This is a genomic window from Flavobacterium circumlabens (genome assembly GCF_004345565.1).
Lineage (GTDB): Bacteria > Bacteroidota > Bacteroidia > Flavobacteriales > Flavobacteriaceae > Flavobacterium > Flavobacterium circumlabens.
Genome location: NZ_SLWA01000001.1, coordinates 326576 through 384246, shown reverse-complemented (window position 1 = coordinate 384246; position 57671 = coordinate 326576). Strand labels below are relative to the sequence as shown.

At 34.6% G+C, this 57671-nt stretch carries 55 protein-coding genes (2 of these 55 running past the window's edge); 15 read left to right on the top strand and 40 right to left on the bottom strand.

What is annotated here, in order from left to right:
• The 4 genes from EV142_RS01600 to surE form a co-directional block, all read right to left on the bottom strand.
• On the bottom strand, positions 1-375 hold the 5' portion of the coding sequence (locus EV142_RS01600) for a C40 family peptidase (protein ID WP_132032069.1). 108 nt of this gene lie to the left of the window's left edge; 375 of the gene's 483 nt are visible here — the first part of the coding sequence; it begins with the start codon at positions 373-375; the stop codon falls past the left edge of the window.
• A gap of 11 nt (positions 376-386) precedes the next feature.
• The gene (gene lpxB / locus EV142_RS01595) at positions 387-1505 is read right to left on the bottom strand and encodes a lipid-A-disaccharide synthase (protein WP_132032067.1); all 1119 of its coding nucleotides are present in this window, start codon (positions 1503-1505) and stop codon (positions 387-389) included.
• Between the two features lie 66 nt (positions 1506-1571).
• On the bottom strand, positions 1572-1844 hold the full coding sequence (locus EV142_RS01590) for a hypothetical protein (RefSeq protein ID WP_132032065.1): 273 nt from the start codon (positions 1842-1844) through the stop codon (positions 1572-1574).
• A complete protein-coding gene (surE, locus tag EV142_RS01585) occupies positions 1837-2616 on the bottom strand; it encodes a 5'/3'-nucleotidase SurE (protein WP_132032064.1) in 780 nt (259 codons plus the stop codon). The genes EV142_RS01590 and surE overlap by 8 nt, the downstream gene beginning before the upstream one ends.
• Before the next feature lie 203 nt (positions 2617-2819).
• Between surE and EV142_RS01580 the strand changes: the two genes are divergently transcribed.
• Together EV142_RS01580 and EV142_RS01575 are read left to right on the top strand one after the other, a co-directional pair.
• Positions 2820-5003, top strand: a complete 2184-nt coding sequence (locus EV142_RS01580) for a carboxy terminal-processing peptidase (protein WP_132032062.1) — start codon at positions 2820-2822, stop codon at positions 5001-5003.
• An 86-nt stretch (positions 5004-5089) separates the two neighbouring features.
• Complete coding sequence (locus EV142_RS01575) at positions 5090-5869, top strand: DNA/RNA non-specific endonuclease (RefSeq protein ID WP_132032060.1); 780 nt, start codon at positions 5090-5092, stop codon at positions 5867-5869.
• Here EV142_RS01575 and rpe read toward each other — a convergent pair.
• The 13 genes from rpe to EV142_RS01515 form a co-directional block, all read right to left on the bottom strand.
• Positions 5846-6508, bottom strand: a complete 663-nt coding sequence (gene rpe, locus EV142_RS01570; RefSeq protein WP_132032058.1) for a ribulose-phosphate 3-epimerase — start codon at positions 6506-6508, stop codon at positions 5846-5848. The genes EV142_RS01575 and rpe overlap by 24 nt on opposite strands.
• A gap of 366 nt (positions 6509-6874) precedes the next feature.
• Positions 6875-7738 (bottom strand): sigma-70 family RNA polymerase sigma factor, encoded by an 864-nt coding sequence (locus EV142_RS01565; protein ID WP_007804760.1) that lies wholly within the window; start codon positions 7736-7738, stop codon positions 6875-6877.
• An 84-nt stretch (positions 7739-7822) separates the two neighbouring features.
• Entirely contained in the window at positions 7823-9304 is a 1482-nt protein-coding gene (locus tag EV142_RS01560) for a porin family protein (protein ID WP_132032056.1), read from the bottom strand.
• The gene (locus EV142_RS01555; protein ID WP_132032054.1) at positions 9294-9845 is read right to left on the bottom strand and encodes an RNA polymerase sigma factor; all 552 of its coding nucleotides are present in this window, start codon (positions 9843-9845) and stop codon (positions 9294-9296) included. Before EV142_RS01555 ends, EV142_RS01560 begins: the two co-directional genes overlap by 11 nt.
• A gap of 145 nt (positions 9846-9990) precedes the next feature.
• Positions 9991-11745: a hypothetical protein gene (locus EV142_RS01550; RefSeq protein WP_132032052.1), complete on the bottom strand. Its 1755-nt coding sequence runs from the start codon at positions 11743-11745 to the stop codon at positions 9991-9993.
• A 20-nt stretch (positions 11746-11765) separates the two neighbouring features.
• Positions 11766-12992: a DUF4249 domain-containing protein gene (locus tag EV142_RS01545; protein WP_158286280.1), complete on the bottom strand. Its 1227-nt coding sequence runs from the start codon at positions 12990-12992 to the stop codon at positions 11766-11768.
• 89 nt (positions 12993-13081) lie between these two features.
• Complete coding sequence (locus EV142_RS01540; protein WP_132032048.1) at positions 13082-14302, bottom strand: DUF4249 domain-containing protein; 1221 nt, start codon at positions 14300-14302, stop codon at positions 13082-13084.
• A gap of 10 nt (positions 14303-14312) precedes the next feature.
• Positions 14313-16550, bottom strand: a complete 2238-nt coding sequence (locus EV142_RS01535) for a TonB-dependent receptor (protein WP_306462522.1) — start codon at positions 16548-16550, stop codon at positions 14313-14315.
• Positions 16547-17086: a hypothetical protein gene (locus tag EV142_RS24565; RefSeq protein ID WP_306462521.1), complete on the bottom strand. Its 540-nt coding sequence runs from the start codon at positions 17084-17086 to the stop codon at positions 16547-16549. The genes EV142_RS01535 and EV142_RS24565 overlap by 4 nt, the downstream gene beginning before the upstream one ends.
• Before the next feature lie 4 nt (positions 17087-17090).
• A complete protein-coding gene (locus EV142_RS01530) occupies positions 17091-17861 on the bottom strand; it encodes a hypothetical protein (RefSeq protein WP_132032046.1) in 771 nt (256 codons plus the stop codon).
• 180 nt (positions 17862-18041) lie between these two features.
• Entirely contained in the window at positions 18042-20177 is a 2136-nt protein-coding gene (locus EV142_RS01525; protein ID WP_132032044.1) for a polyribonucleotide nucleotidyltransferase, read from the bottom strand.
• 174 nt (positions 20178-20351) lie between these two features.
• The gene (gene rpsO / locus EV142_RS01520; protein ID WP_041516556.1) at positions 20352-20618 is read right to left on the bottom strand and encodes a 30S ribosomal protein S15; all 267 of its coding nucleotides are present in this window, start codon (positions 20616-20618) and stop codon (positions 20352-20354) included.
• Between the two features lie 165 nt (positions 20619-20783).
• Positions 20784-21239 carry a GAF domain-containing protein gene (locus EV142_RS01515; protein WP_132032042.1) on the bottom strand — a complete coding sequence of 152 codons (456 nt, stop codon included), beginning with the start codon at positions 21237-21239 and terminating at the stop codon, positions 20784-20786.
• A gap of 70 nt (positions 21240-21309) precedes the next feature.
• Here EV142_RS01515 and xrtF point away from each other — a divergent pair, with 70 nt between their 5' ends.
• The 6 genes from xrtF to EV142_RS01485 all read left to right on the top strand — a co-directional run bounded on the left by xrtF (position 21310) and on the right by EV142_RS01485 (position 26036).
• Positions 21310-21846, top strand: coding sequence for an exosortase family protein XrtF (gene xrtF, locus EV142_RS01510; protein ID WP_132032040.1), 537 nt, complete (start codon positions 21310-21312; stop codon positions 21844-21846).
• Positions 21836-22282, top strand: a complete 447-nt coding sequence (locus tag EV142_RS01505) for an exosortase F system-associated membrane protein (protein WP_132032038.1) — start codon at positions 21836-21838, stop codon at positions 22280-22282. The genes xrtF and EV142_RS01505 overlap by 11 nt, the downstream gene beginning before the upstream one ends.
• Positions 22283-22328: 46 nt before the next feature.
• Positions 22329-22727: an HYC_CC_PP family protein gene (locus EV142_RS01500; RefSeq protein WP_132032036.1), complete on the top strand. Its 399-nt coding sequence runs from the start codon at positions 22329-22331 to the stop codon at positions 22725-22727.
• A gap of 103 nt (positions 22728-22830) precedes the next feature.
• Positions 22831-24837 carry a TonB-dependent receptor plug domain-containing protein gene (locus EV142_RS01495; RefSeq protein ID WP_132032034.1) on the top strand — a complete coding sequence of 669 codons (2007 nt, stop codon included), beginning with the start codon at positions 22831-22833 and terminating at the stop codon, positions 24835-24837.
• Positions 24838-24884: 47 nt separating this feature from the next.
• Complete coding sequence (locus EV142_RS01490; protein ID WP_132032033.1) at positions 24885-25226, top strand: heavy-metal-associated domain-containing protein; 342 nt, start codon at positions 24885-24887, stop codon at positions 25224-25226.
• A gap of 129 nt (positions 25227-25355) precedes the next feature.
• Positions 25356-26036, top strand: a complete 681-nt coding sequence (locus tag EV142_RS01485) for a DedA family protein (RefSeq protein ID WP_132032031.1) — start codon at positions 25356-25358, stop codon at positions 26034-26036.
• A 218-nt stretch (positions 26037-26254) separates the two neighbouring features.
• On the opposite strand, the gene rodA is transcribed toward EV142_RS01485, so the two are convergent.
• The 6 genes from rodA to purH form a co-directional block, all read right to left on the bottom strand.
• Positions 26255-27490, bottom strand: coding sequence for a rod shape-determining protein RodA (gene rodA, locus EV142_RS01480; protein WP_132032029.1), 1236 nt, complete (start codon positions 27488-27490; stop codon positions 26255-26257).
• Between the two features lie 15 nt (positions 27491-27505).
• Positions 27506-29488 (bottom strand): penicillin-binding protein 2, encoded by a 1983-nt coding sequence (mrdA, locus tag EV142_RS01475; RefSeq protein ID WP_132032027.1) that lies wholly within the window; start codon positions 29486-29488, stop codon positions 27506-27508.
• The gene (locus EV142_RS01470; protein WP_132032025.1) at positions 29485-29991 is read right to left on the bottom strand and encodes a rod shape-determining protein MreD; all 507 of its coding nucleotides are present in this window, start codon (positions 29989-29991) and stop codon (positions 29485-29487) included. Before EV142_RS01470 ends, mrdA begins: the two co-directional genes overlap by 4 nt.
• A complete protein-coding gene (mreC, locus tag EV142_RS01465; RefSeq protein ID WP_132032023.1) occupies positions 29984-30808 on the bottom strand; it encodes a rod shape-determining protein MreC in 825 nt (274 codons plus the stop codon). Before mreC ends, EV142_RS01470 begins: the two co-directional genes overlap by 8 nt.
• Positions 30809-30917: 109 nt before the next feature.
• Positions 30918-31946 carry a rod shape-determining protein gene (locus EV142_RS01460; RefSeq protein ID WP_007804822.1) on the bottom strand — a complete coding sequence of 343 codons (1029 nt, stop codon included), beginning with the start codon at positions 31944-31946 and terminating at the stop codon, positions 30918-30920.
• Between the two features lie 54 nt (positions 31947-32000).
• Positions 32001-33527 (bottom strand): bifunctional phosphoribosylaminoimidazolecarboxamide formyltransferase/IMP cyclohydrolase, encoded by a 1527-nt coding sequence (purH, locus tag EV142_RS01455; protein ID WP_132032021.1) that lies wholly within the window; start codon positions 33525-33527, stop codon positions 32001-32003.
• A gap of 165 nt (positions 33528-33692) precedes the next feature.
• On the opposite strand from purH, the gene EV142_RS01450 reads away from it, so the two are divergent.
• The 3 genes from EV142_RS01450 to EV142_RS01440 all read left to right on the top strand — a co-directional run bounded on the left by EV142_RS01450 (position 33693) and on the right by EV142_RS01440 (position 37327).
• Entirely contained in the window at positions 33693-34940 is a 1248-nt protein-coding gene (locus EV142_RS01450; RefSeq protein ID WP_132032018.1) for an ABC transporter permease, read from the top strand.
• Positions 34941-35038: 98 nt separating this feature from the next.
• A complete protein-coding gene (locus tag EV142_RS01445; protein WP_132032016.1) occupies positions 35039-36085 on the top strand; it encodes an NAD(P)-dependent alcohol dehydrogenase in 1047 nt (348 codons plus the stop codon).
• 357 nt (positions 36086-36442) lie between these two features.
• Complete coding sequence (locus EV142_RS01440; RefSeq protein ID WP_132032014.1) at positions 36443-37327, top strand: cupin-like domain-containing protein; 885 nt, start codon at positions 36443-36445, stop codon at positions 37325-37327.
• 104 nt (positions 37328-37431) lie between these two features.
• On the opposite strand, the gene EV142_RS01435 is transcribed toward EV142_RS01440, so the two are convergent.
• The 8 genes from EV142_RS01435 to tamL all read right to left on the bottom strand — a co-directional run bounded on the left by EV142_RS01435 (position 37432) and on the right by tamL (position 46258).
• On the bottom strand, positions 37432-37854 hold the full coding sequence (locus EV142_RS01435; protein WP_132032012.1) for a helix-turn-helix domain-containing protein: 423 nt from the start codon (positions 37852-37854) through the stop codon (positions 37432-37434).
• 389 nt (positions 37855-38243) lie between these two features.
• Positions 38244-38750: a hypothetical protein gene (locus EV142_RS01430; protein ID WP_132032011.1), complete on the bottom strand. Its 507-nt coding sequence runs from the start codon at positions 38748-38750 to the stop codon at positions 38244-38246.
• Positions 38751-38755: 5 nt separating this feature from the next.
• On the bottom strand, positions 38756-39196 hold the full coding sequence (locus EV142_RS01425; protein ID WP_132032009.1) for a hypothetical protein: 441 nt from the start codon (positions 39194-39196) through the stop codon (positions 38756-38758).
• A gap of 64 nt (positions 39197-39260) precedes the next feature.
• Positions 39261-39725, bottom strand: a complete 465-nt coding sequence (locus tag EV142_RS01420) for a hypothetical protein (RefSeq protein ID WP_132032007.1) — start codon at positions 39723-39725, stop codon at positions 39261-39263.
• 9 nt (positions 39726-39734) lie between these two features.
• Complete coding sequence (locus EV142_RS01415; RefSeq protein WP_132032005.1) at positions 39735-41483, bottom strand: hypothetical protein; 1749 nt, start codon at positions 41481-41483, stop codon at positions 39735-39737.
• 163 nt (positions 41484-41646) lie between these two features.
• On the bottom strand, positions 41647-42501 hold the full coding sequence (gene accD, locus EV142_RS01410) for an acetyl-CoA carboxylase, carboxyltransferase subunit beta (protein WP_132032003.1): 855 nt from the start codon (positions 42499-42501) through the stop codon (positions 41647-41649).
• 74 nt (positions 42502-42575) lie between these two features.
• Positions 42576-43643 carry a class II fructose-bisphosphate aldolase gene (gene fbaA, locus EV142_RS01405; protein WP_132032001.1) on the bottom strand — a complete coding sequence of 356 codons (1068 nt, stop codon included), beginning with the start codon at positions 43641-43643 and terminating at the stop codon, positions 42576-42578.
• A gap of 59 nt (positions 43644-43702) precedes the next feature.
• Complete coding sequence (tamL, locus tag EV142_RS01400) at positions 43703-46258, bottom strand: translocation and assembly module lipoprotein TamL (RefSeq protein WP_132031999.1); 2556 nt, start codon at positions 46256-46258, stop codon at positions 43703-43705.
• Between the two features lie 37 nt (positions 46259-46295).
• Here tamL and EV142_RS01395 point away from each other — a divergent pair, with 37 nt between their 5' ends.
• Complete coding sequence (locus tag EV142_RS01395) at positions 46296-47024, top strand: TrmH family RNA methyltransferase (protein ID WP_132031997.1); 729 nt, start codon at positions 46296-46298, stop codon at positions 47022-47024.
• 9 nt (positions 47025-47033) lie between these two features.
• Here the strand turns inward: EV142_RS01395 and porT are convergent, their stop codons facing one another.
• From porT to EV142_RS01370, 5 genes are all read right to left on the bottom strand, one after another.
• Positions 47034-47744, bottom strand: a complete 711-nt coding sequence (porT, locus tag EV142_RS01390) for a type IX secretion/gliding motility protein PorT/SprT (RefSeq protein WP_132031995.1) — start codon at positions 47742-47744, stop codon at positions 47034-47036.
• Between the two features lies 1 nt (position 47745).
• Complete coding sequence (gene ubiE / locus EV142_RS01385; protein ID WP_132031993.1) at positions 47746-48477, bottom strand: bifunctional demethylmenaquinone methyltransferase/2-methoxy-6-polyprenyl-1,4-benzoquinol methylase UbiE; 732 nt, start codon at positions 48475-48477, stop codon at positions 47746-47748.
• 661 nt (positions 48478-49138) lie between these two features.
• The gene (locus EV142_RS01380) at positions 49139-49912 is read right to left on the bottom strand and encodes a hypothetical protein (RefSeq protein ID WP_132031991.1); all 774 of its coding nucleotides are present in this window, start codon (positions 49910-49912) and stop codon (positions 49139-49141) included.
• A gap of 201 nt (positions 49913-50113) precedes the next feature.
• A complete protein-coding gene (locus EV142_RS01375) occupies positions 50114-50596 on the bottom strand; it encodes a dihydrofolate reductase (RefSeq protein WP_132031989.1) in 483 nt (160 codons plus the stop codon).
• A gap of 11 nt (positions 50597-50607) precedes the next feature.
• Positions 50608-50979 (bottom strand): 2TM domain-containing protein, encoded by a 372-nt coding sequence (locus tag EV142_RS01370; RefSeq protein WP_132031987.1) that lies wholly within the window; start codon positions 50977-50979, stop codon positions 50608-50610.
• 244 nt (positions 50980-51223) lie between these two features.
• Here EV142_RS01370 and EV142_RS01365 point away from each other — a divergent pair, with 244 nt between their 5' ends.
• On the top strand, positions 51224-51520 hold the full coding sequence (locus EV142_RS01365) for an isoamylase early set domain-containing protein (RefSeq protein ID WP_132031985.1): 297 nt from the start codon (positions 51224-51226) through the stop codon (positions 51518-51520).
• Positions 51521-51549: 29 nt separating this feature from the next.
• Here EV142_RS01365 and EV142_RS01360 read toward each other — a convergent pair whose 3' ends face one another.
• The 4 genes from EV142_RS01360 to EV142_RS01345 form a co-directional block, all read right to left on the bottom strand.
• On the bottom strand, positions 51550-52401 hold the full coding sequence (locus EV142_RS01360) for a thymidylate synthase (protein WP_132031983.1): 852 nt from the start codon (positions 52399-52401) through the stop codon (positions 51550-51552).
• Positions 52402-52516: 115 nt separating this feature from the next.
• Positions 52517-53140 (bottom strand): bifunctional nuclease family protein, encoded by a 624-nt coding sequence (locus EV142_RS01355; protein WP_127337866.1) that lies wholly within the window; start codon positions 53138-53140, stop codon positions 52517-52519.
• A gap of 165 nt (positions 53141-53305) precedes the next feature.
• Complete coding sequence (locus EV142_RS01350; RefSeq protein WP_132031981.1) at positions 53306-54274, bottom strand: electron transfer flavoprotein subunit alpha/FixB family protein; 969 nt, start codon at positions 54272-54274, stop codon at positions 53306-53308.
• Between the two features lie 74 nt (positions 54275-54348).
• Complete coding sequence (locus tag EV142_RS01345) at positions 54349-55095, bottom strand: electron transfer flavoprotein subunit beta/FixA family protein (protein WP_132031979.1); 747 nt, start codon at positions 55093-55095, stop codon at positions 54349-54351.
• A 491-nt stretch (positions 55096-55586) separates the two neighbouring features.
• On the opposite strand from EV142_RS01345, the gene EV142_RS01340 reads away from it, so the two are divergent.
• Entirely contained in the window at positions 55587-56564 is a 978-nt protein-coding gene (locus EV142_RS01340) for a pyruvate dehydrogenase complex E1 component subunit beta (RefSeq protein ID WP_127337862.1), read from the top strand.
• A 69-nt stretch (positions 56565-56633) separates the two neighbouring features.
• A protein-coding gene (locus EV142_RS01335) for a DUF5686 family protein (protein WP_132031977.1) crosses the window boundary here: on the top strand, positions 56634-57671 show its start. 1464 nt of this gene lie beyond the right edge of the window; only the first 1038 of its 2502 coding nucleotides appear in the window; it begins with the start codon at positions 56634-56636; its stop codon lies beyond the right edge, outside the window.

Here is a 57671-nt window from a genome sequence, read left to right as displayed (position 1 = left end):
ACTGCCCGTTTTTTCCGTAATAAGCCCAACGTGATTGATTTGTTTGCTTTTGTTGGTTTTAAAGAAAATCAGGTCTCCTTTTTGGGCATCATCAAAGGGTATCACTTTTCCAATTTTTGCTTGCTCGTAGGAACTTCTCGGCATTGTAATATTTTCAGTCTGAAAAGTAGTGAAAACTAATCCTGAGCAATCAAAGCCGCTTTTAGTTGTGCCTCCGGCTTTGTATCGCACCCCGAGATTAGATGTTGCTACATCAATTAAATGCTTTACCGTATTTTTGCTTTCCCGTGTCGATTCGTTTTTAACTACTGCTGAACCTGATTTGCAGAAAGAAAGCATGCTGGCAAAAAGGATTAAAACGAGTAATTTGTTCAAAATGAATTCTTTTAAAGTTGTTTTAAATCAGCAACAATAAGTTTTGCGGTTTTTTTACTCGCACCAACCCCGCCCAGTTTCTGCTCTAAAATATCATAATTTTTCAGCAGTTTTTCACGATAAGCAGGCTCCAGTAATTTTTGTAATTCTTCTTTAATGCGTTTGGTAGTACAGTCGCTCTGAATTAATTCGGTTACAACTTCCTGATCCATAATTAAATTGACAAGTGAAATGTATTTTAATGTAATAATACGCTTTGCAATCTGATAGGAAATGTTACTTCCTTTATAACAAACCACTTCCGGAACTTTAAACAAAGCCGTTTCTAAAGTTGCAGTACCTGATGTAACCAGAGCCGCAGTTGAGGATCGAAGTAAATCGTATGTTTTATTCGAAATAAATTTGATGTTTTTATTGGTGATAAATTGCTGGTAAAATTCGAAATCCTGACTTGGGGCACCTGCAATTACAAATTGATACTCCTGAAAATCATCTACAACACTCAGCATTACGCTCAGCATTTTGGTAATTTCCTGCTGACGGCTTCCCGGCAAAACGGCAATGATTGGTTTTTCGCTCAAATGATTTTCTTTTCTAAAAACAGCTTCATCAAAAGCAGGCTGATTCTGGATAGCATCAATTAAGGGATGTCCCACAAAATCTACCGGAAAATGATGTTTGTCTTCATAAAAACTTTTCTCAAAAGGTAAAATGACAAACATTTTGTTGACATCTTGTTTAATGGCCTTGATTCTGCTTTCTTTCCAGGCCCATATTTGCGGAGAAATATAATAATGGGTTTTGTAATTAAGAGCTTTGGCCCATTTTGCAATACGCATATTAAAACCCGGGTAGTCAATGAAAATAAGAACATCAGGTTGGAAAGCAGTAATGTCTTTTTTGCAAAAAGTAATATTTGATAAAATGGTTTTTAAGTTAAAAATAACTTCAATAAAACCCATAAAAGCCAATTCACGATAGTGTTTTACTAAAGTTCCGCCTGCCTTTTGCATTAAATCGCCGCCCCAAAATCTAATCTCAGCCTGAGGATCTTCTTCATACAGCGCTTTCATTAAATTAGAACCATGCAGATCTCCGGAGGCTTCACCAGCTATTATATAGTATTTCATATTCGTATTTTTGAGAATGTGTTCTTTTTTCAACACAACTAATTTTTTGCAAGGCAAAGATAAGATTTAAATAAACAAAGTAGAAATTGCCAGAACAATCACAGCTAAGATAACACCGCGAGCCATAAATTCTTTGTCCTTTTTTAAGAGAATAGCAAAAACGGCAAGGTCCAAAATAGTTCCTAAAGTGATTATTTTTCCCAAATAACCATGTTCTCGTATAGTTTGAATCCCTGTTGCAATGTCAAACTGAGTAAAAAACGTAATAAATAAATAACTTCCTAAAAGAGAAGTAAAAATGCCGACAATAAACCCAATGAGTAAATCTTTTTTATTCATTTAAATTCCAGGTGTTAAGTTGTTGTATCGTATGGTGAGCGGTTAAGTCAAATTGTACAGGAACTACTGAGATGTATCCGTTTTCCAATGCCCATTCGTCAGTGTCTTCCCCTTTGTCTTCGTTTACAAATTTTCCGGTCAGCCAGTAATAGTCTTTGCCGAAAGGGGTTTGTCTTTTGTCAAATTTTTGGGCATAATAAGCTTTCGCCTGACGACAAATCTTGATTCCTTTGATTTCATTTTCCTTTAATTTTGGAAAATTGACATTTAGAACAATTCCTTTGGGAAGTTTGTTTTCAAGGGTTTCCAGGGTAATTTTTTTTATAAAAGATTTGATGGGTTCAAAATCCGCATTCCAGTCATAATCCAATAAAGAAAATCCGATGGCAGGAATTCCTTCAATTCCGGCCTCCACTGCGGCACTCATTGTTCCGGAATAAATTACGTTTATAGAAGAATTGGAACCGTGATTAACTCCGGAAACACAAATATCCGGTTTTCTTTTCAGGATTTCATTTACGGCCAGTTTAACGCAGTCCACCGGAGTTCCGGAACAGCTATATTCTGCAATAGGGTCATTTTCTCCGGAAATTTTATCCAGATACAGCGTATTGTTGATAGTAATGGCATGACCCATTGCACTTTGAGGTTTGTCGGGTGCAACCACAATCACTTCTCCAATTGTTTCCATCACACTTATCAAAGCTCTGATTCCCGGAGCGAGAATACCATCATCGTTGGTGACTAATATAAGTGGTTTTTCTTGTTTCATGTTGCAGGTATTTGGCAGTTAAAAGGATAAGAAAAGCAAATGTAGTGACAGAATTTCTTAGAATAATAACAAATAAAATAAAATTTGTCAACTAAATAAAAGTTAACTTTGGGAAGTGAAACATTTTTATATCTTTAACAAAAAATTATAGTGAACTTGGCTTAACTGGCATAGTTTTTACCGTAACTTAGATTAAAAAATTGATGAATGCTATTATTAAATTTATGAAAAGAAATTATAAAATACTTATAGCCGTATTATGCTTGTCGTTGACCTTATTTGCTTTCAAAATAAATGCAGATAACACAGTTGATCCGGACCCAAACAGAGATAAAACACTGTTAGAATTACTTGCTTTTGTGATTGAAAAAGGACATTATAGTCCGGCAGAAATTAACGATGAGTTTTCTAAGGGAATTTTCAAAGACTATATCGATGCACTGGATCCTTCCAAAAGATTCTTCCTGCAATCTGATATTGATGAGTTCAAGCAATATGAACTGATGCTGGATGACCAGTTTTTGAATAAAGACCTTACTTTTTTCAATCTTACCTATACAAGATTGATGAAGCGTATGGAAGAAAGCAAAAAACGCTACAAAACTATTTTAGCCCAGCCCTTCAACTACAATGTTGATGAGACCTTCAATGCGGACTATGAGCATTTACCGTATGCTAAAAATGCTGTTGAAATCAATGAAAGATGGAGAAAGCAAATTAAACTTTCTACCCTTTCTTCTCTGGTAACAAAACAAAAATTAGAAGAAGATAAAAAGAAAACAGATCCTGCTTACAAAGCAAAATCTTTTGAAACCTTGGAAAAGGAAACACGTGAGAGTTCTTTAAAATCTTTGGATGATAATTTCAGCCTTATCAAGGACTTAAACAAAGAAGATTGGTTTTCTGTGTATGTAAATTCTATTATGACACGTTTTGATCCGCATACAAGTTATTTTGCTCCGGAAGAAAAAGACCGTTTTGATGTGAACATCAGTGGAAAACTAGAAGGTATCGGAGCGAGACTGACCAAGAAAAATGACTTTACCCAGATAGATGAATTGATTTCAGGCGGACCTGCCTGGAAAGGAAAACAACTGGAATCCGGCGATTTAATTTTGAAAGTAGCACAAGGAAACGAAGAGCCTGTAGATGTTGTAGGTATGCGTCTGGATGATGTTGTGAAGAAAATTAAAGGACATAAAGGTACTGAAGTTAAACTTACAGTTAAAAAAGTAGATGGAAGTATCAAAGTTATTTCTATTATAAGAGACGTAGTCGAAATAGAAGAAACATATGCCAAATCCAGTATTGTTGAGAAAAACGGATTGAAATACGGGGTGATTTATTTGCCTAAATTTTATATCGATTTTGAAAATAAAGATGGCCGTGATGCCGGAAAAGATATTGCTCTGGAAGTGGAAAGACTTAAAAAAGAAGATATCAACGGAATTGTACTTGACGTTCGTGACGATGGAGGAGGATCTTTATCTACAGTTGTTGATATTGCCGGTTTATTTATCGAAGAAGGACCAATTGTTCAGGTAAAATCTGCAGGTAAAAAGAAAGAAGTTCTATACGATAAAGATAAAAAAATCGAGTGGGATGGACCGTTAGTAATCATGGTAAACAGTTTCTCAGCTTCTGCATCGGAAATTTTGGCTGCCGCAATTCAGGATTACAAACGTGGTGTTATTATCGGAAGTAAACAAACTTACGGAAAAGGAACGGTACAAAACGTACTTGATTTAAATCAGTTTGTTCGTAACACAAGTTATGGCGATTTAGGTGCTTTGAAAATTACCGGACAAAAGTTTTACAGAATTAATGGAGGTTCAACTCAATTAGAAGGTGTTCACAGTGATGTTGTTATGCCGGATCGTTATGCTTACCTGAAAATGGGAGAGCGTGATATTGATAACGCAATGCCTTGGGATAAAATTGACCCTGCTGATTACAGCACGTGGACTTCAAATGAAAAATTCAATCAGGCTATCGCAAACAGTACAAGCAGAATTGCTCAAAATGCTCAATTTAAATTAATTGAAGACAACGCAAAATGGATTGATGTTAAGAGCAAAGAGAATACATACAGCCTGAATATTACAAGCTTTAAAGCAACGCAGGAACAGGTTGAAAATGAAGGTAAAAAATACAAACCTATTTCAGATTATAAAAACAATCTGGTATTTAAATCCTTGCCTTATGAAGAGCTTGAGATTAAAAATGATGCCACTTTAAAAGAGAAAAGAGAAGCCTGGCACCAGGCATTGTCAAAAGATGTTTATGTAGAAGAAGCCTTAAATGTTTTAGATGATTTACAAACTAAAGCCTCTATGGTTAAAAATAATTCTTCAAAAATTAAAAAAGATAAATTAGTAAAATCTTAATTTTTCTGAAAATTAATTTGTTATTGAAACGCTCCGAAAGTTTATATTTACGGAGCGTTTTTTTTATGTATTTTAAGTATAAGAATATGAAAAAATTTATTGTTTTGTGTTTGATAAGTTTTGTGTTTCTTTCCTGTAAAAATGAAGTAGAAATAAAAAAGCAGATGATAGAAGAGCAGCCTCATTTTTCTTCTAATGAAAATAGCCCTGATTCATTGTATACGACTGCTTATCTGCCAACATCTACAACCAGACAAATTGTAACTCATAAGTATTATACACTCTCTTATAATGAAAAATTTGAGCAGGCAGAATGGGTTGCTTACGAATTAAAGAAAGAATATTTGAAAAACGGAAATTATAAGCGTCCGTATTTCATTGAAGATCCAAAAGTAACAACAGGTTCTGCCGATTGGAGAAATTATAAAAAATCAGGATATGACAAAGGGCATCTTTGCCCTGCCGGAGATATGGAGTTTGATGTAGGTGCCTATAATGATACTTTTTACACCTCAAATATTTCACCTCAGAAACATGATTTTAATAGCGGAATCTGGAATAGAATAGAGCAGAAGACGCGTTATTGGGCTGGAAAGTACAATGATATTTATGTGGTAACAGGAGGCATTTTGAAAGATTCAGATAAAAAAATAGGAACAGAAAAAGTTGCTGTTCCTGGATATTTTTACAAAATCATTCTGGCAAAATCGGGAAACCAACACAAAGCCATTGCATTTTTAGTTCCCAATGAAGATAGTAATAAGTCGCTTTACGATTTTGTAGTTCCTATCGAAACTATTGAAAACAAGACCGGAATTGATTTTTTTCCAAATTTAAAAAATTTAAAAAGCAGTCATGACTTTTAAGTCAGCAATAGTTGCTGTAGGGTTTTCGGCTTTAAAGACAAAGCTTCCGGCAACCAGAACATCTGCTCCGGCTTCTACTAATTGTTTTGCGTTTTTATTGGTTACACCGCCATCAATTTCAATAAGTGTCGAAGCATTTTTGCGCGTAATCAACTCTTTTAGTTTTTTTACTTTGGCATAGGTATTTTCAATAAAGGATTGTCCTCCAAAGCCAGGGTTAACACTCATTATACAAACAAGATCAATATCGTTGATCACATCTTCTAATAAATCAATATTGGTATGAGGATTAATGGCTACTCCGGCTTTCATCCCTTCAGCCTTAATTGCCTGTAATGTTCTGTGTAAGTGTGTGCAGGCTTCATAATGTACTGTTAGGTTGTTGGCACCCAAATCCGCAAAATTTTTAATGTAACGATCAGGATCAACGATCATCAAATGTACATCGATAGTCTTTTTGGTGTGTCTGGAAATAGCCTCTAAAACAGGCATTCCAAAAGAAATATTTGGAACAAAAACACCATCCATAATATCGATATGAAACCAGTCAGCCTCACTGTTATTAATCATTTCGATGTCGCGTTGTAAATTGGCAAAATCGGCAGCAAGAACTGAAGGAGCAATAAGTGTATTTTTCATTGTGTAGTGGTGTGTTGTTTTTTACAAAGATAAATTTTTTATGATTTACAGTAAAATTTAACCGCAAAGCACGCAAATTTTTTTTGTCTTCTAAGATTTTTTTAAAAAAGAAAAGTTCACAAAGCTTTGTGCGATATGCTTTTTAAAATAAAAAGCAGAAAACCTTGCGAACCTTGCGTAAATCCCTTGCGTGCTTTGCGTTTAAAAAATAAAATAAAAAACTCCGGTAATCAGCCGGAGTTTCAATCATCAATCAAAAAACGAACAGTCAATCAAACTGTTGTTTACTATAAAATTCCAGGTTAAAAAATCCAAATTCCAATTTTGAGTTGGAATTTGGGATTTAAATAATGGAATTTAGGCTTTTTATCCTAAATAAGTTTTAAGGATTTTACTTCTTGAAGTATGTTTTAATCTGCGGATTGCTTTTTCTTTAATCTGACGCACACGCTCACGTGTTAAGTCGAAAGTTTCTCCAATTTCTTCTAATGTCATTGGGTGCTGATCGCCAAGACCAAAATACAAACGAACTACATCTGCCTCTCTTGGAGTTAATGTTTCTAACGAACGCTCGATTTCAGTACGTAATGATTCGTGAATTAATTCTCTGTCAGGATTTGGAGATTCTCCGGAACGTAAAACGTCATAAAGATTAGAGTCTTCACCTTCAACAAGAGGTGCATCCATAGATAAGTGACGGCCAGAGTTTTTCATAGACTCTTTTACATCATTTACGGTCATGTCAAGTTCTTTTGCAATTTCCTCAGCAGAAGGCGGACGCTCGTTAGATTGCTCTAGTAAAGCGTACATCTTGTTGATTTTATTGATAGAACCAATTTTGTTTAATGGTAAACGTACGATACGTGATTGTTCTGCCAGAGCCTGAAGGATCGATTGACGAATCCACCAAACTGCGTAAGAGATAAATTTGAAACCACGCGTTTCATCAAAACGCTGAGCCGCTTTAATTAGACCTAAGTTTCCTTCGTTAATTAAATCAGGAAGAGTTAATCCTTGATTTTGATATTGTTTTGCCACAGAAACTACGAAACGTAGGTTGGCTTTTGTTAATTTTTCTAAAGCTCTTTGATCACCGGCCTTTATTCTTTGTGCTAATTCTACCTCTTCATCAGCGGTAATCAGGTCAACTTTTCCGATTTCTTGTAGATATTTATCTAACGATGCAGTTTCACGATTGGTTACCTGCTTGGTGATTTTAAGTTGTCTCATGTTGTTGTCTCCCTATTTTTTAAAGTGTACAAATAGTTATACGTAAGAAGTGGAGAAAAAGTTACAACGAACTGAAAAATATTTTTAAAATTTATAACTAACCCCGGATTGAAGTGAGAAACTATGCGGTTTAGCATCGCCGCTTTCTTTGAAAGTGCTCAAATAATATTTAAAGAGAGGATTTATGTCCAGACTAAATTTGGCATTTAGTTTATAGCTTATTCCTATTCCTAAATTGTATGAAAAATTGATTCCTGAAATATTTTTTGCTTCGCCTATGTTTTGCATAGCAACTTTTTCAGATTTTAAGGAAAGCTGGTTTTTGTCTGAAATTAAGAAGCTAAATCCCGTAAAGGCTTCCATTCCGATTTTACTTTCATCTTTTTTGAAAGCATATACAAATTCTATTGGAAGTTCATAATACGATAGCTTTTGTACTAAGTCAACTTCATTTGAACCGGTAAAAGTTTGTTTTATATTGATCTCAGACTTTAATTCGATATTGTTATAATTCGGGATTAGTTCATCTTTATCCAGTCGGGTTGAAGTTTTTAAATTTATTTTAGAAAATCCTGCCCGAAAACCGATTTTGTCGTACATGGTTTTTACATAGACACCATAATGTGAAGTGACCGGGTGCTTTGTCGCTAAATTATCCATAGACGGATCGATCATCGATGCGCTGTTTAAAGATCCGGAAATAGCCGGACCGTAAAAAACTGAGACACTCAACTCCGGATCTGATTCTTTGTTTTCAGTATTGTAAACTGTTTTTTTATACTCTCTTTTTGGAGTTGTGTCTTTCTTTAATTTGAGACTGTCCATTTTTGCAATGGTATCGATTTTTGCTTCAATTACTCTTGGAGTGCTTACGGTTTTTTGTGTTGCAGCATCTTTTTCCGGGCTTTTGTTTTTAGGAATCTCGGTGGCAAGCGGTTTATAGACAACTTTTTTGGAGTGCTTTGTGCTATGAGTTTTGGTCTTTTTTTTTGACTTTGTTTCTGTAGTTTTGTTTTTTTTTATCAATAGTTTGTTTTCGGTAGCTTTTGGCTGGATCGTTTTTTTAAGGGTTCCTGATTTTATTAGTTTTGTGGTTACTTGTTCTTTCTTAAGAATGACTTTGTATTTTTTTACGACTTCGTATTCTTCGTACTCATTTGTAGAAGTTACCAGTTTGCTGGATTCCTTGATTAGTTTTACACTTTTAGTTTTTTTAACTCTGGTAACGATATCTGATCCTGATTTTTGCAGTTTTGGATTTGATTTCTGATTTTGTTTTTGATCTGATACAAGATTGGTTTTTTGGCTAGGAGCTTTCGCTGTCGTTTCCTGTTTTGCCTGATTATCCGATTTTTGAGTTTTATCCTGGAAATCTGAATTAAAATAAAATAGTGTACAAAAAAGTACAGCAATGATTACGCCCGGAATTATCCAGGATAATATTCTTTTGTTTCTTTTTTTATTAAGATCGGTTTCAATCTTAGACCATACAAATTCACTTGGATTTTTATCTAAATCAGCTAACTTGTCTTTTATTTTTTTTCCTATTTCAGTTCTATTTTCCATTTTTTCGCTTAGAATAATAAAATGTGCTTTTTGATTTAATTTTTTCTTTCAAAATTTGTTTTGCTCTGTGTAAGTTTGATTTTGAAGTACTTTCAGATATGGATAACATCGTTGCGATCTCCTGATGTGAGTAATCATCCAGTTCATATAAATTGAAAACCAAACGATATTGGTGAGGGAGTTCCTGAATAAAAGATAAGATGGTTTCAAGAGGCAGATCAATTTCAGTTTCATTTACAGTATGGTCTTCAGGGTAATCATCTTTGATAGCAGTCAGGGTATATGATTGCTTGTACCTTGTTATTGCCTTGTTGATGGTAATTCTTTTAATCCAGCCCTCAAAACTTCCATTTCCTTTATAATTTTTTATATTGGTAAAGATTTCAATAAAAGAGTCGTGAAGATTGTCCTCTGCTTCTGCGTCATTCGGGCAATACTTCAGACTTAACACAAAAAGAGTCTTTTTATACATTTCGTATAATGCTTCTTGTGCTTTTCTGTTTTGTTTGCAACAGTCTTTTATGAGTTGGTCTAAATTCAAATTTTATTTTTTATTCTAACTTCCGGTTTATAATTAATAGTATTAAAATAATAAAAAGGTTGCGTTGTGAAATAGAAAATAAATAAAACCCTTGCTCTTAAGTTTAGAAACAAGGGTTTTTAGGACCAAAAACGGGTGTTATTTTTTAATTTACAGTTGAATCTTTTACTTCAAAAGTTTCTTTTAAAGAGACAGGAATTCCTTCATTTGTAAATCCTTCCACGTTTATTTCGTATTTTCCTGCAACATCAGAGGTGAAAAATGAAATTATGTTTTCTTTGTTTTCTAAAGTTAATTCCGGCTGCCAAAGTAATTGATATCTGTAATCCGGAATTCTTTCGTATTTGCTTTTATCTGTATAATCTTCCTTGAAGGCAATAATTTTATTCTGAGGTCTTTGAATTTCAGTTCTTAGAATATAACTGCCATTTGCTGACGTTACGTAATCCGTATTTTTAGTAGTGAAATTGATAACACCATTAAACGCTTTTGGTCCATAAAAATAGACGCCCGGAACAATACTGACTTTATAGATATTTTCTGTTTTATAAGTAAATAATTCATTTACATTCTGAATTAAAAGCCCGTCAACTAATACCAAAGCAGGTTCCGAAAAATATTCCAGGTCGTAATTGATGTCTCTAAGATTTAAAGAATAATTATTGTCTTTTTCACGATAGTACATTTCTTTTACAACCTCTGTAATTGTTTCTTTTAGAGTAGGGAATTTGGTGTAGTCACCCAATAGGTATTCTTTCGCCAACGGATGATAAAACGGAAAACTACCGGAGTTAGTCGCAACACTGTCTTTTTTCAGCGAGTAATACGAATTTTCTATCTGATTTGCAATTGACCTTTGTTCGATAGCGTCTTTGTAATCAGAAGTCAGGGATAGCTCATCATTAGTTTTTAAGTCAGACAAATTGTATCCTGTATTTTTATCGATTTCTATTTTATAATCGTTTTTATCATTTTCTAATACCTGAACAACAACATTAGAATAGTTTGGATTTTTATCCAGAATAAAGTTGAACCTTCCCAATTGATTGGTTTGAACAATTTTAAAAGCAAATTCTTTACCTGGTATAGATAAAGCCACATTTTTATGGTTTACCTCTTTAGGATCTTTATTGTTTGTAATGGTTCCGGAAATAATTTCGCCTCTAAGCTCAGGAAGGAATTTGATCGAATCATTTATTCTGTTTGTTACTTCATTAGTAGAGTTGAATTTTACAAACTCTGAAGCGTTCAATTGTTTTTTAGCAGGCAAATTATCAATTTTCTTTACAGAAAGAGAAAAACTTCCTTTTTTGATTTCAGGAGTTAACGATTTTATTTTTAACTGAACCAGTTCTCTTTCCTGAAATGTGTTTTTATCTAATGCTATTGCGAAATTTTTATCCTTAATTTGATTTTCTGCAAGAGATGCACTCCCTAATGCTTTTGTTTCCTGGCTCTGGGAGTTATAATTTTTATTTGGATTAGATTTTTTAGCCGCTAAATAAGGATTTATCACTAAAAGATCCGTTTTAGAAGTTTTAAAATCATTTTTATTCAACATCCATTTGGTGTAGGCAATAAGTGTATAGTTGCCTGTTTCAATTGTGGTCGGAATGAAAAATTCGCCCTGTCCTTTTCCGTTATCCAGATAAATTTTATTGGTAAAAACAACCTGATTGTCACTGTTGATAAGATCAACGTAAGCAATTTTGCTGATTTTGCTCAAAGCATTATTGGCCGGATTGGTACAATACAATTTGCAATGCAGTGTCTCTCCGGTAATTAATGTTGTGTTGTTTAAGTGAACAAATATATTTTCAGTCGTAGCTGTACTAATAGCTTCATTTTTGTTTAATGAACTATTTTGGGCAACAGCAAAAGTATTTATTGCTATTACCATTATTGTGCTGGTTATTCGTTTTAATCTATCCAAAATAAAGGTTTAATGTTAGATGAAATTTTAGTACAGTCACCACAAGGTGCAGGAGTAAAAACATAGGTTGTGTTATTATTAAGAGCGGCAAAAAACACATACTCTCTTCCGGCCCCTGTAACTATAGAATATATTTGCGGTCCTCTGCAGAACTTGTCCGTAAAGCAGTTCGCTAAGGATAGTGTCTGACTGCAATCTGCAATAAATGGCGGGTAGGGATCATCTTTAAAGATATCCCTGAAATTAAAAAAGATTCTTTTTGATGAAACGGATGAGACTTCAAAATAGCCAATAATTTTCTCGTCGGAATTATCATTTGATTTTAAATTACCATAATTAAACCCCGGCTGAACCTGAGATAAAAGACTTGCCGATGTTGAAAGGTTTTTTAAGGTTTTGTAATAGGTGTAAGAGGCTAAATTCTGCACATATTCCCGCACTATAATGCTGTATCGCTCATAAAGGATCGGACTTTTTATATCTATAAAACGTATTGGCAGATTGATTCGGTCTTCACTAAGGCCTACGTTACTAATTAACATTAAATCATCTGATTTTTTTGTGGTGAAACAGACTCTTGATTCGCCGTTATCTCTGGGAACAGTAAGATAAGTGAAGTCCGGACCCGGATTACTGGGGTCTAAGATCAGTTTATTGGGTTTCCAATCCGGAGAGACTATTTTATAAGTTTCATCATATTCAAATCTGTAGAATTGTGATTTTGAACTTGGATCATAGCTGGTTACGACTATTTGTACCCCTTTTTGCCCATCGATTGTTTCGATCTTTGGTTCCACCTGAACTTCAGTGACAGGCGTTAAAGTTTCAGCTTCAGACGAGTATGATTTCCCATCTTTTGTTGTAATATTCAGTTGATATGATTTCCCGGGAATCGCCTGAAAAGGACTGTTCGACACATAAAGCCCTGAGAATTCTTCAAATTCAAATTCATAGCTGTTGTTGTCACTATCTGTTACGTACACAATTGCTCCTTTTTCAGGAGCAGGTCCGTTTTCTTCAAGACGATAGGATCGGGTGATTTTAATTTCCTGCTTTTTTAATTCATTTGTAAGGATTGCCTGAACAACAGGTATGCTTTCAAAAGTATTGGTTTGAAAGGCATATTGCTCGGTACAACTAGCCATAAAAAGGCAGAAAAGCACCAAAGCAATTGTTCGGTATAAAAAATTAATATGTTGAATTATAAATTTCATAAATAGATTAATTTGTAGTCTCATTTTTTCTTGATGACCTATTTTGTGTAACAACTAATCTGTATGTTGTTGGTTAATATTATTATTTTTTAATCGATCCAAAATAAAGGTCTGATGTTAGATGAAATTTGAGTACAATCACCACAGGGTGATGGAACAAATATGATATTTTCCATATAATTCTGAGATCCGTAAAAAATAAACTCTCGGCCTAATCCGGTAACTATCGAATATATTTTTGGTCCGCCGCAACCGACATTCCAGCAATTCGATAATTCCAGTGGTGCGCAACTGAAAAAAAATGGAGGATGCTGATCTGTTATAAAGATATCCCTGAAATTGAAAAATATTCTTTTTGATGAAATTGATGATACCTCAAAAAAACCAATTATCTTCTCATCGGGATCATCATTTGATTTTAAATTACCATAATTAAACCCTGGCTGTACTTGCGAAAGGAGACTTGCAGAAGTAGAAAGATTTTTCAGTGTTTTATAATAAGTATAAGAGGCCAAATTCTGAACATATTGACGGACTATAATGCTGTAACGCTGCATAATAATCGGATCCTTGATGTTTATGAAGCGTATGGGTAAATTGATACGATCTTCGCTAAGTCCCACATTGCTTATTAACATTAAATCGTCTGATTTTTTTGTGGTATAACATATTCTTGATTCGCCATTATTTCTTGGAACAGTAAGGAAAGTATATTCCGGACCCGGGTTGCTTGGGTCTACAATAAGTTTGTTCGGTTTCCAGTCGGGAGCGACTACTTTGTAGGTTTCGTCATATTCGAATCTGTAGAATTGTGATTTTGAACTTGGGTCATTACTGGTGACCCTTATTTGTACTCCTTTTTCTCCGTCGACTGTTTCGATTTTTGGCTCTACATTAATTTCACTAACAGGAGTCAAAGTTTCCATTGCAGACGAATATGATTTTCCCTCTTTGGTGGTGAAATTCAATTGATAGGATCGCCCGGGAACTGCCTGAAAAGGATTGTTTGAAACGTAAAGACCGGAGAAATCTTCAAATTCAAATTCATAGTTATTGTTTTCGCTATCGGTTACGTACACAGTAGCTCCTTTTTCAGGAGTTGGTCCGTTTTCCTCAAGACGATAAGATCTGGTAATCTTAATTTCCTGTTTTTTTAATTCATTTGTAATGTTTGCCTGGACAACAAGCATGCTCTCAAAGGTATTGGTTTGAAAAGCATATTGCTCTGTACAGCTGCCCATAGAAAGGCAAAAAAGTACTAAAACAATTGCTTGATAAAGAAGGCTACTATGTCGAATTGTAAATTTCATTTAATGATTACTAAAATTTGACATTATAAGTTATAGTTGGAATAGGCACCGAAAATATAGACGTTTTATAGGCTTTTATCTCACCATTTGTCGTTACAAAAAAGATAGAATATGGATTGTTTCTTCCTAACACGTTATAGATTGATATATTCCAGAAGCTGTGTGACAGCTTTTTAATTTTATGATTTCCTTCGATATTGAAACCAACATCTAATCGATAATAATCGGGGATTCTAAATTTATTCCTGTCACTATATAGGGTATATTCTAAACCGTTGTATACATAGCTTCCTATAGGATAGGTAATGGGTCTTCCGGATTGGTATACAAAATTACTCGAAAGACTGTATCTTTTTGTGAATTTATAATTTAATACAGCACTCACTTCATGTGGTTTGTCAAAATTTGTTGGAAAATAATGACCATTGTTTACTTTTTCTTCTGTAAACTGACTGTCTGACTTAATAAAAGTACGTGCATACGTATAACCTAGCCAGCCATTAAGCTTGCCTGTGTTTTTTTTGATTAAAAACTCAACTCCGTAAGCTTTTCCTTCTCCCTGAAGCAGTTGTGTTTCAGGATTTTTATTCAATAACAATTCTGCACCAACTTTATAGTCTAATAAATTGTCGGATTTTTTATAATAGCCTTCCAGGCTAAGTTCATATTTGTCATCGTCTAAATTTTTATAAAGGCCCAGTGAAAATTGCTGTGCTTTCTGAGGTGCTATATTTAAATCAGATAACTTCCAGGCATCAGTAGGCGATTGTGTAGTGTTACTGGTTAATAAGTGAATGTATTGATACGTTTTGTCATAGCTGGCTTTTACAGAGAAATCGTCTGTAAATAAATAACGTGCTGCAATTCGGGGTTCAAATCCACCATAGGTTTTAATAGCTTCATTTTTCTTGTAATATTGAGAACCTATTACCGTATTGTCGTTAATAGGAGCGTTGCTTTGGTAAATTCTTTCGGTGGCTTCACCCAGTGCTGAGTAACTAGAATAACGTAAACCTAAAGTGATCAGTAGTTTTTCGGTGATATTATAATTGTCTGCAAAATAAACCGCTGATTCTAATGCCTTCTCGCCGTCTATGTTTACTGCAATTAATGTAGCATCTTCTGGTTTTTTGGGATGCAGATATCCGGGATCAACATTATAAAGTTTACTGGAGACACCGTAATTAAAAGCGTGCTTTTTATTTAAGGTATAATTCCCATTTAGTATAACCTGCGTTTCATTTAGTTTATAGCCATAATCAAACGAATTTATTCCTCCGTTGTCATAGTCAATGTTGAATTTATATTCACTATTGGTAAATATAAGATCTGCTTTGCTTTTAGCATTGAAGGAATGATTCCATTTTAATGAAACCAGTGCGTTACTGTATTTATAGACAGAATCCGAAGAAATACTAAAACGATCTTTACTGTAATATAAGGTTGTCTCAATATTGTTATTGGTGTTTATTTTGTGATTGTATTTTAGGATTCCATCAAAAAATGAGGCTTCACTGTTTTTTAAAGATTCGTCTTTCAATCGTTTTAAAATCCATTCAGAATAGGTTCCTCTGATACCGACTAATAAACTTGATTTGTTTTTTACTATTGGTGTACTTATCGAAAGATTACTTGTTACAGATCCGATTCCTCCTTCACCGGAGAATTTTTCAGGATTGCCATTTTTTGTGGTAATGTCAAAGACAGAAGATAATCTTCCTCCAAATCTTGCCGGGATACTCCCTTTGTAAATGTCTACTTTGCTGGTGGTGTAGGGATTAACAGCAGAGAAAAAACCCAGGAAATGTGAGGTATTGTATAAAACGGCATTGTCTAAAAGGATTAGATTCTGGTCATCTTTTCCTCCACGCACATTAAATCCTGCAGAACCTTCCCCTGTAGTTTTTATTCCGGGTAAAGTAGTGGCAACTCTAAAAATATCACGTTCCCCAAGAACCAGCGGAATATTTTTTATTCCTTCGACATCTATACTGGAAACCCCGGCTACGGCAGTTTTTACATTTCGATTCGCGTTCTTATTGATCACTACTTCGTCCAGCTCATTGATGCTTTCATAAAGAGTGACATCCAGTTTGCCATCGTCATAGACCATAATTGGTTGTGTGTCTTTCTTATGGTTAATAGATTCTATCTCCAGATAATTGAGACCATACGGAACTTCAATTTTGTAATATCCCTGTTCGTTAGTGGTTGTGCTGATATTTTTATCACGCACTTTAATAGTCACATTAGAAAGAGTTTTTTTAGTTTTTCATTCTTTATGATGCCGGATAAGGAGTATGATTTTAATTCTTCTCCCTTTTTCTCTTTACCAATGTAGGTTATGCCATTATTGGTAGTATTTTGTTTTTTTGTATCGAGTTGTTGGTGAAATAAGGGTTTTGTTGTGCTTTTGTTTTCTGCAATAACGGTTTTTGCAGGTACAGGTTCAAAATAATTACTAGGTAAGGAACTGTGGATTATACTATTTTTTGTCAGTATTATTTTTTTATCGGTAATGAAATAATTCAGGGTCGTTTTTTCGAAAATAGTGCTAAGTACTTCTTCCAGTGAAGCATCGGTGTAAGTTCCGTTTATGACAACAGCTTCAGATTTGATCCAGTTTTCATCAAAATAAAATCGGTAGCCCGCCACTTTTTCAAGACTTTCTATTGCTGTTTTTAAGTCAGCATTTTTAAATTCAATGGATATATTGTTCTTTTTTTCCTGACTAAACGATAATGTAAAAGCTAATAAAAATAGGGCTAATATAATTTTTCTCATTTTTTTAATTGACTTCATTAGGGATAAGACTGTTGATTTCTTTGATTAAATTTTCAATAAAAACTTTCTTATCGGATTCTTCTAATTGAATGTTAGAGTTGTAGTATTTTTTTATTTCGCTTTTATACTGAGGAAAAATTTCAATAATGTCACTTCTTGAACTTATTTTATAGTAGGCATCTTTGTACTTTAAGACATATTCATTTTTTTCTTTAAATTCATCAGAACTACTCTGATTGGTTCCGTCAGAAATTGCTCTGGTATCAATAACTTTTGTCCTGTTTTTATGGTGTTTGATATAAAGTGTATTGTTTTTGGAGAAAATAATTTCCTGATAATAACCATTCATGTAAGCCGGGCTTGCTGGGTTATTAAAATTTATATTAATAAATTTTTTGTTGTTAAGAGTAAACCAGGCTGTTTCCTCTTTAATCAGATTGATACCCAAATAATCGTATTCACCATTAGCCTTCAATACTATGATGTCATTATTGATGTCATATTTAAGATCCAGATTATAGTAATTCTGACCTTGGTATTTAAGATCTCCGGTGCTGTAGTTATTAGAGAAATAATAACTATGACTTTTATCGAGAGTCCTGTATAGATTAACATGGCGGGGGCCATTATACAGTTCTAAGTTTTGTTTGCCAACAGTTTTGTCAAACCAGTTGTATAAAGAAGCAGTATTGCTTGTCTGGCTGTGTATGGTGTAGATGTTTAAGAATAAGCCAAATAAAATAAGGAAAATAGATTTATTTTGATAATTTTTCAAAATATTGTGTGGTTTTGATGATTTGTTTTGATGATTTCAAAAGTATTAAAAAAATGTTACACGCTACACGAAAATCTGTTAAAATGTAATAAAAACACTAATATTTAAAACGAAAAACCCCAATTCAAATAAATGAATTGGGGTTTTCTATGAATAAACCTTTAGTAAACTAAGATCTGATTACTCTTTTTTGTCCTCACGCGGAGGTCTTTGTAAAAGTGCTTTTCTGGACACTTTTTCTTTTCTGGTTTTAGGATCAAGACCTAAGTATTTCACTTCAAAAACATCTCCCATGTTTACAACATCGGTAACATTTTCAGTACGTTCCCAGGCTAGCTCAGATACGTGAAGCAATACCTCATTTCCTGGCGCAGCAGTATATTCTACTACGGCTCCAAAATCAAGCATTTTAATTACTTTAACCTCATAAGCTTCGCCCATTTGCGGTTTGAAAGTAATAGATTGAATTTTAGCCAATACAGCTTCAATTCCGGCAGGATCTGTACCTAAGATTTCGATAACACCTTCTTCGTTTACTTCGTTGATCACGATAGTTGTTCCCGTGGCTTTTTGTAATTCCTGAATTACTTTTCCACCAGGTCCGATTAATGCTCCAATAAAGTTTCCAGGAATAGTTCTGGTGATGATTTTTGGAGAATGCGCTTTAACATCTGCATTTGGTTTTGCAAGAGTTTCAAGTAATTTTCCTAAAATATGTAAACGTCCGTCACGAGCCTGAGCCAAAGCCTGCTCCATGATTTCGTATTTCAATCCGTCAATTTTGATGTCCATCTGACAAGCTGTAATACCTTCAGAAGTTCCGGTTACTTTGAAATCCATATCTCCTAAATGATCTTCATCACCTAAAATATCAGATAAAACAGCAAAACGATCACCATCAGTAATCAATCCCATTGCAATTCCTGAAACCGGACGAATCATTTGAATACCGGCATCCATTAAAGCTAATGTTCCCGCACAAACGGTAGCCATAGAAGAGGAACCATTTGATTCCAATACTTCAGAAACAACTCTGATAGTATACGGATTTTCAGCAGGGATCATGTTTTTCAATGCTCTTTGTGCCAGGTTTCCGTGTCCAACTTCTCTTCTTGAAGTTCCTCTTAACGGACGAGCTTCTCCTGTAGAAAATGGTGGAAAGTTATAGTGTAGATAGAATTTTTCTTCTCCTTGTTCAGATGGGGAATCAATTTGGTTTGCTTCTCTGGATGTTCCTAAAGTTGCTGTTGCCAAAGCCTGAGTTTCTCCACGTGTAAATAATGCAGAACCGTGAACAGATGGTAAGTAATCTACTTCACACCAGATTGGTCTGATTTCTGTAGTTTTTCTTCCGTCAAGACGGGTTCCTAAATCTAAAGTTACATTACGAACCGCTTCTTTATTGGTTTTGTAGAAATATTTAGAAACTAAATCTCCATTTTCTGCCAATTCTTCTTCAGTAAATAAGGCTTTCACTTCTTCTTTTACGGCATCAAATGCAGCAGAACGTTCGTGTTTAGCTGAACCTTTACTTGCAATAGCGTAAATTTTATCGTAAGCCGCTGCTTTTACTTTTGCGTAAATAGCATCGTCTGTTTTTTCAGTTTCATAAGTACGAACTTCTTTTTTTCCAAACGCAGTTGCCAGTCTTTCCTGAGCTGCAATTTGTACTTTAATATGTTCGTGAGCAAATTTAATTGCTTCTAACATTTCAGCTTCTGAGATTTCTTTCATTTCTCCTTCTACCATTGCGATAGAATCAGTTGAAGCTCCAATCATCATATCAATATCAGATAATTCTAATTGTGCACGGGATGGATTGATGATAAATTTACCGTCAATTCTTCCAACTCTGGCTTCAGAAATTAAAGTTTCAAAAGGAATGTCAGACAAAGCAAGTGCTGCCGAAGCGGCTAATCCTGCTAATGCATCAGGCATAACTTCATCGTCATGAGACATAAGCTGAATCATAACCTGAACTTCTGCGTGATAATCACTTGGGAAAAGCGGACGTAAAACACGGTCAACTAATCTCATTGTTAATACTTCGCTATCACTAGGACGAGCTTCTCTTTTGAAGAAACCACCAGGGAAACGACCTGCTGCTGCAAATTTTTCACGGTAATCTACCGTTAATGGTAAAAAGTCAATACCAGGACTTGCTTTTCTTGATGATACAACTGTTCCTAAAATAACAGTTTTACCAATTCTTACTACTACAGAACCATCAGCTTGTTTTGCTAAACGTCCTGTCTCGATTGTGATGTTTCTGCCATCACCTAAATCGATTTTTTCTACAAATAATTGTGGAATCATAAATTTTTTCCTTATTGGTTATACAATGGGTTTTAGTTGTGTTGTAGTTGTTGTGTGTAGTTGTTGTTTCTAAAACCCAATGAAAAACCAAACTTTTTTCTAATAAAATGCTTGTAATAAATATATTCTGTAAAAAACAAAAAGAGGCACTTTCGCACCTCTTTTCTATATTGATTATTTTCTGATATTCAATACTTTGATAATCTCACGATATCTGTTGATCTCTTTCTTTTTCAAGTAATCCAACAAAGATCTTCTTTTACCTACTAGTAGTACAAGAGAACGCTCAGTGTTGTAATCGTGACGATTTTTTTTCAAGTGCTCAGTTAAGTGTGAAATTCTGTAAGTGAACAATGCAATTTGAGCTTCTGCTTTTCCAGTGTTTGTTGCTTCACCGTGTTGTGCAAAAATCTCTTCTTTTTTTTCTTTAGTTAAATACATTCCAATATTATTTAATGATTTTTATGTATGTCATACATCTTTTGTAAGACGGGTGCAAAATTACATTTTTTTTCCGAAAAAATAAATTTATAGACTGAAAAATTTAAAGTTTCAATAAATTAGGTTAAAAAATACCATTCTGGTAATTCTTGAGACCTGTAATTTCTAAAATAAAGTAGCAACTTCCTGATTTACAAATTCTAAAAATCTTTCGTCAGCTTCTGTAAACGGATCAATAACGTGACTGTCAATATCAATCTGACCTATGTTTTGTCCGTTAACAAATAAAGGAACAACGATTTCAGACTTCACGGTAAAACTGCAGGCAATATAATTGTCTTGTGCAGCAACATCCGGCACCACAAAATTGGCATTGCTTTCTGCAACCTGACCACATATTCCTTTCCCAAAAGGAATCACGGTGTGATCGGTTTCTGCTCCTACATAAGGACCTAAATGCAGCGTTTTGTTTTCGTGATTCGCAAAATAAAATCCAACCCAATTGTAATATTCAACGTTTTCGTTTAATAATTGGCAGACAGATAATAATTTTTCGTCTCTAACCGTATTGGTATCAGCTATAATAGCGCTTATCTTTGGTTGTAATTCCTGAAATGTCATAATGCAAAATTTTATGCAAAAGTATTTAATACTGAATTTAAAAAATACATAAATTTGTTAAAAATTTCACTTGAAAAAATATTTACTTCAATTTAAACCCTTTCTGATTTTTATAGGCACTTTTTTCGCTGCTTATATCGGATTGACGGTTATTTATAAACTTTACTTAAACAGTTTTCATGCAAATGATATTGACGGAATAACCACAATGATTGGTCATAATGTAGATCAGCTGATGCAGTTGTTTAATGAAAACACTAAAATTGCCAAAAGTCTTTCAGGTCCTTACTTAGAAGTTCGGTACAATAATAAGTTTACCATTATAATTGTAGAAGGATGTAATGCTGTAAGCGTTATGATTCTGTTTGTTTCCTTTGTAATAGCATTTTCCGGAAAGTTTAAGACGACTTTGCTTTTTATTCTGTTTGGTGTTTTTCTGATTTATGTTATGAATGTTATCCGAATTGGATTATTGACAGTGTTGTTATTTCATTTTCGGGAGAAAGAACATATTCTCCATGGAGTCCTTTTTCCGTTAATAATCTACGGATTGGTTTTTGGTTTATGGGTTTTTTGGGTCAACAAATTTTCAAAATATGCTAAATAAAATAAAAGATCATAAAGGTAAAATCATACTTGCGGTTTTTATCGTGGTCGGTTTTGGTATAATAAGAGCTTTTGAAAAGACCTTGTTTTACGACCCTTTTTTGGTTTATTTTGATTCTGATTTTAAAGGATTGCCTTTCCCCAAAGTTGATGTTTTTAAACTTTTTTGGGGACTTTTACTGCGGTATTTTCTAAACACGGTTTTATCTCTCCTGCTTATTTATGTACTGTTTCAGGATTTAGTAATTCTTAAATTTAGTACCTTTTTGTACGGTTGTTTTCTGGTGGTTCTTTTCGGGGTGTTTTTTGTGATTTTGGAATATTTTGCCGATGGGAGCTGGTTGCTTTTTTACGTTAGAAGATTTATCATTCAGCCCATTTTTGTATTGCTGTTTATTCCTGCCTTTTATTATCAGATGCAGGGTTTCAAAAAATAACATTTTATTATATTTTTTTCAGGGTCTTTTGAATATTTTTGCAATTATGAATTTAAAGAAGTGCACCGGATTATTTTTAGCGTTCCTTTTGTTGGTTTCCAACATTGGGTTTGCTTTTGATGTGCATTATTGTGGAGGAAAAATTGCTTCCGTTTCTTTAAATACCACAGCTTCGGTTTCTCCTGAAAAGAAATGTTGCGGATCGTCTGAGAAAAAATCATCCTGTTGTAAAGATAAAGTAGTTCATTTCGAAAAAAAATCGGATAATGCCACTTTTAAGTTATTCTTTTTTCAGCTTGCTTTTCCGGCTGTACTTCAGGAATTCCAGCCAATTGCTTTTCTGGCCATTCCAAATTTTAAAAGCAATCAGATCATTTCGTACTATTCAGATGCGAATGCACCCCCCTTATTTAAATTATACAGTCAATATATTTTTTACGCCTGATTTTAATGTTTAAGATCAAGCCTTTTCTAGGCTTGTATTGTACTGTTTTGTGTTTCCCGAAAACTTCAAAAACAGAATTTTCTAAATAATTAAAATCATTTTTATGCAAAAAAACATCATGCTTTTTGTGATGGTTTTGCTTTCCGTTTCTGTGTTTTCGCAAGAAGATCTGGAAGAAGTAAAAATTACAAAAAAGCAAAAAGGAATCAAAAAATCCTATACTGTTACCGCCAACACAACACTTATTACAAGCAAAGAATTGCTAAAAGCCGCTTGCTGTAACCTTGCCGAAAGTTTCGAGACCAATCCGTCTATAGATGTTAATTTTTCTGATGCTTTAACGGGAACCAAACAAATAAAAATGCTGGGCTTAACGAGTCCGTACTTAATGATTACAGAAGAGAATATTCCGTCAGTCCGCGGAGCTTCCCAGGCCTACGGCTTATCGTTTACCCCGGGAACCTGGATCGAAAGTGTGCAGATTACCAAAGGCGCCGGAAGTGTTATCAATGGTTATGAAAGTATTTCAGGACAAATTAATACAGAGCTTTTAAAACCGCTAAGTGACATTCCGTTTTTTCTAAACGCTTACGGGTCTACGGATTCCCGTTTTGAACTGAATACACATTTCAATAAAAAATTATCCGATAAATGGGCAACCAGCCTGTTTCTGCACGGAAATACCCGTGTTGCAAAGAACGACATGAATAACGACGGTTTTCTGGATAATCCGTTAGGGAAACAAATCAATATACTGAATCGTTATCAATATTATAACCCGGAAAGCGGTCTGGTAAGTTTTATCAATTTCAGGTATATGAATGATAAAAAGCAAACCGGTGAAGTAAATTTTGATAAAGACAGGGACAGAGGAACAACTAATTACTGGGGTTCCGAAATCAACACGGAGCGTTTTGAAGTTTCCACAAAAATTGGATATGTTTTTAAGGATATGCCGTATCAGAGTATTGGTTTTCAAAATGCTTTCAACAGCCACAATCAGGAATCGTACTTTGGTTTAAACCAATACAACATCAGGCAAAACAGTTATTATTCGAATTTGATTTTCAATTCCATTATCAACAATACGATGCATAAATTCACAACAGGTCTGAATTTTTCGTACGACCAGTATCAGGAGTTTGTAAATGTGAATGATTACAGCAGAATCGATAATTCGGTTGGGGCATTTTTTGAATACACCTATGATAACACCGATAACTTCAGTTTGATTTTAGGCGGAAGAGTCGATAATCATAACAGATTAGGCTTTTTTGTAACACCGCGTCTGCATCTGAGATACAATCCGTGGAAAGATGGCGTGCTTCGTTTTTCAGCAGGAAGAGGAAAGCGTTCCGCTAATATCTTTGCCGAAAACCAGCAGCTTTTTGCCAGTTCAAGAACTTTTTCAATTTTAGATACGAACGGAAAAATTTACGGATTAAATCCGGAGATAGCCTGGAATTACGGTTTAAGTTTTTCCCAGAAGTTTAAATTGTTTGGTAAAAATGCAGAAACGGGATTTGATTTGTATCGTACGGATTTTCAAAACCAGGCCGTTGTTGATTTGATGCAAAGTCCTCAGGAAGCTTTGTTCTATAACCTTAAAGGAAGTTCATTTGCAAATAGTCTGCAGGTGGAGTTCAATTATGAATTGGTTCATAATCTGAATTTGAGAACCGCTTATAAATATTATGACATTCAGACCGATTATCTAAGAGGAACTTTCCAACGGCCTTTGCAGGCAAAACACCGTTTTTTAGGAAATCTGGAATATGAAACCAATATGAATAACGACAAACAATGGAAGTTTGATTACACCTTTAATTGGTCGGGAAAACAGCAATTGCCCTATACAGCATCAAATCCTGCAGCAGATCAGTTTCCTGATTTTTCGCCTTCTTACGCTGTTATGAATGCACAGGTTACCAGAGTTTTTTCTCTGGTATTTGAAGTTTATATTGGCGGGGAAAACATTGGGAATTACAAGCAGGAAAAAGCAATTTTAGGAGCCAGCGATCCTTTTGGGCCTAATTTTGATGCTTCTATAGCTTACGCACCCATTTTTGGTCAAATGTATTACGCAGGATTGCGATTTAAAATAAAATAAAAAGCAAAAATCAATATCAAAAATCAATAACAATAAATACTACTAAAATGAAAAACTTAATTTTAATTGTACTGGTAACTTTTTTAGGATTTTCAGCCCAGGCGCAGACTAAAAAGAACAAGAATCTAAAATACGCTACAGAAGTAAATGGTAATTGCGAGCAATGTAAGAAACGTATCGAAAAAGCTGCTTTTGGTGTGCCGGGCGTAAAGACGGCTAACTGGGATATGAGTTCGCACCAGCTTACCGTAATTCTGAATGAAGAAAAGTCTTCTCCGGAAGATTTAAATAAAGCAATCGCAAAGGTTGGACATGATACCAAAGACATAAAAGCAACTCAGGCAGATTATGATAATTTGCACACTTGCTGCAAGTATCAAAGAGAATAATTTTTAGAGCCCGGGTTTGAACCCGGGCTTTTTTGAATCGTTAATTTATCTTTAAAATACCGCATTTTATTGTGGTTGAAGTAAATTATTGTTACTTTCACGAACTTATAAATATAACCAAACGCATTTATGAATAATTTCGACTGGACTCAATTAATTAACCCTGAATTTTATATTACGTTAAGTGTCGGAGGATTTCAGATTGGGTTATATATTGTTTTGTTTATCGTATTCGCTGAGACAGGACTTTTTGCAGGTTTTTTTCTGCCTGGAGATAGTTTGCTTTTTTTAGCGGGTATTTATAGTCGTGATTTGATTCAGAATGTAGTGCATATTCCAAGCGATTTTATCAACGTATTTTTGCTTTCAACTTTGGTTGCGGTGATGGGAGTTTTGGGTAATATGACAGGATATTGGTTTGGAGCCAAAAGCGGATATTACTTGTTTAAAAAAGAAGATTCATTCTGGTTCAAAAAGAAATACTTATTACAATCAAAAGATTTCTTTGAGAAGTATGGAGGTAAAGCAATTATCTATGCCCGCTTTCTTCCAATCTTAAGAACTTTTGCTCCAATTATAGCCGGAATAGTTTCTATGGATAAAAAGAAATTTATGTTTTATAATATCCTGAGTTCATTTCTTTGGTCATTCTTATTGATCTTTTCAGGACACTACTTATATGGCGTTTTTCTAGAACAAGGTATAGATTTAAAAGAACATATCGAGTACATTATTATTATCATTGTAATCATCTCTACATTCCCGGTTTTACTTAAATTCTTAAAGAAAAGACCAAGCGAAAAAATATAAGTATAGTAACATAACATACATAAAAAAGTCCGAAGCTTAAAACTTCGGACTTTTTTTATGTTTTAGAATGACTTATTAAATTTAAAATGAGTTTTTTAAGGTAGTTTGTTTGTTACAGGATAACGAACGAGCTGTTTTTTTAGTTTAAGAACTTAATTAATTCTTTTGTTATTTCTTCGGAATTGGATTTTGGAATTTTAAACTATTGGACTTTTTAATTACCATTCATTAACCTTATTAGCATCCATTTTTAAGAAAATAAACAGTAAAATAGTAAATCCCCAGAGTCCGGAACCACCGTATGAAAAGAAAGGCAATGGCACTCCAATCGTTGGGAAAATCCCTGCAACCATAGCAATGTTTACAAAAAAGTGCGTGAATAAAATTCCGGCCACACAATAACCATATACCCGGCTGAATTTTGTCTTTTGTCTTTCGGCCAAATAGATGACTCTTAATAACAATCCGACAAAAAGGGAAATAACCACTAATGATCCGAGAAAACCCCATTCTTCACCAACAGTCGTAAAGATATAATCCGTATGCTGTTCGGGTACAAAACCACCTTTGGTCTGAGTTCCTTCCAGGAAACCTTTTCCCATCCATCCACCGGATCCAATTGCAATTTCAGATTGATTTGTGTTGTATCCGATACCTTTCATATCGACACTTTTTCCTAAAAGGATATTGAAACGGTCTCTATGGTGTTGTTTGAAAACATTGTCAAATACATAATCAACAGAAAGAACAAAGCCTGAAATGATGGCCAGTAAGATCGTACTTAAAAGAAGGTTTCGATCAACGACCCTTCCCTTAAAATAGATAATGGTTAATACTGCCAGAGAGATTAAAATTACGACATAAGGTTCCAGAACAAGTGTTAAAACAAAGAGTAATATAGCTAAAAATCCCGTCCATACATACCATGCCGGTAATCCTTCCCTAAACAAAACCACGATGAAAATACTATAAATCAAAGCACTACCCGGGTCGGGTTGTGGTAAGATCAGAAGAACCGGTAAAAAGACAATGGCTAAAGCCTGAATTTGTCTGTTGGTCTCTTTTAGGTTAATCTGACTGTCACTCAGGTATTTTGCCAGTGCCAGTGAAGTTGCAGCTTTTGCAAACTCCGAAGGCTGTATCGTAAAACTTCCAATAGCATACCAGCATCTTTGTCCGGCAATTGTTTTTCCAAAAAGAAACAAACCTGCCAATGACAGTAAGGATACCCCAAAAATAATACTGGCGTATTTTTCATAAAATTTACCATCTACAAAAAGAACAATAAAAATTAAAGGAATTGTACAGGCAATAAAAATCAATTGCTTTTCATAAGTACCATCAGTAGATAATAATGAGGAAGAATAGATGTTCAGCCACCCCAATACAACAAGTGCAGCGTAGATAATAACACTTATCCAGTCAATATTATTTTTTACACTTTGATTTTTCATTTGAAATAATCTTTGTTAGTTTTCTTTTGTTGTGTCTACTGTAGTTCTTTTTATCTCTGTTTTCGGAGTTACTGTTTTTGCAGCTGCTGCAGTTTTTGGAACAATAATCTTAGCTTTTAAAACGGAATCTTTTGGTGTAGATTCAATTAAACTTGCCGGATTGATTCCTCCAACTTTTGCATATTCACTAACTAAGCTCTTATTTAAAACCCGAATTTCTAAATCAGTTCTTGAGATTTTTCTTCTCAGATATTTTTCAACCATTAAACTGGCAATTGGCCCTGCAACAGTTGCTCCAAAACCTCCATTTTCAATCATAATCGCGATTGCGATTTTAGGATTGTCTTTTGGTGCAAAAGCCACAAAAATAGAGTGATCTTTTAGCTTTGTTCTCACACCATCGATTTTGGCATAGTTTTCAGCGGTTCCTGTTTTTCCGCAAATATCGATTCCTTCAACTCTTAAAGCGTAAGCAGTTCCTTTATTATATACATCAAACAAACCACTTATGACCGGAGGAAAATACTTTTTGTCAATTGTAGTTTCGTGTTTGGTTGTAAATTTCGCGTCTATTTTTTTACCTTCAATTTTTTTAATAATATGAGGCGTATAGTAATATCCCTGATTGGCAACAGTCGCCATCATATTGGCTAATTGAATAGGAGTCATTAAAACTTCTCCCTGCCCAATTGCGTTTGATACAATCGTGGTGCTTCTCCAGCCGCCGTTGGGATATATTTTTTTGTATGTTTTTGAAGTCGGAATATTTCCTTTTTTACCGGTTGGTAAATCGTATCCCATAAACTGGCCTAATCCAAAACTTTTTACGTGATTGCTCCATACATCCACCGCTTCTGCCGGGTTTTTGTATTTATTAATGGTTAGCATATAAGACTGAGCAAAATAAGTATTACAGGAATTGTAAATTCCGTTATGTAACTGGTGCGGGCCAAAACCGTGACATTTCATAAAACGACCTCTACCATAACTGAAACCGTGATGGCACATAAAAGTAGTTTGTTCGTTAATGACACCTTCCTGAAGAGCAACCAATCCGGTTAGGATTTTAAATGGAGATCCCGGAGGATATTCCGCTAAAAGACCTCTGTCGTATAAAGGTTTTGCAATAGAATCATGATATAAAATCGTATAGTTTTTAGATCGTTGTCTTCCCACCAAAATACCAGGATCATAAGAAGGAGCGGTAACTAATGCCAAAATTTCACCTGTTTTAGGTTCAATGGCAACAATTCCACCTCTTTTATTGATCATTAATTCTTCACCATATTTTTGAAGTTCAGCATCAATAGTCAGATTAATGTCTTCTCCGGCTACAGCGATAGTGTCGTATTTGCCTTCTTTATAAGAACCAATTTCTCTATTATATTTGTCTTTCTGGATGTATTTTACACCTTTTATTCCGCGTAAAACTTCTTCGTAGCTTTCTTCAACACCTTGTCTTCCAATTAAGTCACCACTATTGTAATAAGGGTTTTTAGCAATTAATTTTTCATTTACCTGTAGAATAGAACCAAAAATATTGGCGCCATAATCTACTTCATAATCACGAAGAGAACGTTTCTGGAAATAAAAGCCTTCGTATTTCCTGATTTTTTCCTGAAAAGCGGCAAATTCAGATTTGTTTAATTGCGATAGAAAAACAGAAGGTAATCTCGGACTGTATACTTTCGCTTTTGCAATTCTCTTTTCATAATCTTCTCTGGTAATATTGAGCAATGCGCAAAATTCGTCAATATTAAGGTTTTCCTTGATTTCTCTCGGGATTACCATGATGTCATAAGAAGCCTGATTGGCAACTAATAACTTTCCGTTTCGGTCATAAATATAGCCTCTTTCCGGATAGTCATACTGCTTCTTGATTGCATTATTATCAGATTTTAACTTAAAAGAATCGTCTATAATTTGCAAATAAAATACCCTCATCACAAGCAGAGATGCTGCGATAATAATTAAAGAGGGCAGCAGAATTTTTCTCATCGTTTATTGGGCTTAATAAGATATATTATTATGATTGAAACAATTATGGTAAATATGGAACTGAATAAAGTTCGAAGTAAAACGTCACCAATGAATTTAAATTGAAAAGCTTCAAATGTAAAAAGTATAATGTGATGCAGGATCACGGATACTAAAATAAAAGAGAATCTTTCCGGTGTTAAGGATTCGTTTAGTTTTATAGTTTGATATTCATAACTCAGTCCAAATGAAAATTTGAAAATATAGGGCCTGTAATACGCTAAAATGACACAGGCCGTAGCATGAATTCCGCCCGAATTACAAAACATATCCATGGTGAGTCCAAGTAAAAAACTGGAGATAATCAAACCGGATCTGTTACTGTTTACAGGATAAAGAATGATATACAACAGGTATGGAAAAGGACTTATGTATCCCAGGAAATTCATATTATTGAAAATAACAATCTGAATTGCCAGTAACACAATAAATCGAAAAATATTGACTAACAAAGCGCTATTCATCGTTTTCCTTTTTTTCTAAATTAATAAGTTCTTCTCTGTCCTTACTCTTAATGACATATACATGTCCTAAGTTTGTCATGTCGTTAAAAAGTTTAACGTCTATAACATAATAGCTGGTACCTGTTTTAACGTATATTTTTTCGACTGTACCAATATTAATTCCTTCCGGAAAAATTACGGACTGCCCACCTGTAACAATTGTATCGCCTTTTCTAATAGAAGCTAATCTTGGAACATCTTCAAGCTGCACAAATCCTGTGCTTTTTCCGCTCCATGTTAATGAACCAAAATGATTTGACTTTTTTAGTTTTGCATTAATGTGCGATTTCATATTCAGAATACTAACTACGGTAGAATAGTTTTTTGATGTATTGTCTACCACACCAATAATTCCTAGACTATTGATAACTCCCATATCCTGTTTCATTCCTTCTTTTGCACCGGAGTTTAAAGTGATATAGTTTTCGTGTGTATTGTAGGAGTTGTGAATAACTTTCGAAACAATAATATCAGCAGGTTTTACGCCTTTAATACTGTCTGCCAAAGGTATTTTTGTGGTATCTTCTTTATTGAATAAAAGACTTTTTAATCTTGCGTTTTCAAGTACCAGTTCGTCGTTTTGTGTTCTCAGGTTCAAATATTCGTTTACGCGATTAATTCTTTCATAAACACCTCCGCTTAAAAAATTTGCTGAACTGATTACTCTGCTTCTATGGTACGAATGAGATTGAATTGTGAGAGCCAACGAAATACCTAAAAGCAGCAAAAACAGCAATCGATTACTGTTTCTTATAATGAAATTAAAAATTTGCTGCATTTCTTGTTCGGTTATTTTGTTTCAGGATATGCTATTGGGTTCAAATTTTATTGGAGTCAAATGATTCAATCTGACTCCAATAAAAATATTTTGATTGTTATTATGAATCTTATTTTATTAAGATGCTTTTGAATTTTGCAATGTTTTTAAGTGCCATTCCGGTTCCGCGAACAACGGCTCTTAACGGATCTTCAGCAATATAAACAGGTAAATCTGTTTTTTGGGAAATACGTTTGTCCAGACCTCTTAACATCGATCCTCCACCGGCTAAATAAATACCTGTGTTGTAGATATCGGCTGCTAATTCAGGAGGAGTTTGCGATAACGTTTCCATTACGGCATCTTCTATACGTTGAATCGATTTGTCTAATGCTTTGGCAATTTCACGGTAAGAAACATCAACTTGTTTTGGTTTACCCGTAAGTAAATCTCTACCCTGAACAGACATGTCTTCAGGAGGACCATCTAAATCTTCGATAGCAGCTCCAATCTGAATTTTTATTTTCTCGGCAGTACTTTCTCCAACAAAAAGGTTGTGTTGTGTACGCATGTAATAAACAATATCGTTAGTGAAAACGTCACCTGCAATTTTTACAGATTTATCACATACAATTCCGCCTAATGCAATAACCGCGATTTCAGTTGTTCCACCACCAATATCAACAATCATGTTTCCTTTAGGCTGCATGATATCGATACCAATACCAATTGCTGCTGCCATTGGTTCATGAATCAGGTAAACTTCTTTTCCGTTTACTCTTTCACAAGATTCTTTTACGGCACGCATTTCAACCTCAGTAATTCCGGAAGGAATACATACTACCATTCTTAGCGCTGGAGTAAACATTCTTTTTTTCAATGCCGGAATACTTTTAATGAACATATTGATCATTTTTTCCGAAGCATCAAAATCGGCAATTACACCGTCCTTCAAAGGCCTTATGGTTTTGATATTTTCATGCGTTTTACCTTGCATCATATTGGCTTCCTTACCAACAGCAATGATTTTGCCTGATATTCGATCACGTGCAACGATTGACGGACTATCAATAACAACTTTATCATTATGTATGATTAAAGTGTTTGCGGTACCAAGGTCTATCGCAATATCCTCGGTCATGAAATCAAAAAATCCCATAAGTTTTTTAGGGGTTTAAAATGTTATAAATTATTTTGAACAAAGTTAAACAAATTAATGTTTAAAATGACGTGTTCCTGTAAATACCATTGCAAGATTATTTTCGTTGCAATAATTTATGCTTAATTCGTCTTTTATTGATCCTCCCGGCTGAATAACAGCGGTTATTCCTGCTTTTTTGGCTAATTCAACACAATCCGGAAACGGGAAAAATGCATCGCTCGCCATTGAAGCTCCTGTCAGATCAAAACCGAAAGCTTTTGCCTTGTCAATTGCCTGCATTAAAGCATCAACTCTTGACGTCTGACCTGTTCCTGACGAAATTAATGTTCCGTTTTTAGCAAACACAATCGTATTTGATTTGGTGTTCTTGCAAATTTTTGAAGCAAATATTAAATCTTCTACTTCCTGAGCAGTCGGCTCGGTAATAGTAACGGTCTTTAAATGCTCTTTAGTATCCGTAATATTATTTCTGTCCTGAATTAACAAACCGTTAAGACATGTTCTCACTTGTCTTGAAGGTAATTCCACTTCATTCTGAACCAATATAATCCTGTTTTTCTTTTCCTGTAAAACCGTAATGGCCTCATCATCATAACTTGGAGCGATGACAACCTCACAGAACAATTTATTGATTTCCTGGGCTGTAGCCAAATCAATTTTAACATTTGAAATCAAAACTCCGCCAAACGCAGAAGTAGGATCACAAGCCAGCGCCGCTAAGTAAGCCTCACTGATTGTTTTTCTTGAAGCTAAACCACAAGCATTGTTATGTTTTAAAATAGCGAAAGTAGGCCCGTCTGTTTTAAACTCATTAATTAAGTTTACCGCAGCATCTACATCCAGCAGGTTGTTGTAAGATAACTCTTTTCCGTGGACTTTTTTGAACATGGCATCAAAATCTCCAAAAAAGAATCCTTTTTGGTGTGGATTTTCTCCATAACGTAAAATCTGACCGTTGTCAATACTTTCTTTATAGATCGTTTCATCTGTATTGAAGTAATTAAAAATCGCACCATCATAATGAGAAGAAACGTGGAATGCTTTTGTAGCAAACAATCTTCTGTTTTCAAGTGTTGTTGCTCCGTTTTGTTCTGTAATCAAATCCAATAGCAAGCTGTATTCATTTACTGAAGCTACAATTACAGTGTCTTTAAAGTTTTTTGCACCGGCACGGATTAAGGAGATTCCGCCAATATCAATTTTTTCAATAATATCCTGTTCGCTTGCACCTGAGGCAACCGTTTTTTCAAACGGGTACAAATCAACAATCACTAAGTCAATCTGAGGAATATCAAATTCCTTCATTTGCTGAACATCACTTTCGTTATCCTGGCGGTTTAAAATTCCGCCAAAAATTTTCGGGTGTAACGTTTTTACTCTTCCGCCAAGAATTTCAGGAAAAGAAGTGATATCCTCAACCGGAACTACAGGAATGCCTAAGTTTTTAATAAAATCTTCCGTTCCTCCGGTCGAATAAAGTGTTACGTTTTGTTCGTGTAATTTTCTAACGATTGGCTCAAGTCCGTCTTTCGAAAAAACAGATATTAAGGCCGATTGTATTGTTTTAGTTGTGCTCATTGTGTAGTTATGATTTTCAGACTGCAAAAGTAGTTTTTTTAAATATTATTTTAAAGAAAATTAATGTAACATTATGGTAAAAAAATCTACTGATGAGTAAGTTAAGTTTTGTTAGGTTTTTTATTTTAAATTATTGAATTTTACTTTATTGAAAAATACGAAAATATGATTGTTTATCTAAGGTTGCTGAAAGAAAGTTTAAGCTTTGCCATAAATGCTTTACGGAATAATAAATTGCGTACATTATTGTCATTGCTTGGTGTAACAATTGGTATTTTTTCGATTATTGCGGTACTCGCCGCGGTTGATTCTTTAGACCGTAAAATTTCTAAAGATCTGAGCAGCTTAGATAAAAATACGATTTATTTGATGAAGTATTGTTTTGGGCCTTCCGAAATTCCCCAATGGAAAAGAGAACAGTTCCCAAATGTGAAATACGATGAATACATTGCTTTAAAAAACTCACTCAACAATACACAACAAGTCGGTTATCAGCTTTTTGTCAATCATGAAAGTTTAAAATACGATTCTAAAACCGTTGCCGATGTAAATATTGTCCCGTCTTCTTTTGAAATGGTCGATATTGATGGGTTAAGTTTTGATAAAGGACGATTCTACAACGAATCGGAATCGAATTCAGGAACCGCCGTTATTGTTTTGGGATATGAAATTGCAGACGGCCTTTTTGGCACCATAGATCCTATTGGAAAAAATATTAGACTTTACGGACAGCGTTTTACCGTAATCGGAGTGATAGCGAAACAAGGTGCAGGCTTTTTTGGTGACAGTAATGATACTTCAGTGTATTTACCGGCCAATTTTTTACGCCGAATGTATGGCGACAGCGATTCGATGACCCCGGTAATTGTTTTGAAACCGGTTAAAGGCGTTGACATGGATGCTTACAAAGCCGAAATAGCACAAAAAATAAGAGGGATCCGTGGGATGAAAGCAGGAGAAATGGACAACTTTTTTATTAATGTACTTTCCGGGTTTACCGATTTTATTGATGGAATTTTAGGACAGATGAATGTAGTGGGCTGGATTATCAGTGGATTTTCGCTGCTGGTGGGCGGTTTTGGAATTGCGAATATCATGTTTGTTTCGGTAAAAGAACGCACGAATCTTATCGGAATCCAGAAATCATTAGGAGCCAAAAACAAATTTATATTATTCCAGTTTTTGTTTGAAGCCATTATTCTGTCTGTAATCGGAGGAATAATTGGTTTGCTGATGGTTTGGGGAATCTCCCTTTTATTGACCAAATTATTAGATTTTGAATTCGTTTTAAGTTTCGGAAATATAGTTTTAGGAACAAGCTTAGCCGCGCTTATCGGATTGATTTCGGGAATTCTGCCGGCAATTTCAGCAGCAAATCTGGATCCGGTTGAGGCCATCAGAACCGGAATGTAAAATTCAAATACTCAAAAAAACATCTTTTTTGCCCCTTCAAATTTTATTTTGATGGAGAATTTATTGTAATTTTAATAGCTTAATTAAAATACGATAACATGATACCAGTAAAAGCTTATGCTGCATTTGATGCCGAAAATCCGTTAAAACCCTATACGTTTGAAAGAAAAGAAGTTGGTGCTCATCAGGTTCAGATAGAAATCTTGTACAGTGGTGTTTGCCACTCCGATATTCATACTGCAAAAGGGGAATGGGGACCTGTAAATTACCCCTTAGTTCCAGGACACGAAATTGTGGGCCGAATTGTTGCTGTTGGTAGCGAAGTTTCAAAATTTAAAGTGGGGGAATTAGCCGGAATAGGCTGTTTTGTAGATTCCTGCAGAATCTGTCCGAGCTGTCAGGCAGGCGAGGAGCAGTTTTGTGATGAAGGAATGACGCAAACTTACAATAGTGTAGAACGAGGAACTGATATTCCGACAAGAGGCGGCTATTCGACCAGTATTATTGTCGACGAAAATTACACCCTTCACGTTTCTGAAAAATTAGATTTAAAAGGAGTGGCACCTTTATTATGCGCCGGAATTACTACTTATTCACCGCTGCGTTATTTAAAAGTAGGCAAGGGGCATAAAGTTGGCGTTTTAGGTTTAGGTGGTTTGGGACATATGGCCGTAAAATTTGCGGTTTCATTTGGTGCCGAAGTGACCATGTTAAGCCATTCTCCGTTTAAAGAAGCCGATGCTAAAAAATTAGGGGCACATCATTTTGCCCTGACTTCAAATCCGGAAACTATGGAATCATTAGCGAGCAGCTTCGATTTTATTTTAAATACCGTTTCGGCGAAACACGATCATAATGCGTATCTGAATTTACTGAAAACAAACGGAACGATGATTGTCGTGGGAGCACCTCCTGCACCTGCAGAAATTCCTGTTTTTACGTTAATCATGAAAAGAAGAAGCATCATCGGAAGTTTGATTGGCGGAATCAAAGAAACGCAGGAAATGTTAGATTACTGTGCCGAACACAATATTACTTCAGATGTTGAAATCATCGATATGGCGTACATTAATGAAGCTTACGAGCGCATGAACAAAAGCGATGTGAAATATCGTTTTGTGATTGATATGGCTTCTTTGAAGTAGGTACAAAGGGACAGAGTTGCAAAGGGTCAGAGGTTTTTGCTGGGTAAACTTTATGTTTCTTTTGAAATGTAATAAGAAGTTTAAGAGAAACGATGTATTTTTTAGCGAAAGAATGTATCCTATTGAATAATAAATTTAAAATTTAAAAAACCGAAGATCATTCTTCGGTTTTTTTTGATTAAATTGTATGGTCCTGAAATATAGGGCTGGGAAATTTGACAATAAAGTCAGATCCTGTTACTGGTATTTGTACAGGAAAACGGCCTATTTTTCTTTTGTATTATTTTATTACAAATGTTAGAGGAGAGAAATAATTAGATAATTTTGGGAAACTGACAATTTAAATTAAGGAAAAAAATGAGCTTTATACTAAAACCTGTCGATGTTGTTGAGTCTATTTCCAGACAAGATTTTAAGAAGAACTATTTAGATAAAAAAAAGCCTTTAATTATAAAAGGATTGACAAAAGACTGGCCGGCAAGAGAAAAATGGTCCACGGATTATTTTAAGGAAATTGCAGGGGATATTGAAGTCAAACTAGTGGACAACTCCAAAGCAGATCCCAAAAAAGTAATCAATGCCTCGATTGCCACGATGAAATTCGGTGATTATCTGGATCTGATAAAAAGAGAGCCAACACAGCTGCGTATTTTTTTCTTCAATCTTTTTAAACACAAACCCGAATTGGTCAATGATGTCAAAATTCCAAAAGAATTAATGGGAGGCTTTATAGAAAGTATGCCTGCCATGTTTTTTGGAGGCTCCCAGGCCATTACATTTTTACATTATGACATCGATTTGCCTCATCTTTTCCACACGCATTTTGGAGGCAGAAAACACATTATCCTGTTTGACTACAAATGGAAAAAAAGGCTTTACTGTGTGCCCAATACAACCTACGCTTTAGAGGATTATGACGTTTCCAATCCGGACTTCGAAAAATTTCCCGCGCTGAAAGGCGTCGAAGGGTATGAAGTTTTCCTGGAACACGGAGATACCTTGTTCATGCCTACCGGAATGTGGCACTGGATGCGGTATATTGATGGCTCTTTTTCGCTGAGTCTTCGCGCATGGGACAGCTCGATAACCCGCAAAATGGCCAGTGTCTGGAGTCTGTTCCTGCATGGCGCGGTAGATAGTGCTATAAAAATAGTTTTTAGGGAACGTTATGCGCTATGGCGTGAAAAATTAGCCTTTACCATAGCCGAAAAAGAATTAAAAAGGGGCAGGCCTAAAAAATAGTTACTCTTAAAAAGTATCATCTTCTCAAAAGACAAAACTGAAAAAATCCCGTGAAAAATTTTCCACGGGATTTTTTTATGAAAAGGAACAGGTTTCGAAAAACCTTATTTTCCTTTGAGCAGTTTTTCTAAATATTCAATTTTATCTTTTTCAGACTGAACCAAACGTTCGTACAGCTTTCTGTTTTCATCTACCATTTCCATCATTTTGTCTAGCGGGTTGAATGAACAATGACTAGGATTGAATATTCCATTCATACCATTGCTGGTACTATTGTCGTAAAAATTATTGAAATAGCTAATCATATTTTCTTCTGTAAAGTTTTTTATGGCTTCCACACTTACACCAAGTGCTTTTGCTACTTCGATAAGTCTTTCTTCGTCTATGGTCTCACTATTTTCTATGGAAGATACCGTTTGTTGGGAAGTTCCCAAAGCTTGTGCGAGGGCTTCCTGTTTCATGTCTTTCAGTTCACGAATACGGCTGATTTTTCTGCCTATATGATTTGGTTTTATTGCTGTGCTCATAATTCAAAGATATTTATATTGCTTTAAAAAAAACAGATTTTGGTAAAAAACAGTTTTGCTTTTGTAAGTTACCCTTTCTGGTTCGTTTTGGGGGTAAAACGATTACTTACGGTGCACCAGGCAAAAATACAATTTTTCAGGGATTAATTGATGAAGTAGTATGTATTGTGTTTTATTGTTGTTGAAAGTTTAATAGTAATTTTTATTTTTCAACAAGGCTGTTGTAAACTAATTGTTGTATTTTTTTTTACAACAGAAATTTTACAACAAAAGTGTTGTAAATAAATTGTTGTAATTTTTTTTACAACAAAAAAATTACAACAGAAATTTTGAAACAGAAACTGTGACAAACTAATTTTGATTTTTGTTTAGTCACGGGAATTATTTGATTATTCAATGGATATCAGACTGCTTCTGTCAACCATTTTTACTTCTGCTACTCTTACTTTATGATGAGAAAGATATTCATAATCGATTAAGTATATTTTCTTCTTTTCTAAAAGCAGTTTTTCACTTTCACGAAACCCTAATGTTTTAAGAAAATTATAATTGACCGTAATGTCTTTTCTTTTCCTCAGAAATGAGTGTTTGACAAACTTCACTTCCGGAGTAATTCTGTAATGATTAACCAGAGTTAAATCCTGTCTTATTTTTGTGTTGTCAGCATCAAAAACAAAAGAGTAATTGTAATTATCTCTGTTTACAATGTTGTTTGACTCTTTCATTTGATTCCCATTATCGTATTTGAAATAAACATATAGGGTATCTGATTCTTTTATCTTTTTAATGTCCTGTCCATTTGATTTAAAAGGCAGACAGAATAAAACACTTAAAACGAAATAGAAGAAAGTGCTGTTTTGAAAGGTAAAGGCTGATATCGGTTTAGTATTTGGCATTTTACTTATTCAATAGGATTAATATTATAGTCATTTACCTTAACTTCTTTAAGCTTTATTGAAAACCATCCAGTATCATTATCATCTATGAGATAAATCTTTTTTTTGCTCAATAGCAATTTTTTAGCGTCCTGATAACTGAGCATGTTAATTAGAAAATCGTAATTAATCAAAATGCTTTTATGTTTTTTTAGAAATGATTTTTTTTCTTTTTTCTCCTCAGCAACATACGGATTATGGTACAGCATTATATGGGTATGTTTGTAATATTCATTAAAAACAAAGATATAGTCGCCATATCCCTTCGATTGAGGCATATATATTTGCTTGTACTGATTTTGCTTAAAAAAAATATAAACAGTATCTGCTTTTTTTAAAGTATCATAATCCTGACTATAAATCGTTCCGGATATATTTATCATAAGTAATGTAATTATTGCTTTCATGACATATGATTTTTATTAAGTTAACTTCTCCAATACGTATAGTTTTTTGAACAATTGGAAGTCATCATTCCCCAATAGGACAGTAATTCAATAGAAACACACTATATAAAACAACTTTCCTTTTTTTCTTTTCGGTAAGATCAATGATATAGAACGTTTGTGATCGCGATAATAATTCGCAAACAATATATTCTTCTGTGAAATTTTTGAGAAAGTCTAAATCAATTATATCTTTTTGATGTTTTTTTAAAAAGGATTTATTTTCAATTCTCGTATCAATTCTTAAAAAACCTTTTTCTGTCATTGAATTTTTACGATCTGGTTTACTAAATATTAATTGTTCAGTTCGATTTTCTTTTTTCGAATTTAAAGACAAGGTATATTCTCTGAAATTATCAGAATATACTTTTTTTTCCTGATTTTTTCCTTTTGTAAATGCCACGTAAACCGTATCAAGCGTTTTTATGTGATTAATATCCTGACAAAAAGCAAAAGTGGAAACAAAAAATAAAAGAATTATAGTTTTCATATTAATTTATTATTTATCTAATTCATTATGGCCGTATTCAATATATTTTGTTAATAATTTCCATTGATCTGATCCTGTAGGGAAATTATTTTTGAAATAAACTGTTTTTTCTAATCCTTTTAGACTTAAAAATTTATAATATTCACTCCAAATCCATGGGGTTGATGTCAAAGGAGTTTGAGTAGGATGCATTGTAATTTGTGTATCTAAAACATTTCTGCCGGCTGTTGTCGTAACTAAATCTCTTATTTGTGAAAGTATCTTTTGCATTGTGGGTATCATTTTTTCCGCCATGAAATTATGTTGCTCATCGGTTGTTGGGTAAATTTTATCTATAACCGTTTCAATATCCATACCGATTGTAGAATTTTTAGATTTGACAAAAAGAAACGCATGAATGCATTCGTGCAAAATGGTTTTAGCATTTTTAATTCTGATTTGACTGAAATCTGTCCCTTTGTTGAAAATTTTCTTATTTATTTTTATTATATAATTATCTGTGCCAGCTATTTTGGAAGTATTTGCGTTTACTTCTTTTTTAGTTGGATCATCATTTTCATAAACTTTTTCTGCAATTTCAAATTTCACATTAAATCGCTTACTTTCCGCAAACATATCAATAAATAGTTTTTTAAATTCCGGAGATTTCGTCAAAGCATCATAAACTTCAAGAAACTTTTTCCCTTCAGTAGTCGCGTTTGTAATAGCCAGTATATCAATATTCATCGGTGAATTTACAGAGGCGGTAAAATTAATCTTTAAACCGGGATTCGCTACCATCGCCGCTATTATTTGCGTCGTAAGCGCTTTCGCCGCAGCATTAGTATTCTGATCCAGGTAATTTTTTACTTCCGTAGCAATATTATCATTGTTGAACAAAAAGGTTAATTGTTCAAAATTAAGTGTATTTCCTAATAATACGTTGATGTCATTGGCCAGTATCGGCACCTCACAATCTACAGACTGACAGGAAGGAGGTAAAGAAATTCCGGTATCTACCGGGGCACCGCCACCGCTTCCCGGTGTGCTGCTGCGACCGCCTCCGGCACCACTTTGGTCTCCGCCTGTGCCACCTCCTGCTACACCTTCTCCGCAAGAATCGGTTAGGTAGGCTACAACCTGATACGTCGAGTACGGCAGAGAACCTTTGCCCTCGCAGTTAGCTGCTTCAGAAGCTCCGGAATGGTTCCCGCTGTAACACTTATGCGCGGTTTCGATTACCATATATTCATAGGTGTTTTCACAGGCAGATTTTGAAGTCAGGTTGTTAAACGAAAAGGTTTCGCTGTTTACGGCTTTAAACCCTGTTACTTTAAAGTTTTTATGCTCACTGGCGATCCCGTCAGGAAAGAAATAGGTGATGATGTAGGCTTTGTATTCTTCCTCGTTAAAGCCTTTTGTCAGGATTAGATTTTCAATTGTGTTGCTGGCAGGGGAATAATTGTTTCGCTCGATGTAAAACGTAAACGACTCTTTGGCTTTTTCCTCGTTTTTTACATAGGTAAGCCTGTCTGTAAAGATTTTAAAATCTAAAGCCTGAACGGTTCTTTTGGAGATTGTTTTTTGAGTACCTGAATTCGTTATCGCATTAAAAAGCGATTCTTTCGATTTAAGAAACTCATAATTTTTATGAAGCATTAATATACTTTTCTTATCGGAGTTTTCTATTATTTCTGACTCGCTGCTGCAGCCTGAAAGACTTAATACAATGGCAAATACCACTGTTTTAATAAACGGGATGAAGTTTTTGGTTGGCATATAGTTAGTTTTATAAATTACAAATTAGGCTTTATAGGGGTATATAGGTGGCTAATTTATAAAAAAAAAGCTACAAATAAAATGTAGCTTTAATTTTTTTTACAAAAAAGAAACCCGACAGTTTTAAGGCTGTCGGGTTGGGTATTTTAGAAGTTTTTAGAAACTATCTGATGTTATTATTTTGAATTAAATCGATATACAAGTTGATCTTATCCTTTAAATCTTTTCTTGGCGTAATAAAGTCAAGGAAACCGTGTTCTAAAAGAAACTCGGCGGTTTGAAAACCTTCCGGTAAATCTTTTCCTGTAGTATCACGAACCACACGCGGACCTGCAAAACCAATTAAAGCACCCGGCTCAGAAATATTAATATCTCCCAACATGGCGTAAGAGGCAGTAGTTCCTCCCGTTGTAGGATCTGTACATAAAGAGATATACGGTAATCCTGCTTCTGCAAGCTGTGCCAGTTTTACAGAGGTTTTAGCCAACTGCATTAACGAATAAGCCGCTTCCATCATACGGGCTCCTCCTGATTTTGAAATCATGACAAAAGGCAAATTGTTTTTGATCGCGTGATTAATTCCTCTTGCGATTTTCTCCCCTACAACAGCTCCCATAGATCCACCAATAAAGGCGAAATCCATACAGCAGATTACCAGTTCTTTTCCTTTAGATTTTCCCACTCCGGTACGCACAGCGTCTTTAAGATGGGTTTTCTCCATTACATCTTTCAGCCTTTCTGCATATTTTTTTGTATCCACAAAATGCAGGGGATCTTTAGAAGTCATGTTTTTATCTAATTCAACAAACTCATTGTTGTCAAATAAAATCTCAAAGTAGGTTGCGCTTCCAATTCTAACGTGAAAATCATCTTCAGGACTAACAAATAAGTTTCTTGCTAATTCGTCAGCATCAATAATTTTTCCGGTCGGAGATTTGTACCACAATCCTTTCGGAACGTCCATCTTATCTTCAGTAGCGGTCGTAATCCCTTTTTCCTGTCTTTTAAACCAAGCCATATTTATTGTTTTTGTTGTTTCAGGTTTAAAGTTTAAAGTTGCGAAACCTGAAACCTGAAACTTTAAACTTTTACTTATAGTGTATTCACATTGTTTAAGTCTGCAAAAGCCTGCTCCAATCTTGTATTGAATGTTACTTCGCTTTCACGTACCCATCTTCTTGGGTCATAATATTTTTTGTTAGGAGCTTCAGCACCTTCCGGGTTACCGATTTGTGTTTTTAAATAGTCAATGTTTTTAACCATATAATCACGAATTCCTTCTGTATATGCAAATTGTAAATCAGTATCAATATTCATTTTGATTACTCCGTAGCTAATTCCTTCTCTGATTTCTTCCAATGTAGAACCTGAACCTCCGTGGAAAACGAAATCTACCGGATTATGACCCGTGTTGAATTTGTTCTGAACGAAATCCTGAGAATTTTTTAAGATTTTCGGAGTCAATTTTACGTTTCCTGGTTTGTAAACCCCGTGAACGTTACCAAAAGCTGCTGCAATTGTAAATTTAGGGCTTATTTTAGATAATTCTTCGTAAGCATAAGCTACTTCTTCCGGTTGTGTATATAATTTTGAGCTGTCAACATCAGAGTTGTCAACGCCATCTTCTTCTCCACCTGTAATTCCAAGCTCGATTTCCAATGTCATTCCCATTTTGCTCATTCTTGCCAAATATTCTTTACAGATCTCGATGTTTTCTTCGATTGGCTCCTCAGACAAATCGATCATGTGAGAACTGAATAATGGTTTTCCTGTTTCTGCAAAATGTTTTTCAGAAGCATCTAATAAACCATCAATCCAAGGCAATAATTTTTTGGCACAGTGGTCAGTGTGTAAAATTACAGTTGCTCCGTAAGCTTCTGCCAAAGTATGAATATGTTTTGCTCCTGCGATTCCACCAGCGATAGCTGATTTTTCACCTGCATTAGATAAACCTTTACCAGCGTTAAATTGTGCTCCACCGTTTGAAAATTGAATGATAACCGGTGCATTAAGTTTCGCTGCAGTTTCAAGAACTCCATTAATAGTACTTGATCCCGTAACATTTACTGCCGGAAGTGCAAATCCTTTTTCTTTCGCATAATTAAAAATCTCCTGAACCTGATCTCCTGTAGCTACTCCTGGTTTGATATTGTGTGCCATTGTAATTTTTTTATAGTTGTTTTTAGTTTTTAGGTTGCAAAAATAAGAATTAATTAGCATTAGAACGGATAATTTATTCCAAAATTTAAAACCGAGTGACCAAAATTGTATTCTCTGAACCAACGATTTCCTTCGTCATGCGCCGGATTATAGGTCTTGAAGCCTAAATCTAAACGAATAACAAAGAAGCTTAAATCGTAACGTAATCCAAATCCGGAACCCAAAGCAATTTCAGCTAAATCGTTTACGCCAGAGAATTTTGCTTTCTCATCGATGACATTATCGAGCACATTCCAGATATTTCCGGCATCTGCAAAGATAGCTCCTTTTACATCTCCAAATACCTTAAATCGAAATTCGGCACTAAGTGCAATTTTCATATTGGCCTCATTAAAGTCGTTGGAAGCATTGGTAGTTCCGGGACCTAATGAATACGGCTGCCAGGCACGATTATCATTTGAACCTCCGGAATAATAACTTCGGGAGAACGGAATATAATCTGAATTTCCAAATGGAATCGCGATTCCGAAAAAGCTCCTTACGGCTATTACTTTTTCTTTTCCAAAATCCCAGTGCTTGATGTAATCAAATTCGGTTTTTATATATTCTGAATATTCTAAGTTGAATATTTCGTAATTACCACTGATGTTTTTTGGCAACTTAGCAATGTTTGAAACCGCTGTCAGTAAGGTACCTGCAGATTCTATTTTTGTTTTAAACTGATAAAAAGTATTGTCCGCCAGATCTTTTTTGGTTGTTTTGGTGAACGTATAACTGGTGGCCAGAATAAAATCATTCTCGGTCAGACGAACTCTTCGTTCTTCAATACTTTCAACTTGTTTGTAGTCCGGACTGCCGGGTGTTAGCAAAGTTCGTCCATTTATAACATCATCGGTGAAACCTGCGGTTCCTTTTGTGATGATCAGATTATTACTGGTGTCCAGATTTTCAGCTTTTGTGTTGTAAGTGCTGGCGATATTATTCAGTTCGTTATACGAAGAAGTATACACATTGAAGTAATTGTCCGGATTTAAGTTGCGTACAAATTGAGCATTCAGCAATTCGAGTTTGGCAGTGTTGCTTCGCTTTGGAGACCAATTGTAAGCAAGTCCTCCCGTGAAATTTTCTTTATCAAGACCAATGTTCCTTTGTTTAGAGAAACCGGCAGAGATACTTGTGGAGGGAATCATTCTTTTCGGAATAATTTTTTCGGTTCCGAAAGGCAATAAGATTCTCGGAAAATTTAATTTCATATCCAGACCATATTCTGAAACATTAAAGAAATTATTGTTCGGATTGGCCATGTCTTTTGAGGATCCAATATTTACGCGCGCGGAAATCTCTAAAGTTTCAGCCCTGTTAAAAACGTTACGGATAGTCTCGGAAACACTGGCTCCGATTCCAAAATCCTGAATATTGGAATGGGTAAAATCTAAAGTCGCACCGAAACTGTATTTTTTTCTGGGAGTTAAAAAAACATTCGCAATCAGCGATTCTCCCAATGGGTCGCGTTTGTCCACTTCATATTGTATCGACGGATAATTAAAAATCTTCAGATTGTTTAAGTATCGTGTCGAAAGCGTTGTTCTGGTGTCTGAAAACGTACTTCCTTTTGAAATAAAAACAGCATCTGTAATGGCGCGCGGTTTGTATTTTAATTTTTTATAACTGTACAGGTTAAAGTTGTTGTACGTCGTACTGTCTTTGATCGGAGTTTTTGAATTGGCCGGTGAATAATCTGTATAGATGTTTACATCACTTATTTTATATATTTTAAAGGGCTCTGTTCTGCTGGAATCTCTTTCCTGGATATTATTGTTGTTGATGATTAAATTAACGTCAGCTTTGTTTTTTTTACCAATCGTATCAATGTCATAAGTTACATAGGTAGGCTGGAAGAAATACGCACCGTGATTTCTGAAATAAGTAGTGATACGGTTTTTCTCATCCTCAAAATCCGAAGTTTTATATTGACTTCCCGATTTCAATAAGGAAGGTTCTTTATTGGTTTTATATAACGAATCTAAGGCCGGAGTCATAATACTTGTTCTGATGGAATCCAGAAGAAAAGCCGGGCCTGTGGTGATATTATAATTGACTTTAGCTTTTTTGCGCCCTACGCTGTCAATATTATAATCGGTTTTTACATTAAAATAACCATTGTTGAAATAGTAAAATTTCAAACGCAGCAAAGATTTTTTTGTTTTTGTCGTATCAATAATAACCGGTGGTTCTCCGGTACTTTTCAAAAATTCGTGAATTCCTTTGTATAAAAAAGACTGTCCAAGACGGTCGACTTGTTTTGCAGATAATATTTTTGCCTGTCGCTCATATAAGCCCGGATTGTTTTTAAATTTTGCCTGATACGTAGAATCCGGATTTAAGTTGGCTAAGTTGTATAAATTCAGACGTAATTTGTATCCCAGTAAAGTACCATTTGGTTTTTGGTACATTTGGTTGGAAGCAGTTTCATCATTGGTAGACTTTCCATTTACAAGAATAGTGTTTTTAGTAAGAAGGCTTTTTCCGTCCGGAACTCTTTTTACAGCATTACAAGCGCAAATAAGTATTGCTATTAGAATAAATGCTAGTATTTTTGTGGAATTCTTTTTCAAGTGATATTAAATATTTAATTCAAAAGTACATTATTTTATGGTTAGTAAAAACCAAATCAAGCTTATATCCGGTTTACATCAAAAAAAGCAACGCTTAGCAAATCAATTATTTTTTGCCGAAGGGGTAAAAGTAATTCAGGAACTCTTGCAATCCAACTTTGAATTAGAACATTTATACACCACACAAAATGATTTTGAGGCCGTTCAGCCTTCAAAACGTACGCTTATTAATGAGCAGGAACTTAAAAAGATAAGTGCTTTAGCAACTCCGAATTCGTGTTTAGCGGTTTTCAAAATGCCTTCTGAAAATAAAATTACCGATACCGGTTTAATTCTGGCGCTGGACGACATTCGTGATCCCGGAAATTTAGGGACCATATTACGTCTTTGCGACTGGTTTGGTATTAAGCAGATTATCTGCTCTAAAGAAACCGTTGATATTTACAATCCGAAAGTAGTACAAGCTACGATGGGTTCTATCACCAGGGTAAATGTAAATTATGTCGATATGAAAACGTTTATCACGCAAACAAAGTTGCCTGTTTTTGGAACTTTTATGGACGGAGAAAACATTTATCAATCCAATTTGCCACAAGACGGGATCATTATCATGGGTAATGAAGCCAATGGTATTTCTGAAGAGATTGAAAAAACGGTTACAAGCCGACTCACAATTCCAAGATTCGGTGAACTGCAAAAAACGGAAAGTTTAAACGTAGCCACCGCAACAGCAATTATTCTTAGTGAATTTAAACGAAATAGTTAGGGTTTTGTTTTAATGAAAAGTAAAATTTATTAAAATCGCTCTCGATTTCATGGAATCAATGTTATCCGTCCATGGACTTGGGCCATTAGCCGGATTATCCCTGATTAATTCGTCAGTGATACCAAACATTCCTCTGATAGAAGGAGAGAAAATAAAATACTCTGAGAAAATATCAATTCCAAAACCAAGTTCATAAGCCGCAGTCCAGGGTTTTACCCTAAATTTCTGATCATGATTATCATCTACAGATTTTGAATTACTCGAAAGGTTTAATGTAGTTGACATCCCTCCCACTAAATAGGGGCGAATATTTCCGGTACGTAAAGCAGAAAATTTCAGTAATAGAGGAAAGTGAATGTAGGTACTGCTTACCTCTCGCAAATAATCAGCCTGCTTTTCAAGCGGATAATATAAATCACGTTTTGTATAATACAAACCAGGTTCAAAACGCAGGTTGATATATTCCTGCAATCTTAAATCGGCTACAACCCCAACATTAAAACCGGTTGTTTTTTTTACCTGAATATCCTGCTGTACCTTGTTTTTGTAATCAAATTTAAAGTCGAAACTATTAAAACCTAAATAATAACCAAAATACAGGCGTTGTTTTTGCCAGTTTTCGAGATTAATAATAGGGTCTTTGCTAAACATATTTTTAGCAAATTGCGAATATCCTTTTGTCGTTAAGACTAATAAAATTAAGATTACTGTTTTTTTCATACTATTTTTTAGAAGCAGAATAAATGGTTGCAACTCCAAAAGTTTGAGGCATAGCCACAACATCTATAAACCCAATTTTTCGTAAAATATTGTTCAGGGCCTCTCCATACGGAAAAGCAGCAGCAGATTCGGACAAATATCCGTAAGCTGAATTATCTTTTGAAAACAGTTTTCCTATTAATGGAAGTATATTTTTGGTGTAAAAACGATATCCTTGTTTGTAAGGTGTTTTGTCCGGAACCGAAGTTTCAAGAATTACAAATACACCGTTTGGTTTCAAAACCCTTAAGATTTCACCAAAACCTTTTTCAAGGGTTTCAAAGTTCCGAACTCCAAAACTAACGGTTATGGCATCAAAATAATTATCTTCAAAAGGGATGTTTTCAGAATCGCCTAAAACCAACTCAATAACATTCGATAATTTTTTTTCGTCTACTTTCTTTTTTCCAACTTCAAGCATTCCTGCCGAAATATCCAGACCAATAATTTTTTCTGCATTCGTCTGTGCCATTAAAATAGCTAAATCGCCGGTTCCTGTTGCAATATCAAGTATAATTTTTGGTTTTGTGTCAGAAACTATTTTCAATACCTTTTTTCTCCACTTAATATCAATACCAAATGAAATTACACGGTTTAAATTATCATAGTTCCCGGAAATCGTGTCAAACATCTGGGCAACTTGTTCTTTTTTGCCTAATGTAGAGTTTTTATACGGAGTTATTTTTTCAGACATTTTTTTTATTTACGCAAATATAATACAAATCTTCTTTAACTGTAATTCAGTTTTTTAATTTGTAAATCAAATGTTTTTACAAACAGCTATTTTTTGCTGAAGATTCTTTTTTTGACCCATCCCTAAAAGGGGGTATTTTAAAAAAATCACGGTAAGTGGGTATTGTATATGTAGGATTTTATAGTCAATTTTGTCATATGATAATGTTTAAGATTTTTACGGATTGCTGGTGATTAGTGACTTAAACCGAATGAATGCCTCTGCGCTGGCTGTAGTTTGTTCTTGTAGTAGTTTTTTAAATATTGTTTTGGTTGACAATATTCAATTTTAAAGCGCAATACGTTCTTAGGATTAATTTGTTTTTGGAAATTTTAATTTTCTAGCCTTTAACGCCTTCGTGGTATTTGGTAGTAAAGGCTTTTTTGAGATTTGCTCTCAGAAAATAATAATAATGTTATAACAATCCCGTCAGGTAATTGTTGTTCCTATCCAATGCTACTCTTGAAAAGTCCAAAACCAGAAATCAATTTTTGCCAAAAACATCCTCAATTGAGGATGTTTTTTTTATTTCTTAATGTAAGTGGAGCTTGTAATTGGTGTTTTATCTTAAATTTATGAAATGAGGTTTCTGTGAAAATTCTAATTCATTTTAATGATTTAATTAATAGAAATATTTTATTGTTTGTGTAGTATCAGAGGCTCCGTCACTCTTTGAGGTTTTCATTTCTGTTGCGTAACCGTTTGCGTCATATGTAAAAGCATAAGTTGATATGATAGATGTGGAATTGTTGTCTGAAAATGTTACAATAGTTTGTTTAACTAAATTATTAATAGAAGTTGAACTGTAATCTAGTAATAGTTTCAGTCCTAGGATATTTTTATTAAAAGAATTTTTAGAATCATATTCGCTTATTGTTAAGCCTTCAGGACTATTATAATAGAAACTTTCAGTTTTTATTAAATTACCATCTTTAAAAGTGTATTTTCCTGTACTACCCTCTTCTTCTTCTGATCCTGTTGATACTTGAATGAGATATTTTTTGTAAGATATCGTACCGTCCTGATTATGAGTGTATTTTATTTTTAAATTTTTACTAGAAGGGGATTTATATAAAACTGATTCTAGCTTTCCGCTAGAGTAACTATAGTCTCTAGTTGTAGTTATCATTCCTTTAGTATTAATGTCTTCTATTTTTGTGATTAGATCTCCAGTATATGTGTAATTTGATTTGTTTCCATTTGAGTCACTAAAGCTTACGATTCTATTTCCATTGTAAATATTTTCTCCCGTGTAAATCGTCTTACCATCTTTAGTAATAACATATTTTAGTAATAAGGGTATATGTGCTTGATTAAGTGAATCAGTATCATTGTCGCTGGAACAAGATGTTAATATTGCTATAATTGCACTTAATAAATAAAGTAATTTTTTCATGATATTTTTTAGTTTTTAATCGGAGGCTAAATTAAATAATTCCGCAAAGGAACCAAGTAGCTAAAACAAAAAGATAGAATACTTGTGAAAAATATGTTTATGAGATAAAATTAAACGATACCAAAGAAAATGAGCAGCTAAATTTAAATTTTGAAAAATGAGTATTCTAAATGATATTTTATTAAAAACTTTAAAAGGAAATTATTTTCTAATGTAAGTTTCATAGGTATAATCGTATTGATGTTTTTCATCTTTGAGATTCGTCTCAGCCTCCACCAACTGCCATTCGTTTTTGTTGATTTTCGGAAAAAATGTATCAGCCTCAAAAGTATGATGTACTTTGGTTATTTCAATGATGTCGGCATATGGGAGACCTAAATTATAAATTTCACCTCCGCCAATAATATAGGAATCTTCCTCTGCAGGGCATGCCGCAAGTGCTTTTTCAATACTGTCCACAACAATGCAGCCTTCCGGATTATAATCTTTTTGACGGGTTATAATCACGTGGGTCCGGTTTGGTAAGGGTTTTGGGAAACTTTCAAAAGTCTTTCTTCCCATTATAATATAATGGTTTGTAGTTAATGCTTTGAATCTCCTGAAGTCATTTGGCAAATGCCAGACCAATTCATTGTTTTTTCCAAGGGCATTGTTTTCGGCAACGGCTGCTATCATTATAATCATGGTATGCTGAACTAAATTTTATTTTCGGTATTCTCTTCTATTCTTGATTCTAATTGGCTTATCCTTTTTTGCTGCAAGGCAACAAGTCGGTCAATTTGCTCTCTTTCCCAGTTTTTATTCATAAATCTATCCGTAATATAAACTTTTATAAAATGAAGGATAAAAATAAAAAACCATATTGTGATCGCCCAGATACACCAATTTTGAGTAGTGTCGGTAACGGTAACGCTGTTGGTGTTAGTAGTACCAAATCCAAAAAATCGATTCGCAATAAATAAAAATAAACTGCCTAAAAGAAACAGCACAAAATGAAAATACAATATTTTCTTTTGTCTGATCCTCCTTCTGGCATATTCATATTGCTCGTGCACTTCTTTTTCCATAAGATTTCAAAAATAATGAGATTATAAAGTTAGAATTTATTTTGAAAGCACAATATTTTGAGCACAGAATATTTGCTTTTAAATGCGCTAAGAATCTGAAATTCAAAATTTAAGCGGGAATTAATTATGAATGCGGCTAAAAATAGTTGTGCTTTTTGCTATTATCACAAATCGTTTATCCGAGTGTAGAATCTTCCTGTTAATTTGCGTAATTTAGTTCTATCAATCTAAAAATTAAATGGTTATGGCTTTAAAAAAACAATTTGTGAAAACGAAACCAGTTTGTAAAGTTACGTTTTCAATAGATGCTAAAGATGCCAGTGCGGCAGCTGTAGTTGGAGACTTTAACAACTGGAACGCTCAGGAAGGAACTTTAAGTAAGTTGAAAAACGGAACTTTTAAAGCGACCTATGACCTGGTTAAAGATGCGATTTACGAGTTTAAATACGTAATTGACGGAACTTATGTGAATGAACCGGAAGCCGATTCCTATAAATGGAATGATTTTGCCGGAAGTGAAAATAGTGTATTGGTAGTATAAAAAAATCCGCCTTAAAGCGGATTTTATATTTATACAGCAACACTTCCTTTTATACCAGCGTGTGGCTCATAATCTAAAAGTGTAAAATCATTATAATCGAAATCAAAAATGTTTTTAATCTCCGGATTTAAAATCATTTTTGGTAATGGTTTTGGTTCACGGGTCAATTGTAATTCTAATTGCTCAAAATGGTTGTTGTAAATATGTGCATCTCCAAAAGTGTGAATGAATTCACCGTATTCCAAATCGCAAACCTGTGCAATCATAATGGTTAAAAGCGCATAAGAAGCAATGTTGAATGGAACTCCCAAAAAGATATCAGCACTTCGTTGGTACAACTGGCACGATAATTTTCCTTTTGTTTCCCCTTTTTCCGTATCAGGACTCGTCACGTAAAACTGAAAAAAGGCATGGCAGGGAGGCAATGCGGCTTTGTTGTTGGCTACATTTTCTTCAAATGATTTTTTGGTATCCGGTAAAACCGAAGGGTTCCATGCAGAAACGAGCATTCTCCTGCTGTTCGGATTTGTTTTTAATTCTGTTATTAATTCAGAAATCTGGTCGATTTCCTCGCTGTTCCAGTTACGCCACTGATGTCCGTAAACAGGTCCCAGATCTCCGTTTGAATCTGCCCACGCATCCCAGATTTTCACTCCGTTTTCCTGAAGATAAGCAATATTGGTATCTCCTTTTAAAAACCAAAGCAATTCGTAGATTATGGATTTTAAGTGTAATTTTTTGGTTGTAACCATTGGGAAACCTTCACTTAAATCAAAACGCATCTGGTATCCAAAAACACTCTTTGTTCCTGTTCCTGTGCGGTCTCCTTTTTGACAACCGTTTTCTAAAACATGTTGTACCAAGTCTAAGTATTGCTTCATGATTGCTTTAAGCTTTGGGCTTTAAGCTTTAGGGTTTTTCCTAATGCTTGCAGCTTGTTTTTAATATTTTGTGCTTTAGCTTATAGCGTAAAGCTCATGGCTTTCAGCCTTAAAATTATCTTTTTGAGATCTCGTCTCTGATTTTCGCTGCTTTTTCATAGTCTTCCTGAGAGACTGCCTGATCTAAAAGATCGTTTAGTTCCTGTAAGCTGTGTTTTGCGTAGACATCGCCGGACTGATTACTTTCTTCTTCACGTCCGAAAGTCTCCGGATTTGATAGTACATCATCTATTTCCTGCGCTCCCTGATCCGTCTCTGCAGAATTTGATTTTAAATAAATTCCCGCTTTATCCAAAATGTTTTTATAGGTAAAAATAGGAGCATTAAAACGCAACGCTAAAGCAATAGCGTCAGAGGTTCTGGCATCGATGATTTCTTCGATTTTATCCCTTTCACAAATTAAACTGGAATAAAAAACACCATCGACCAGTTTGTGGATGATAACCTGTTTTACAACAATGTCAAATCTTTCCGCGAAATTTTTAAATAAATCGTGTGTTAACGGGCGGGGCGGTTTTATTTCTTTTTCTAAGGCGATAGCAATCGACTGGGCTTCAAAAGCACCAATAACAATCGGAAGTTTTCTTTCGCCGTCAACTTCATTCAAAATAAGGGCATAAGCGCCATTTTGAGTTTGACTGTATGAAATTCCTTTTATGGATAGTTTTACTAGACTCATATATGTGGGTAAAAAAGGGCAATTAATGCCTCATTTTAATACTTTTTTTGATTGGAAAATAAAGGTGCAATTTTAATCAAAAAATATGGAACAAAAAAGCTACCTAAAACAAAGATACGATTATCTTATTTTTAGGCAGCTATATTTTTACAGAGAATTTTATTTCTAAGAATGTTGTGCTTTAAAGGCTTTTAATTTCTCAATTAATTGCGGTACAATTTCAAAAGCATCTCCAACAACTCCATAATCGGCAACTTTAAAGAAAGGTGCTTCAGGATCACTGTTGATTACTACTTTTACTTTTGAAGAGTTAATACCCGCAATATGCTGGATCGCTCCTGAGATTCCGATTGCAATGTAAAGATTGGTTGCCACTGGCTTTCCTGTTTGTCCAACGTGCTCGCTGTGAGGTCTCCATCCTAAATCGGAAACCGGTTTAGAGCAGGCAGTTGCAGCGCCTAAAACAGCCGCTAAATCTTCTACCAATCCCCAGTTTTCCGGACCTTTTAGTCCACGTCCGCCGGAAACTACTACATCAGCATCAGCGATAGAAACTTTTCCGGATACTTTTTCTACAGATTCTACTTTTACACCAAAGTCGTTATCACCGATTGCAGGGTTAAAATCTTCTTCGGTTGCAGATCCTGCACTTTCAAAAATTCCGTAAGAGTTTTTAGCAAGACCAAGAACTTTTACATCCGTATCGATTTGTGTAATATTGAACGCTTTGTTGGAGAAAGCATTTCTCTTTACCTGAAAGGGTGAAGTGCTTACCGGTAAACCAACCACATTTGAAGCAAAACCAGCTTCCAATGATACGGCTACTAACGAAGAAAGGTAGATGCTGTCTGTTGTAGACGAAAGTAAAACTACTTTTGTTCCTTCTTTCTGAGCTGCTTGTTTGATTACATCAGCGTAAGCTTTAGCCGTAAAACCAGCTAACTTATCGTTGTTTACTTTTAGAACTTTATCAACTCCGTATTTTGATAATTCGCTTACGTCGTTGGTATTTATAGTTAAAGCTGTAACAGTTGTTCCAAGTGATTCGGCTACTTTTTTAGCGTAAGAAGCTAATTCAAAAGCAACTTTTTTAAATTTTCCTTCTGCAGATTCTGCGTATATTAATATTGACATGATTTTTTTGTTTAAAAGTTTGAAGTTTAAGTTTTCAGGTTCTAAGACTGAAAACTGCGACTGAAAACTGATTACTAGATTACTTTCGCTTCGTTGTGTAATAAATTAACTAACTCATCTAAATTATCAGGAGAAACTAATTTTACGGCTGATTTAGGAGCTGGTTTTTCAAATTTTACTGCTTTTGTATTTAGAGGAGCATCAACCGGCTCAAGAATAGTAAGCGCTTTTGTTCTTGCGGTCATAATTCCTCTCATGTTCGGAATACGTAAATCTTTTTCTTCAACAAGACCTTTCTGACCTCCGATAATCAAAGGTAAAGTAGTGCTTACTGTTTCTTTTCCACCATCAATTTCACGAACCGCTTTTACGTTATTTCCGTCAACAGTTACACTGGTGCAAGAGTTTAAAAAGTTAGAACCTAAAATTCCTGCAATCATTCCCGGAACCATTCCGCCATTATAATCTAAAGATTCTTTTCCTGCAATTACTAAATCGTAACCACCGGTTTTAATTACTTCAGCCAATTGTTTTGCAACAAAAAAACCATCAGTTGGATTTCCATTTACGCGAATAGCTTCATTTGCACCAATTGCAAGTGCTTTACGTAAAGTTGGCTCTGTATCAGGACCTCCAACATTTACTACGGTTACAGTAGCACCTTGTTGCTCCTGGAACCAGATGGCACGTGTTAAACCAAACTCGTCATTAGGATTAATTACATATTGTACACCATTCGTATCGAATTCTGAATCACCATTTGAGAAGTTAATTTTTGAAGTAGTATCAGGCACATGGCTGATGCAAACTAATATTTTCATAAGTATATATTTTATATTTATAATATTCTTTTACAAATTTAGAAATTAAAATCGGAATAATATACTATGCGTGCATAATATTTTTTAAAAACTATTACGTTTTCGAAGATTATGAAATTTTGATGGACTTTCAACCGAAAACAAAAATGAAAATGTATTCATTTCAACTGATTCTTAGGAATTTTGCAATGTGGAACATGTTTGCGATTACTCCATTACACCTGGTTATTATCTTTTGCGATTGTTTTGGTTCAGAAGAAGTAATTCGCTACTCTTTAAAAAGGAAACCAATAAACCGAAGCTTGTCTGAAAAAGAGCAGGAGGACAATATAAGGACTATTATATCGATTTCGTAAATAGCACAATCTATTTTTAAAAGTTAAAACCTAAAGGGATAGGGAAGTTAGTGTGATTTTAAATTCAATTTATGCTTTTAAGTTATTTAAAATATTTATTTTTGCTCTTCAGAAAATTCAACATACAATATAAATATGAGAACAATACAATTTAGAGAGGCCATTTGCGAAGCGATGAGCGAAGAAATGCGTCACGATGAATCCATATATTTAATGGGCGAAGAAGTTGCAGAATATAACGGGGCTTACAAAGCTTCAAAAGGAATGCTTGCTGAGTTTGGCGAAAAAAGAGTAATCGATACTCCGATTGCAGAGCTTGGTTTTACAGGAATCGCAGTAGGATCAGCTATGAATGGTTGTCGTCCTATCGTAGAATATATGACTTTCAACTTCTGTTTAGTTGGTATTGATCAAATTATAAATAACGCTGCTAAAATGCGTCAGATGACTGGTGGACAATTTAATGTGCCTATCGTTTTCCGCGGACCAACTGCTTCTGCAGGACAATTAGGAGCAACGCACTCTCAGGCTTTAGAAAACTGGTTTGCCAACACTCCGGGTCTTAAAGTTGTAGTGCCTTCAACTCCTTATGATGCAAAAGGACTTTTAAAATCAGCTATTCGTGATAATGATCCTGTAATTTTTATGGAATCTGAGCAAATGTATGGTGACAAAGGTGAAGTGCCGGACGGAGAATACACAATTCCGTTAGGAGTTGCTGATGTGAAACGTGAAGGAAAAGATGTTACTATTGTTTCTTTCGGAAAAATCATCAAAGAAGCTTTTATTGCTGCTGATGAATTAGCGAAAGAAGGAATTTCATGTGAAATTATCGATTTAAGAACAGTTCGTCCTATGGATAAAGATGCTATTCTTACTTCTGTTAAAAAAACAAACCGTTTAGTAATTTTAGAAGAAGCCTGGCCATTTGCAAGTATTTCTTCTGAAATCACCTATATTGTTCAGGAACAGGCTTTTGATTTTCTTGATGCGCCAATTCAGCGTATTACAACTGCTGATACTCCTGCACCTTACTCTCCTGTTTTACTAAAAGACTGGTTGCCAAACGCAGCTGATGTAGTAAAAGCAGTAAAAAAAGTAATGTACAAATAGTTCAATAAACAATACTTATAAAACTTCATCAGTCATATTAATTGATGAAGTTTTTTTTTTTGCCGGATTATGAAAAGAATAATTTTACTTAGCCTCTTTTTTGTATTTGCATTTGCAAATAGGGTTACTGCACAAACAAAAGTGAGTGGAATTGTTTTGGATAAATCCAATCAGCCGATTCCCTTTGCTAATGTGGTTTTTAAAGGCTCCAATACAGGAATTGTATCGAATGAGGACGGGCGTTTTTATCTGGAATCACCTACTACTTATACCGCTTTACTGGTTACCTCTGCAGGATTTTCAGATAAGGAAGTTCCTCTGGAAAAAGCGGTGAATTATGATTTTAAAATTGTTTTAGGCGAAGCCGAGGCATTGAATGAAGTTGTTATTTTTACCGGAAAAACATCAAAGAAAAACAATCCTGCCTTAGATATTTTGAGGAAAATATGGGAGCGAAAGCGTAAAAACGGTTTGTACCAGTTCAATCAATATCAAATGCAGAAGTACGAAAAAGTCGAATTCGATATGAATACGATTGACAGTGCTTTCATGAAAAATAAACTCTTCAAAGGAATGGAGTTTGTATTTGATCATGTTGATACTTCTGATGTTACCGGAAAAACATATCTGCCAATTTTCATTAACGAATCTGTGTATGATGTTTATGGTGACAATAAACTTAAAAAGACCAAAGAGAATATCACAGGAAGTAAAACATCCGGATTTAATGGAAACCAGCAAATTCTGGCTTTCGTAAAAGATCTTTACTCAGATTATAATATTTACGACAATCACCTTAAATTCTTCGATAAAAGTTTTACAAGCCCGCTTTCAAGAACAGGAATTGATGTTTATAATTATGTATTGAAAGACAGTGCGTTTATTGACAAAAAATGGTGTTATAACATTGTATTTTATCCAAGACGTAAAAACGAATTGACCTTTAAAGGAGATTTTTGGGTCAACGATACCACTTTTGCCATCAAGAAAATAAATATGGGTGTTACTAAAAGCGCCAATATCAACTGGGTAAAAGATATTTATATTGAGCAGGAGTTTGATGTAGAAAATGACTCTGTTTTTCTATTGACACGTGATTATATGATG

Excerpts from the sequence above, each read along its gene's own strand:
- mreC (WP_132032023.1), bottom strand. The coding sequence starts at position 30,808 with ATGCAGCAAATTTTTAATTTCATTATAAGAAACAGTAATCGATTGCTG.
- EV142_RS01565 (WP_007804760.1), bottom strand. The coding sequence starts at position 7,738 with ATGAGACAACTTAAAATCACCAAGCAGGTAACCAATCGTGAAACTGCA.
- porT (WP_132031995.1), bottom strand. The coding sequence starts at position 47,744 with ATGAAAAAAACAGTAATCTTAATTTTATTAGTCTTAACGACAAAAGGA.
- EV142_RS01580 (WP_132032062.1), top strand. The coding sequence starts at position 2,820 with ATGAATGCTATTATTAAATTTATGAAAAGAAATTATAAAATACTTATA.
- EV142_RS01435 (WP_132032012.1), bottom strand. The coding sequence starts at position 37,854 with ATGAGCACAGCAATAAAACCAAATCATATAGGCAGAAAAATCAGCCGT.
- EV142_RS01375 (WP_132031989.1), bottom strand. The coding sequence starts at position 50,596 with ATGATTATAATGATAGCAGCCGTTGCCGAAAACAATGCCCTTGGAAAA.
- rpsO (WP_041516556.1), bottom strand. The coding sequence starts at position 20,618 with ATGTATTTAACTAAAGAAAAAAAAGAAGAGATTTTTGCACAACACGGT.
- fbaA (WP_132032001.1), bottom strand. The coding sequence starts at position 43,643 with ATGGCACACAATATCAAACCAGGAGTAGCTACAGGAGATCAGGTTCAG.
- EV142_RS01560 (WP_132032056.1), bottom strand. The coding sequence starts at position 9,304 with ATGGAAAATAGAACTGAAATAGGAAAAAAAATAAAAGACAAGTTAGCT.
- EV142_RS01370 (WP_132031987.1), bottom strand. The coding sequence starts at position 50,979 with ATGGAAAAAGAAGTGCACGAGCAATATGAATATGCCAGAAGGAGGATC.
- purH (WP_132032021.1), bottom strand. The coding sequence starts at position 33,527 with ATGAGCACAACTAAAACAATACAATCGGCCTTAATATCTGTTTTTTCG.
- EV142_RS01590 (WP_132032065.1), bottom strand. The coding sequence starts at position 1,844 with ATGAATAAAAAAGATTTACTCATTGGGTTTATTGTCGGCATTTTTACT.
- EV142_RS01525 (WP_132032044.1), bottom strand. The coding sequence starts at position 20,177 with ATGATTCCACAATTATTTGTAGAAAAAATCGATTTAGGTGATGGCAGA.
- EV142_RS01485 (WP_132032031.1), top strand. The coding sequence starts at position 25,356 with ATGAATAATTTCGACTGGACTCAATTAATTAACCCTGAATTTTATATT.
- EV142_RS01505 (WP_132032038.1), top strand. The coding sequence starts at position 21,836 with ATGCTAAATAAAATAAAAGATCATAAAGGTAAAATCATACTTGCGGTT.
- EV142_RS01425 (WP_132032009.1), bottom strand. The coding sequence starts at position 39,196 with ATGAAAGCAATAATTACATTACTTATGATAAATATATCCGGAACGATT.
- EV142_RS01395 (WP_132031997.1), top strand. The coding sequence starts at position 46,296 with ATGGTTAGTAAAAACCAAATCAAGCTTATATCCGGTTTACATCAAAAA.
- EV142_RS01545 (WP_158286280.1), bottom strand. The coding sequence starts at position 12,992 with ATGAAATTTATAATTCAACATATTAATTTTTTATACCGAACAATTGCT.
- EV142_RS01440 (WP_132032014.1), top strand. The coding sequence starts at position 36,443 with ATGAGCTTTATACTAAAACCTGTCGATGTTGTTGAGTCTATTTCCAGA.
- EV142_RS01360 (WP_132031983.1), bottom strand. The coding sequence starts at position 52,401 with ATGAAGCAATACTTAGACTTGGTACAACATGTTTTAGAAAACGGTTGT.
- EV142_RS01460 (WP_007804822.1), bottom strand. The coding sequence starts at position 31,946 with ATGGGATTTTTTGATTTCATGACCGAGGATATTGCGATAGACCTTGGT.
- EV142_RS01470 (WP_132032025.1), bottom strand. The coding sequence starts at position 29,991 with ATGAATAGCGCTTTGTTAGTCAATATTTTTCGATTTATTGTGTTACTG.
- EV142_RS01575 (WP_132032060.1), top strand. The coding sequence starts at position 5,090 with ATGAAAAAATTTATTGTTTTGTGTTTGATAAGTTTTGTGTTTCTTTCC.
- EV142_RS01495 (WP_132032034.1), top strand. The coding sequence starts at position 22,831 with ATGCAAAAAAACATCATGCTTTTTGTGATGGTTTTGCTTTCCGTTTCT.
- mrdA (WP_132032027.1), bottom strand. The coding sequence starts at position 29,488 with ATGAGAAAAATTCTGCTGCCCTCTTTAATTATTATCGCAGCATCTCTG.
- EV142_RS01420 (WP_132032007.1), bottom strand. The coding sequence starts at position 39,725 with ATGAAAACTATAATTCTTTTATTTTTTGTTTCCACTTTTGCTTTTTGT.
- EV142_RS01345 (WP_132031979.1), bottom strand. The coding sequence starts at position 55,095 with ATGAAAATATTAGTTTGCATCAGCCATGTGCCTGATACTACTTCAAAA.
- EV142_RS01380 (WP_132031991.1), bottom strand. The coding sequence starts at position 49,912 with ATGAAAAAATTACTTTATTTATTAAGTGCAATTATAGCAATATTAACA.
- EV142_RS01540 (WP_132032048.1), bottom strand. The coding sequence starts at position 14,302 with ATGAAATTTACAATTCGACATAGTAGCCTTCTTTATCAAGCAATTGTT.
- EV142_RS01490 (WP_132032033.1), top strand. The coding sequence starts at position 24,885 with ATGAAAAACTTAATTTTAATTGTACTGGTAACTTTTTTAGGATTTTCA.
- EV142_RS01415 (WP_132032005.1), bottom strand. The coding sequence starts at position 41,483 with ATGCCAACCAAAAACTTCATCCCGTTTATTAAAACAGTGGTATTTGCC.
- EV142_RS01445 (WP_132032016.1), top strand. The coding sequence starts at position 35,039 with ATGATACCAGTAAAAGCTTATGCTGCATTTGATGCCGAAAATCCGTTA.
- rodA (WP_132032029.1), bottom strand. The coding sequence starts at position 27,490 with ATGAAAAATCAAAGTGTAAAAAATAATATTGACTGGATAAGTGTTATT.
- EV142_RS01500 (WP_132032036.1), top strand. The coding sequence starts at position 22,329 with ATGAATTTAAAGAAGTGCACCGGATTATTTTTAGCGTTCCTTTTGTTG.
- lpxB (WP_132032067.1), bottom strand. The coding sequence starts at position 1,505 with ATGAAATACTATATAATAGCTGGTGAAGCCTCCGGAGATCTGCATGGT.
- EV142_RS01450 (WP_132032018.1), top strand. The coding sequence starts at position 33,693 with ATGATTGTTTATCTAAGGTTGCTGAAAGAAAGTTTAAGCTTTGCCATA.
- accD (WP_132032003.1), bottom strand. The coding sequence starts at position 42,501 with ATGGCTTGGTTTAAAAGACAGGAAAAAGGGATTACGACCGCTACTGAA.
- EV142_RS01340 (WP_127337862.1), top strand. The coding sequence starts at position 55,587 with ATGAGAACAATACAATTTAGAGAGGCCATTTGCGAAGCGATGAGCGAA.
- EV142_RS01515 (WP_132032042.1), bottom strand. The coding sequence starts at position 21,239 with ATGACATTTCAGGAATTACAACCAAAGATAAGCGCTATTATAGCTGAT.
- rpe (WP_132032058.1), bottom strand. The coding sequence starts at position 6,508 with ATGAAAAATACACTTATTGCTCCTTCAGTTCTTGCTGCCGATTTTGCC.
- EV142_RS01430 (WP_132032011.1), bottom strand. The coding sequence starts at position 38,750 with ATGCCAAATACTAAACCGATATCAGCCTTTACCTTTCAAAACAGCACT.
- surE (WP_132032064.1), bottom strand. The coding sequence starts at position 2,616 with ATGAAACAAGAAAAACCACTTATATTAGTCACCAACGATGATGGTATT.
- ubiE (WP_132031993.1), bottom strand. The coding sequence starts at position 48,477 with ATGTCTGAAAAAATAACTCCGTATAAAAACTCTACATTAGGCAAAAAA.
- EV142_RS24565 (WP_306462521.1), bottom strand. The coding sequence starts at position 17,086 with ATGAGAAAAATTATATTAGCCCTATTTTTATTAGCTTTTACATTATCG.
- EV142_RS01350 (WP_132031981.1), bottom strand. The coding sequence starts at position 54,274 with ATGTCAATATTAATATACGCAGAATCTGCAGAAGGAAAATTTAAAAAA.
- EV142_RS01550 (WP_132032052.1), bottom strand. The coding sequence starts at position 11,745 with ATGGTAATAGCAATAAATACTTTTGCTGTTGCCCAAAATAGTTCATTA.
- EV142_RS01355 (WP_127337866.1), bottom strand. The coding sequence starts at position 53,140 with ATGAGTCTAGTAAAACTATCCATAAAAGGAATTTCATACAGTCAAACT.
- EV142_RS01365 (WP_132031985.1), top strand. The coding sequence starts at position 51,224 with ATGGCTTTAAAAAAACAATTTGTGAAAACGAAACCAGTTTGTAAAGTT.